Source organism: Azospirillum melinis, assembly GCF_013340935.1.
Classification (GTDB): Bacteria; Pseudomonadota; Alphaproteobacteria; order Azospirillales; family Azospirillaceae; genus Azospirillum; species Azospirillum melinis.
This window is the reverse complement of the sequence record NZ_WHOS01000009.1, coordinates 57,672-115,342: the sequence shown is the minus strand read 5'-3', so window position 1 is coordinate 115,342 and position 57,671 is coordinate 57,672. Positions and strand designations below refer to the sequence as shown.

Genomic DNA, 57,671 nt, shown 5'->3' with positions numbered 1-57,671 from the left:
GGCGGTGGGTTGGCAGCGCATCGGCCCCGCGGCGTTGCAGCGATCCGGCCAGGGCGAGCGCGGCCGGCGCGTGATCCGGCCGTTGGGCCAGCACGGCACGCAAGGCAGCCTCCCCCTCCTCGCTCCGCCCCAGGTCGAGCAGGGTGAGGCCGAGGGCGGCGCGCGCTTCCACCAGGGACGGGTTGGCTGCCAATGTGCGGCGCAGCAGCGGTTCCGCCTCTGCCGAGCGCCCAAGGCTGCGCAGCACGGTGCCGAGGTTGCCCTCCGCCTCCGCGTAATCGGGACGGGCGCGCAGGGCGGCACGGTAGGCGTCGGCGGCTTCCTCCGCCTTGCCCTGGGCGTTCAGCGCGTTGCCCAGCGTGTTGGCGGCTTCCGGGAACGGGCGGCGCAGGCGCAGGGCGTTGCGGGCGGCGCGTTCCGCCTCGGCCGGGCGGCCGAGCGCCTGGAGGGCGTAGGCGAGGTTGGCGTGGTAATCGGGGACGTCGCGTTTGGCCGCCACCGCCTGCCCGATCAGGTCGGCGGCGTCGGTGAAGCGGCCGGTCTGGCAGGCGATCATGCCCAGCAGGTGCAGGGCGTCCGGCTGGCGCGGTTGTGCGGCGAGCGCCTGACGATAGAGCGCTTCCGCCTCGGTCAGACGGCCGGACTGGTGCAGCGGCACGGCCTGCCCGACCAGAGCCGCGGCGTTCGCGGCGGCGTTCGCGGCGGCGTTGCCGGATTTGCGCTGGCCCGTATTGCGCTGTCCAGAATTGCGCTGGTTACTCATGCCCCGTGCCGTTCCTGTTGGCTACGGGTAAGGGATAGCACGATTCCGATGCGGTGGAATGGGGGCGCGGCAATCACCGCGCCCCCTGCCCTCCCTTGATTTACGCCCCCACACCGACCGGTGGGGTCGGAGCGGCGTTGACCGGGTCGGCGAGCTGGGCATCGACCACGGCGACGGCGGTCATGTTGACCAGACCGCGGGTGGTGACCGACGGGGTGACGATGTGGACCGGCCGCTGAACGCCCAGCAGGATCGGGCCGACATTCTGCGCATCGCCCAGGATCTTCATCATGTTGAAGGCGATGTTGGCGGCGTCCAGCGTCGGCATGACCAGCAGGTTCGCTTCCCCCTTCAGGCGGCTGTCGGGCAGCACTTCCTTGCGGATGGCCGGGGCCAGGGCGGCATCGGCATGCATCTCGCCGTCGATCTCGACATCCGGCATCTGCTCGGACGCCAGCTCCACCGCCGCGCGCATCTTGCGGGCGGACGGGGTGTCGGCGCTGCCGAAGTTGGAGTGGGACAGCAGGGCCACCTTCGGCTCGATGCCGAAGCGCTTCACCTCGTCAGCCGCCAGCCGGGCGATCTCGGCCACCTGCTCGGCGGTCGGGTCGGGGTTGACGTAGGTGTCGGTGATGAAGTGGACGCCCTTCTGCGAGATCAGCGCGTTCATCGTCGCGGCGACCTTCACGCCGTCGCGCAGGCCGATCAGGCCGCAGATGTGCGCCCAATGCTCGTTGAAGCGGCCGGTGGTGCCGCAGACCAGCGCGTCGGCCTCGCCGCGGCGGACCATCAGGGCGCCGAAGACGGTCGGCTGGGTGCGGACCACGTTGGCGGCATGGCTGGGCGACACGCCGCGGCGGCCCATCAGCTTGCGGTAATGTTCGGTGAAGTTGTGATAGCGCGGGTCGCGGATGATCTCGATGACCTCCACGTCCTGGCCGATCTTCAGGCGCAGGCCCATCTCGCCGATCACCCGCTCGATCACCTCGCGGCGGCCGATCAGCACCGGGTGCGCGATGCCGTCGTCGACCACCACCTGGGCGCAGCGGATCACGCGCGGGTCCTCGCCCTCGGCATAGACGACGCGCTTGGGCGCGGTCTTGGCCTTGGTGATGACCGGCTTCATGAACAGGCCGGAGCGGATGACGTACTGGTTCAGCTGGTCCTGATAGGCACGGAAATCGGCGATCGGCCGGGTGGCTACCCCTGAGTCCATCGCGGCCTTGGCGACGGCCGAGGAGACCTCGACGATCAGGCGCGGGTCGAAGGGCTTGGGCAGGATGTAGTCCGGGCCGAAGCGCAGCGATTCACCGACATAGGCCGCAGCCACCACGTCCGACGGCTCGGCGCGGGCGAGGTTGGCCATGGCGTGGGTCGCCGCGATCTTCATCTCCTCGTTCACCGTGGTGGCGCCGACGTCCAGCGCACCGCGGAAGATGAAGGGGAAGCACAGGACGTTGTTGACCTGATTGGGGAAGTCGGAGCGGCCGGTGGCGATGATGGCGTCCGGACGGGCCTCGCGGGCCAGATCCGGCATGATCTCCGGCTCCGGGTTGGCGAGCGCCAGGATCAGCGGCTTGTCGGCCATGCGGGCCAGCAACTCCGGCTTCAGCACCTTCGCACCCGACAGGCCGAGGAAGATGTCGGCGCCGTCGATGACGTCGGACAGCGTGCGCGCCTCGGTGTCGTGCGCATAGGCGTCCTTGTACTCGTTCATCTCCTCGTTGCGGCCCTTGTGGACCACGCCGATGCGGTCGACCAGCCAGACATTCTCGCGCCGCACGCCCAGCGACAGCATCAGGTCCAGGCAGGCGATGCCGGCGGCACCGCCGCCGGTGGAGACGACCTTGACCTTCGAGATGTCCTTGCCGACCAGCGCCAGCCCGTTCAGCACGGCCGCACCCACCACGATGGCGGTGCCGTGCTGGTCGTCGTGGAACACCGGGATCTTCATGCGCTCGCGGCAGCGGCGCTCGATCTCGAAGCAGGCCGGGGCGGCGATGTCTTCCAGGTTGATGGCGCCGAAGGTCGGCTCCAGCCGGACGATGGTGTCGACCAGACCATCGACGTCCAGCTCGTTCAGCTCAATGTCGAAGCAGTCGATGCCGGCGAACTTCTTGAAGAGGACGGCCTTGCCTTCCATCACCGGCTTGGCTGCCATCGGCCCGATGTTGCCCAGCCCCAGCACGGCGGTGCCGTTGGTGACGACGGCGACCAGATTGGCGCGCGCCGTCAGCTCCGCCGCCTTCGACGGATCCTCGGCAATGGCGGTGCAGGCATGGGCCACGCCCGGCGAATAGGCCAGTGCAAGATCGCGCTGGTTGGCCATGGGCTTGGTCGCGACGACTGCCAGCTTACCGGGCCGCGGGTTGCGGTGATACTCGAGCGCCATCGCCTCAAAATCGCCGGACATCGGGTCTCTTCCTCCGGTTAACGAGATTTCAGTTAATTCTTTGGGTTCACTTCATCTGGATGGCGGTTATAGCCCATTCGGACTGATGCGCCAACCACCCGGAATACAGAAGGGGACGATTCGAACCAAATCGAAGCGTCCCCCTGATCTTACAGGAACCTTTGCCGGGCCGGATGGATCATCTTTGGAATTTCCAAAACCGGCCCGCGCATGCTTGCCGCGCGTCTTGTGCAGGTGCTCACAGGCGGGCCAGAGCCGGCTCCTTGAAGTGCTGCTGGTATTCGGCGACCGCCTTGCTCTCGTCGAACTCGCCTTCCATCTTGGCGACGACGACGGTGGCCACACCGTTGCCGATCAGGTTGGTCAGCGCACGGGCTTCCGACATGAAGCGGTCGACACCCAGCAGCAGCGCCAGACCTTCGATCGGCAGGACGCCGGTGGCCGACAGGGTGGCCGCCAGGGTCACGAAACCGCCGCCGGTGACCGCCGCCGCACCCTTGGAGGTCAGCATCAGGATGACCAGGATGTAGAGCTGCTGCCAGATCGTCAGGTCGACGTTGAAGGCCTGGGCGATGAAGATCGCGGCCATCGACAGGTAGATCGAGGTGCCGTCCAGGTTGAAGGAGTAGCCGGTCGGGATGACGAGGCCGACGACATGCTTGGAGCAGCCGAACTTCTGCATCTTTTCCATCATCCGCGGCAGCACGGATTCGGAGGACGAGGTGCCGAGAACGATCAGCAGTTCCTGGCGGATGTAGCGGATGAAGTTCCAGATGCTGAAGCCATAGGCCTTGGCGATGCTGCCCAGCACGACGAAGATGAAGATCGCCATGGTGAGGTAGACCGACGCCATCAGCTGGCCGAGAGCGGTCAGCGACGAGATGCCGTACTTGCCGATGGTGAAGGACATGGCGCCGAAGGCGCCGACCGGGGCGACGCGCATCAGGATGCCGATCACGCCGAACAGGGCGTGGCTGATCTTGTCGAAGATGTCCTCGACGACCTTGCCCTTCTGGCCCATGGCGGACAGCGCGACGCCGAACACCACCGCGAAGAACAGGATTTGCAGCATGTCGCCCTGGACGAAGGCGCCGACGACGTTGTCCGGCACGATGCCGACGACGAAGTCCATGAAGCCGTGCTCCTTGGCGGAGGTGGCGTATTTCTGCACCGCGTCGGCCTTCAGCTGGCCGGGGACGATGTTCATGCCGGCGCCGGGGCGGACGAGGTTGACGACGATCAGGCCGATGCCGAGCGCGAAGGTGGTCACCACCTCGAAATACAGCAGGGCCTTGCCGCCGACCTTGCCGACCTTCTTCAGGTTGCCGATCGAGGAGATGCCGGTCACCACCGTCAGGAAGACGATCGGGCCGATGACCATCTTGACCATCTTGATGAACAGGTCGCCCAGCGGCTTCATCTCCACCGCGATGGACGGGTAGAAGTGCCCCAGCAGGATGCCGATGCTGATGGCGGTCAGGACCTGGAAGGTCAGGTTGGTGTAGAAGGGCTTCTTCACCGTGCCATGCCGGACGGCGGTCGCGTCTGCGCTCATGCTGCTCTCCTCGTGGCGTTCCTCAGAACGGCGTTCCTGGCGGGGTGCCCGTTCTTTCGTCCGGCATTCGGCGCCGGCTGGGCGGGCGGCCCCCAACTGATTGCCTATGAAAGCAAGCGGTGGGCCAATTGCTGAATCCAGCAACATCAAGCATTTGGCGAAATGGCGAGGGCGAGAATCCGCACGACACGGGGTCCGGCGATGTGCGAAAATCCACACACTTCACAGCGCTGCGGCATCATTGTTGCGGCGCAGCATGATCAGGGGCCGCGTTGCTTATCCATCCGGGCGAACAAGCGACAGATTCAACCACCCTTCCCTCCCCGGCCGTGACGCTTTCGCCGGCGGCGCAGCTGGTGGCGCGGGCGCTGGAACGGCCGCGCCGGCTGCTGCTGGCCACTCTGCTGCTGGGTGTGCCGGTGGCGGCCGGGCTTGCGGCGGGCTGGGCCTCGTCGCTGGCGCAGGAGGATCTGCGGGAGAGCGCCCGGGCGCAGCTGGCGCTCTACAACGCCAATCTGCGGGCGGAGCTGGAGCGGCATGCCGCCGTACCGCTCGCCCTGGCGCAGGATGCGGAGGTGCGCGCCCTGCTGGCCAACCCGACGCCGGGTGCCGTCGACCGGCTGAACCGCAAGCTCCAGGACATCGCCCGTGCGCTGGATGCGCTGGCGCTATACGTGATGGACGCCAAGGGCACGACGGTGGCGGCCAGCAATTGGAACAGCCCGGCCAGCTTCGTGGGCGAGAATTTCTCCTATCGGCCCTATTTCCGCATGGCAATGGACCAGGGCGAGGGGCACCATTTCGCGCTGGGCACCACGTCCCTGGTGCCGGGCTTCTACACCGCGAACCGGGTGGTGGCGGAAAACCGCACAGTGGGGGCGGTGGTGCTGAAGTTGGGCTTCGACCGGCTGGAAGCGGCCTGGACGCCGGGCCAGGAGAGGCTGCTGGTGACCGACCGCGACGGGGTGGTGTTCATCACCAACGTGCCGTCCTGGCGCTATCACGCCCTGCCCCGCCGCCTGCCGATCAGCCTGCCGATCATCCCGGAAGGCACCAGCGAGGGGCTGGACGTGCTGCCCTGGGCCTTCGGCGGCGCGTCCGACCGCATCGCCCTGGAGGAGAAGGACGGGCAGAAGCGCTATCTGCTGACCTCAGTCGCCATGCCGGGCGGCGACTGGACCCTGCACAGCCTGACCAGCCTGGATCCGGTGACCGCCCACGCTTGGGTCGCCGGGCTTCTGGCCGCGGCGGCGGTGGCGATGGCGGCGCTGGCCGCCTATGCCGTGGCCCTGCGCCGGGTGGCCCTGGTGGAACGGATCGCTCTGCAGGAGGAATCGCGGGCGGAGCTGGAACGCCGGGTCGCCGCCGCCACCGCCGACCTGCGCGCGGCGGAGAACGAGCTGACCCAGGCGGCCAAGCTGGCGGCGCTGGGCCAGATGTCGGCCGGCATTGCCCATGAGATCAACCAGCCGCTGGCCGCCATGCGCAGCTTCGCCGACAACGCGGTGGTGCTGCTGGAGCGCGGGCGGCTGGACTCGGTGCGCGACAATCTGGCGGAGATTGCCGAACTGACCGACCGCATGGCCGCCATCACCCGCCAGTTGAAGGGGTTCGCTCGCCGCGCCTCCGGTACGCTGGGCCCGGTGTCGGTGCAGGGCGCGGTGATCCAGGCCCTGGCCCTGCTGGAGGCCAAGCTGCGGCGCGAGGACATCACTGTCGAGGCCGATCTGCCCGACCAGCCGGTCCGGGTGGTGGCGGAGGATGTGCGGCTCCAGCAGGTGCTGGTCAATCTGATCGGCAACGCCGCCGACGCCATGCGCGGCTGTCCGGTGCGCCGTCTGCGCATCGGGCTGGTCGCGGCCGAGGGCGAGGCCCTGCTGAGCGTCGCCGATACCGGCGGGGGCATTGCCGAGGCCGACCTGCCTCGCCTGTTCGTCCCCTTCTTCACCACCAAGGAAGCGGACAAAGGGCTGGGGCTCGGCCTGTCGATCAGCCATGGTATCGTCGAGGATTTCGGCGGCAGCCTGACCGCCGCCAACCGCACCGGGAAGCCCGGCTATGGCGCCGTCTTCACCCTGCGGCTGACCAGCGCGGAGCAGCCTCCCAAGGAGCAGAATCAATGAGCCGGTCCATTCCTGAGGTCGCCGGTCCAGAGGCTGCCGGCTGCGTGATCTTTGTCGATGACGAGCGCGCCGTGCGGCTGGCTGGGCAGCAGGCACTGGAGCTGGCGGGGTTCGAGGTGACGGCCTGCGACGGGGCGGAGCGGGCGCTGCGCCATATTGGCCGCGACTGGCCGGGATGCCTCGTCACCGATGTGCGCATGCCGCAGATGGACGGGCTGGCCCTGCTGGCGCGGGTGCAGGAGATCGATCCCGACCTGCCGGTCATCCTGATCACCGGCCACGGCGACGTGCCGATGGCGGTGGAGGCGATGCGCAACGGCGCCTATGATTTCCTGGAGAAGCCCTTTCCGTCCGACCGGCTGACCGAGGTGGCGCGGCGGGCGGTGGAGAAGCGCCGGCTGGTGATGGAGAACCGCCGGCTGCGGGCGCAGATTGCCGGCGGCATCGACCCGGCGGAGACCATCGTCGGCCGCACGCCGGGCATCGAGCGGCTGCGCACCACCATCGCCGCGGTCGCCGACACCGATGCCGACGTTCTGGTGTTCGGCGAGACCGGTACCGGAAAGGAGATGGTCGCCCGCGCGCTGCATGCCGCCAGTGGCCGGCGCAAGAACCCCTTCGTCGCGCTGAACTGCGGCGCCATGCCGGAATCGATCTTCGAGAGCGAGCTGTTCGGGCACGAAGCCGGCGCCTTCACCGGTGCCGCCAAGCGCCGGGTCGGCCGGATCGAGCATGCCGGCGGCGGCACCCTGTTCCTGGACGAGATCGAAAGCATGCCGCTGGCCCTGCAGGTTAAGCTGCTGCGGGTGATCCAAGAACGGGTGGTCGAACCGCTGGGATCGAACGAGCAGGTGCCGGTCGATCTGCGGGTGGTCGCCGCCACCAAGTCCGACCTGCGGCAGGCGGCGGATGCCGGGAAGTTCCGGGCCGACCTCTATTACCGGCTGAATGTGGTGGTGCTGACCATTCCGCCGCTGCGCGAGCGGCGCGACGACATCCCCCTGCTGTTCCAGCATTTCGTCGCCCAGGCCGCCGCCCGCTACAACCGCGAGCCGCGGGTGCCGAGCCGCGAGCAGATGCAGCGCCTGATGGGGCAGGACTGGCCGGGCAATGTCCGCGAGCTGCGCAACGCGGCCGACCGGTTCGTTCTGGGGCTGGAGGATGTGGCGCCGGCCCCGGTCTCGGCACCTTCCGCACTATCGCTGGCCGAGCAGGTCGATCTGTACGAAAAGGGGTTGATCCAGGCCGAACTCGCCCGCCACCGCGGCAGCGTGAAGGCCGCCATCGAGGCGCTGAACATCCCGCGCAAGACCTTCTACGACAAGCTCAAGCGCTATGGGCTGAGCCGCGACGACTTCCTCGACTGAGGGCATGCGACATTTTGCACCCCGTTCGGCGAACGGAATGGTCATTGTTCCCGAAGGGTTATTGCGCCACCCTGCCGGGGGTTGATCGGCGGCAATCGCGGATGCGGCGATGGACGGGGTGACTTCAAAAGCCTTCCGTTTCTTCAATCGCAGGACGGGAGAGCATTTCTACACGGCGAGCACGGCCGAGCGGGACGGCATCATCGCCGGAATGGCCGACATGAGCTATGAAGGCGTCGCTTTCCTGCAGGGTGGCGGCGCCAGCAACCCGGTGTCGGTGGCCCGCTTCGTCAGGCTGGACACCGGGGAGCATTTCTACACCGCCAGCGTCACCGAACGGGACTACATCCTCCAGAACATGGCGGACCATTACCGTCTGGAGGACCCGCAGGCCTTCCTCGTCTCCGCGACCCCGGACTATCAATTCTCCCAGCCCGTTTACCGCTTCCTCGACACGGCGACCGGCAGTCATTTCTTCACCGCCTCCGAAAGCGAGCGGGACGGGGTGATAGCAAGCCTGTCGAGCTATCGCTACGAGGGGGTGGCCTTCTATGCGAGGCCCACTCCGCCGCTTCCTCCTTCCCCGTCGGGCGCTTTTGACGAGACGTGGTATCTCCAGGCCTATCCGGATGTCCGCGATGCGGTGAATGCCGGCTGGATGACCGCCCGCACCCATTACGACGCCTTCGGCAGGCGCGAAGGCCGCATGCCGAACGACATGGCGGCGCTGGACGGCAATGACCATTGGATCGCTTTTGACGGAGCGCCCGGCCATGTCCGGATTCTGAATGGCGGATCCGGCGATGACATACTCGACGGGATCGACGGATACACCATTTCCACCAGCACGATGGTCGGCGGCCACACTGGCTACAGCGACTACAGTGACCGGCTGTTCGGCGAAACCGGCGACGACACGCTGTACGGTGCGCAGAACGACACGCTGAATGGCGGAGGCGGCAACGACACCTATTACGTCCATTCCGCCGGCGTGCTGGTGACTGAAGCGACCGATGCGGGCACCGACGAACTTATCCTGATCGAGGACGGCATCAGCGGCTACTTCAATTATTCGATACCGGCCAATGTCGAGCGGATGCGGGTGTTCATCAATCCGATCACCGATCCGTCGGTTCCGACCATCACGGGAAGCGCTGCTGACGACTGGATTTCCGCCGGGAGCACCAACACCCAAATCCGCCTTCTGGGGGGTGCCGGCAACGACACGCTGAACGGCGGCTTCGGCGGTGGCGGCGGTGCGGTCGTGGAGGGGGGCGCCAGCGACGATTATCTGCTGGCGGTCGGATACAACGACGCGCGATTCTACACATGGGTGGCGTCGGGCAACGACACGCTGAGCGGCGGTGACGGCGACGACACGCTGGTGGCCTGGACCGGCAACGATCGCCTGACCGGCGGCGGCGGTGCCGACACCTTTCTCGTCGATCTCGGCTCTCCGCCGAACCGGCTCTGGCAGGATCCGAAGGCCTGGACCTCCTATCCGGGCCCCGGCGGCAATTCCTATGTCCTGTGGTCGGAAAAGACGGTGACGACGGTCACGGATTTCCAGCCGGGCGTCGATGTGCTGAGCTTCCACCACACCTCGCTCAGCCCTTCCGACATCATGGCGCGCTTCACCGACCGCGCGGACGGAATGGGCGTGGTGGCCAGCTTCACCAACGGTGAACTCGGACTTCCGGCACCGGGCGTTACCGGCAACGGCTTCACGCTCTCGCTCGACAATGTGAAGCAGTGGCAGGTCTCGGCCGGCTGGTTCTCGGTTTCCCCCACCTGACGGAACGGCCGACTGAGGGCCTGGCAGTCCCGTCCTGCAACTCTCCCATCGGGGCAGTTGACGAACGCCCAAGCTTGCCAGTGGCTCTGCCGGTTCCCATGTGCCGTCTCCACCCGTCCGGCCGGCGCCGCGGGTGGCGCGGCGGGACGGACCTTTCCTTCGTTCCGGCTGTTGTACCGATAGACCGTGCAGCACCGACGTCGAAGGGGACGGCCTGAGAATGTCACCGAGGATTAGCACCATGACCCCCCGTCTCCTTGCGGAGCTTCTGGAACCGATCCTGACCGCCGCGGATGACGACGAAGAGGCCCTGTCGGAGGCCGTAAACCTGACTGCGGAGGCCATGGCGGCGCTGGGTGCCACCGTGCTCGACCCAGACGGCCAGCCTGCCCGCGGGGTGTCCGATGAACGGGCCGTCGTCGCCGCGCTGAACACCCACGCGCACAACCTTATGCGCGACGGGCGTTTGGACGATGTGGTCGAGGCCCTTCAAGTGGCCGAGAGGATCGGCCGCATCGCCCATCTGCCGCATCACCCGCGAACCGTCTGACAACTCTTTTGGGAGAAGGGCGCGGTCGTTCGTGGAAACGGCTTCGCGGGTGCGGGAACTCCTTCCCTCCGTGCTGTTTGAGCGACGTGCCACCCAGCGCTCAACAGGGGAGGAGCCCTCGTGCCCACTGCGCCGCAGCCACATGCCCAGCCGACCGTGCTGGCGAACCCGCTGGAAAGCGAGATTCTGTCCCGTCTCCAGGACGATCTGCTGCCGGACCATCTGCTGACCCGCCGCTGGTATGCGGCGAAGGACGCCGGACGGCCGGTCGTGCGCATTGTCGATGCCCTGCCGCTGCCGCTGGCCGGCGGGGCGCAGGCCCAGCTCTGCCTGCTGCGGGTCGAGCCGCCGGGGCGTGACCCTCAGCTCTATCAGCTTCCCCTGATCCTCGACCGCGGCACCGGCGAGGATGCCTCGGCGATTGCCGGTTCCAAGGATTTGCAGAGTCCCGGCCGGCTGCGCGACGGCTATGCCGATGACGGCGTGGTCCGCGCGCTGCTGGGCGCTATCCTGAAGCGCGACACGGTGCCCGGTGAAACGGCGCTGTCCGCCGGCCTGACCGCCGGCCACACCCGTGCCTGCGAGGCGATGGCCGACCGGCTGCGCGTCGACGCCCCGCTGCACCGGATGACGGCGGAGCAGTCCAACACCTCCATCCGCATCGGCGACACCGCCATCCTGAAGGGCCTGCGCAAGCTGGAGCCCGGCATCCATCCCGAACTGGAGGTCAGCCGTTTCCTGACCGAAGTGGCCCAGTTCCCCAACACGCCGGCCCTGCTGGGCTGGGTCGAGCGGGCCAACAGCTCCGGCTCCACCACGCTGTGTGTCATGCAGGAGCTGGTGCCGGAGGCGAAGGACGCCTGGGGGCACGTCACCGGCTACCTGAACGACCGTGTCGCCCGCTTCGAAGACACCGACGCGGCCAAGGCCGGCGATGCCGACAGCGTTGCCTTCCTGCGCCTGCTGGGGCAGCGGACGGCGGAGCTGCACCGGGCGCTTGCCACCCCCGGCGGCGGCGACGCCTTCACGCCAGAACCGGCGACGGCGGAGCGGCTGACGGAGTGGGCGGGCGGCGTGCGCACCCTGGCCAAGCGCGTGCTGGAACGGCTGCGTTCTGCGGGTCCGGCGCTGGACCCGGCGATTTCGGCACAGGCCAACGCGCTTGCCGCCAGCGAGGCGGCGGTGATGGCGCAGATCGACGCGCTGATCCCGGCGACCGCCGATCTCAGCGCCATGCGGCTGCACGGCGACTATCACCTGGGGCAGGTGCTGGTGTCGCGCGGCGACGTGCAGATCGTCGATTTCGAAGGCGAGCCGATGCGCCCGCTGGCCGAGCGGCGGGCCAAGCATTGCATCCTGCGCGATGTCGCCGGGATGCTGCGCTCCGTCGCCTATGCCGCGGCCATGGCGCGCGACGCGATGCCGTCGGGCCTCGACGCACCGTCGCGCGATGCCCGCACGGCGTGGCTTTCCTGGTGGGAGGGGGCGGCATCGGCCGCCTTTCTCGACGGCTATCGCGCTGCTATCGGCGATTGCCCCGGCTTCCCGCGCGATGCCCAGGCGGCCCCGGCGCTGCTGAAGCTGTTCCTGCTGGAGAAGGCGCTGTACGAGGTCGGTTACGAGCTTGCCAACCGGCCGGGCTGGGTGGCGATCCCGCTGGCCGGCGTCACCGCCATCATCCGCGCCGATGCCGGGCCGGAGATCGCCAGCCGCGACCGTGACCGCATCGCCCCGGTGGACGAGCGCCGCCGCAGCCACTCCATGCCCTTCGGGGCGGAGGTGCAGGCCGACGGTTCCGTTCGCTTCTCCCTGTGGGCGCCGTCGGTGGCGTCCGTGCTGCTGTCGCTCGACGATGGCGGCCAGCCGGTGGCGATGGAGGACCAGGGCAACGGCTGGTTCAGCCTGACCACCGCGCGGGCGCAGGCGGGCAGCCGCTACCGCTTCGTGCTGCCGGACGGGCTGGCGGTGCCGGACCCGGCCTCCCGCTTCCAGCCGGACGACATTCATGGTTCGTCGGAGGTGATCGACCCCGGCGTCCATGCCTGGACCGATGCCGCCTGGACCGGCCGGCCCTGGCACGAGACGGTGCTGTACGAGCTGCATGTCGGCACTTTCACGCCCGGCGGCACCTTCCTGTCGGCCATCGAGCGGCTGGACGATCTGGTCGAGCTGGGCGTCACCGCCATCGAACTGATGCCGGTCGCCGACTTCCCCGGAACGCGCAACTGGGGCTATGACGGCGTGCTGCCCTTCGCCCCCGACAGCGCCTATGGCCGGCCGGAGGACCTGAAGGTTCTGGTGCAGGAGGCCCATGCCCGCGGGCTGATGGTCTTCCTCGACGTCGTCTACAATCATTTCGGGCCGGAGGGGAACTACCTCCACGCCTTCGCCAACAGCTTCTTCACCGATCGTCACAAGACCCCCTGGGGGGCGGCAATCAACGTCGATGGCGAGCGCAGCGGGCCGGTGCGCGACTTCTTCGTCCACAACGCGCTCTACTGGCTGGAGGAATTCCACCTCGACGGCCTGCGGCTGGATGCGGTCCACGCCATCATCGACGACAGCGACCGCCATGTCCTGGAGGAGCTGGCGGAGCGGGTGCACAGCCATTTCCAGAACCAGCGCCATGTCCATCTGGTGCTGGAGAACGACGCCAACCAAGCGCGCTTCCTGGCCCGCCATCGCGAGGGCGACCCGCGCTGGCACTCAGCCCAGTGGAACGACGACCTGCACCACTGCCTGCACAGTGCCGCGACCGGCGAGGATGGCGGCTACTACGCCGATTACGCCCACGATCCGGCCAAATGGGGCCGCACCTTGGCGGAGGGCTTCGCCTTCCAGGGCGAGCCGTCGGCCTACCGCGACGGCGAGCTGCGCGGAGAGCCGTCTGCCCACCTGCCGCCGACCGCCTTCGTCACCTTCATCCAGAACCACGACCAGATCGGCAACCGCGCCTTCGGCGAACGCATCTCCCACATCGCCAAGCCCGAGGCCGTACGTGCCGCCACCATCCTCTATCTGCTGGGGCCCGGCATCCCCATGCTGTTCATGGGCGAGGAATGGGCATCGGCGAAGCCCTTCCCCTTCTTCTGCGACTTCGGCGAGGAACTGGCCGAGGCGGTACGCAAGGGCCGGGCGGAGGAGTTCGCCAAGTTCCCCGAATTCCAAGACCCCGAGGCCCGTGCCCGCATCCCCGACCCCACCGCGCCGGAGACCGCGGAGTCGGCCAAGCTGGACTGGGAGGCCCGCGAGGCACCGGAGCATGCCGGCTGGCTCGACTGGTATCGCCGGGCGCTGGCCCTGCGGCGGACGGAGATCGTGCCGCGGCTGGACGGCGTTCCCGGCGGTGCGTCGAGCCACGGCGTCGCCGGCAAGACCGGCCTGACCGTCTGCTGGAAGCTGGGCGACGGTAGCCGCCTGCATGCCTTCGCCAATCTGGCCGACAGCCCGGCCGCCGGCTTCCCCGAGGTCACAGGCCGCGTGCTGTGGACTGAGGGTGCCGGGCTGACCGGCGACACGCTCGGCCCATGGTCGGTGGTGCTATGGCTGGAGGAAGCCTCCGCACTCGACCGGCTGGCCGACCGCATGGGGGTGGAGCGTTCCTTCGACAATGCAGCCGGGGAAACGGTGACGGCCAGCGAGGACACCGTCCGCGCCCTGTTGTCGGCCATGGGCGTGGAGGCGGGGGACGAGGCCGCCGCGCTCGCCTATCTCGACTGGCTGGACGAGGAGGAGTATGGCCGCGCCCTGCCCCCGGCGGTGGTCCGCCGGGCGGGCGAGGCGGTCACCGTGCCGGTCACCCTGCCCCACGGCACCCGCACCCTGCGCTACACCCTGACGCTGGAAAGCGGGGAGACGCAGAGCGGCGTCGTCGGCTTCGGCAGCCTGCCGCGCTGCCGCTGCATCACCGCCGGTGACGTGACCTATGCCGAGCGGCGCCTGCCGCTCGGCAAAGTGGCCCAGGCCGGCTACCACACGCTGCGGGTGGAAACGGAGCATGGCACGGCGGAAACCCGCCTGATCCTGGCGCCCGCCCGCTGCCATCTGCCGACGCCGATGCTGGTGGGGGAAAAGCTGTGGGGCCTGTCGGCGCAGCTCTACACCCTGCGCAGCGGGCATGACTGGGGCATTGGCGATTTCGGCGACCTGCGGACGCTGGCCGACATCGCGGCGGCGCGTGGGGCGGCGGTGATCGGGCTGAACCCGCTGCACGCCATGTTCCTCGACAATCCCGAACATGCCAGCCCCTATTCCCCGGCCAGCCGGCTGTTCCTGAACCCGCTCTACATCGACGTCACCGCAGTGGCGGAATTCCTCGACGATGCGGACCTGCGGAAGGAGGTGGCCTCACCCGAGTTCCGCCAGACGCTGGACGCGGCCCGCGCCTCCGCCAACGTCGATTACACGGCGGTGTCCGGGCTGAAGCTGCCGATCCTGGAAAAGCTCTTCGCCAGCTTCCGGACCTCGGCCAAGCCGGACCGCCGCGCCGCCTTCGATGCCTTCCGGACCGAGGGCGGCATCGGGTTGGAGCGCTTCGCCACCTTCCAGGCCCTGCGCGAACGCTTCGCCGCCGAGGGCAAGGCGGACTGGCACCGCTGGCCGGCGGACTACCACGACGCGACGGCGCCGGCTGTTGAGCGCTTCGCCAGGGAGCATGCCGACCGCGTCGCTTATTTCGCCTGGCTGCAATGGCTGGCGGACGACCAACTGCGCCTGGCGGCGGAGCGGGCCGCCGAACTCGGCATGGCCATCGGCTTCTACCGCGACCTTGCGGTCGGCGCCGATGCCAGCGGGGCGGAGACCTGGATGACGCCGCAGGCGGTGGTCGACGCCGCCCATGTCGGTGCCCCGCCCGACCTGTTCAACCCGGCCGGCCAGGATTGGGGGCTGCCGCCCTTCCACCCCCAGGCGCTGCGTGCGGCGGGATATCAGCCCTTCATCGATCTGGTCCGCGCCAACATGCGCCATGCCGGGGCGCTGCGCATCGACCATGCGATGGCGCTCCAGCATGTCTACTGGATCCCGGACGGCCATCCGCCGGGCGAAGGCGCCTATGTCGCCTATCCGATGGAGGATCTGCTGGGCATCCTGGCCCTGGAAAGCCAGCGTCACCGCTGTCTTGTCGTCGGCGAGGATCTGGGCACCGTGCCGGAGGGTTTCCGCGAGCGGATGACCGAGGCCGGGGTGCTGAGCTACCGCGTCGTCTTCTTCGAATGGACCGAGGACGGCGCCTTCAAGGGGCCGGAGGAGTATCCGGAACTGGCGCTCGCCACCGTCGGCAGCCACGACCTCGCCACGTTGCGGGGCTGGTGGGAAGGCGACGACATCACGCTGAAGGCCGAGACGGGCCTCTATCCGGCCGACGACGAGGAGGAGAAGCAGAAAACCCGCCGTTCGGCCGACCGCGGCGCCCTGGTCGATGCCCTGCGCGCCGCCGGGATCGCCCTGCCCGCCGGCCTCACGCCGGACAGCCCCTATGATGAGGCGCTGGACCATGCGGTGCACGCCTTCCTCGCCCGCACCAGTTCCGCCCTGGCGGTGGCGCAGTTGGACGACCTGACGCGCGAGCGCGATCAGGTCAACCTGCCCGGCACCACCGACCAATACCCCAACTGGCGCCGCAAGCTGTCGATGACGCTGGAGGAACTGGCCGACGCGCCGGAGCCTGCGGCGGTCGCCGACATCCTGGCGGCGGCACGACCGTCCTCCGCCCCCGTCCGCACCTGACACCCTGGTCCTTTCCCACTCCGCCCTTCCCATTCCGAGGAGCACACACCCATGGCCCCCGCCGCCGGCAAGCCCATCCCTCGTGCGACGTACCGGGTCCAACTGAATGGCGAGTTCGGCTTCGACCGTACCGCCGCCATCGCCGACTACATCGCCCGCCTGGGCGTCAGCCATCTCTACGCCTCCCCCTACATGAAGGCGCGGCCGGGCAGCACCCACGGCTACGACATCGTCAACCACAACGAGTTGAACCCGGAGGTCGGCGACCAGAACGACTTCCGCGATCTGGTGGAGGCGCTGAAGCGCAACGGGCTCGGCCAGATCCTGGACTTCGTTCCCAACCACATGGGGGTCGGTGGCTCCGACAACGAATGGTGGTTGAACGTGTTGGAGTGGGGGCCGGAAAGCCCGTATGCCGGGTATTTCGACATCGAATGGGAATCCGATTACCGCTATCTCCAGGGCAAGGTTCTGGTGCCCTTCCTGGGCGACCAGTATGGCGCGGTGCTGGTGTCGGGCGGGCTGGACCTGCGCTTCGATCCGGAAACCGGCAGCTTCGCCGTCTGGGCCTATGAGAGCCACAAGCTGCCGGTGCGGCCGCAGGATTACGGCACCATCCTGGGCAGCGATCACCCGGATCTGGAGCGCATCGGCGATGCATTCGCCCATCTTGCCTACGCCCGGCCGCATCAGATCGCGCGGGCCGGCGTTCAGAAGGCGGAATTGGCGACGCTGGTGGCGACACGGCCGGACGTGGCCGATGCGATTGCCCAGCGGCTGTCCGTCTTCCGGGGCTATCAGGGGGAGATCGACAGCTGGGGCCACCTGCACGAGTTGATCGGCCGCCAGAACTGGCGCGTCGCCTATTTCAAGGTCGCTGCCGACGACATCAATTACCGGCGTTTCTTCAACATCAACGAACTGGCCGGCCTGCGCATGGACGAGCCGGAGCTGTTCGACGTCGCCCACCGCATGGTGCTGGGGATGGTGGCGGACGGCACGCTCGACGGCATCCGCATCGACCACATCGACGGGCTGATCGACCCCAAGGGCTATTGCGAGCGGCTGGTCGCCGCGTCCTCCAAGCCCTTCTATCTGGTGGTCGAGAAGATCCTGGCCCGGCATGAGCGGCTGCGCGAGGATTGGCCGATAGACGGCACCACCGGCTATGAATACGCCAACCTGATGGGCGGCCTGTTCGTCGATCCCAAGGCGGAGGAGGCTTTCACCCGTCTCTATGGCGACTTCATCGGACGGCGCGACAATTTCGAAGAGGTGGTGCGGCAGTGCAAGATCCGCATCATGGAAAGCGAAATGGCAAGCGAGCTGAACGTGCTGTCGCGCAAGGCGGCGCGCATCGCCCGCTCCAACCCGGCCACCGCCGACTTCACCGCCAACATCCTGCATCAGGCGCTGAAGGAGACCATCGCCCGCTTCCCCGTCTATCGCACCTATGTCGACGGCGGCGTGCCGAGCGATCTGGACCGCCGGGACATCGATTGGGCGATCTCCCAGGCGCGGCGGGTCGAGCAGGGGCCAGACGGTTCGGTCTATGATTTCCTGCAACGCCTGCTGACCACCGATCTGGTGGCCGCCCCCAAGAGCGGCTACAGCCACCGGCAGGTCACCCGCTTCGCCATGCGCTTCCAGCAATACAGCGGGCCGGTGATGGCCAAGGGGCTGGAGGACACCGCCTTCTACCGCTACAACCGGCTGGTGGCGCTGAACGAGGTCGGCGGCCATCCCGACCATTTCGGCGTCAGCGTCTCCGCCTTCCACCGGGCCAACCAGGACCGGGCCCGCAACTGGCCGGGCAACATGCTGGCCAGCACGACCCACGACACCAAGCGCGGCGAGGACACCCGCGCCCGGCTCTACGCCCTGTCGGAGATGCCGGAGGAGTGGGAGCGGCAGGTCCAGACCTGGAGCCGGCTTCTGCGCGCCCGCCGCGGCGACGTGGAGGGCACCGCCCCGCCCGACCGCAACGACGAGTATCTGTTCTACCAGCTGCTGCTCGGCGCATGGCCGGCGGAACTGACCGGAGCGTCGGTCGACCGGATCGAACAGCCGGCGATGACGGCCTTCGCCGAGCGCATCGTCGGCGCCATGACCAAGTCGATGCGTGAGGCCAAGGTGCATTCGACCTGGGCGGCGCCCAACGAGGCCTATGAAGGCGCGGTCGTCAGCTTCATCCACGATGCGCTGGACGTGACCCGCCGGAATGCCTTCCTTGAGGTCTTCCTGCCCTTCCAGGCGTCGCTGGCGCGCATCGGCATGGTCAACGGCCTTGCCCAGGCCCTGCTGAAGCTGACCAGCCCCGGCGTGCCCGACATCTATCAGGGCTGCGAGCTTTGGAACCTCAGCCTCGTCGATCCGGACAACCGGCTGCCGGTGGACTATGACGCCCGTCGCGAGCTGCTGGAGGAGGTCGAGGGTGTCGTGGAGCATGGCGCGGTCGCCGGCCTGCTGGAACGCTGGACCGACGGTGCGGTGAAGCTGGCGGTGACCCGGCAGGCCCTGGCGGTCCGCGGCGAGATGCCGGAGGTCTTCAGCGCCGGCGAGTATCTGCCGCTGGAAGCGACCGGTGAGCGTGCCGACCATGTGGTGGCCTATGCCCGCCGCAATGGGGACGAGACCGTGGTCGTGGCAGTGCCGCGGCTGGTCGGGCAGCTGGGTGAGAACCCCGATTGGGGCAACACCGCCATTCCGCTGCCGCGCGGCACCGGCTGGCGCAACCGCCTCACGGGGGCGGAGGTTGAAGGCGGCGATGCCGTGATGGCGGCGAGGCTGTTCGCCGACCTACCGGTGGCCCTGCTGTCCAACAAGGGCTGACGACCAGCCTGGAACGGGAAAGGGCGCGCGGGTGACCGCGCGCCCTTCTTCTTTACCGTACTGCTTGGATCAGCGGGCGGTGCTGCCGGTGCCGGTGGACGAACCGCCCATCGAGCCTGACGGCTGCTGGGTGCCGACCGGGCCGTCGGAACCGGTGCCCATCGAGCCGCTGTTGCCCAGGCTGTTGCCGCCGGTGCCGTTGGTCGAGCTGGAAGAGCCGGAACCGGCCATCGACCCGCTGCCCAGCGACGAGCCGCTGGACGACGAGCCGCTGGTGGCGCCGCTCTTGCTGTCCACGCCGCCCATGCTGCCGCAGCCGAGCTGGTTGTTCGACGTGCAGGGTGGGTTGGTCTGGTTGGAATTGGTGCTTGAGCCGGCGCTGTTGGCCGCCGGGCTGCCGGAGATTGAACCGCTGTCGGCGGCGAAGGCCGGGGCGGCCATCAGGGCCAGAGCGGTGGCGGCGCCGATCATCAGGCTCTTCATGAGGATTCCTTTCGCTGGGCGGCCCGTCAACGCCGGATGGCGGCGGGCCGAAAACTTGTCCCTTGGGGTCCGGTTCGTCCCCGCTTGCCATCACACCAACAATCCCGGCCAGGAATGATTGCGCGGCAGGTCGAAACGAAAACGCCCGCCGAGGGGGCGGGCGTTTTCCGGCATCTCAAGGACGGTGAACGGTCAGGCCGTGCGCGCCTTCGGCAGGCCGGCGGCCATGGCGGCGGAGCCGTGGAAAATCTCCAGCGCGGCCGGCGTGGAGGACGGGCGCAGGCCGCCCAGGATTTCCCCGGCGGCGCCGACAGCCTGGACCAGCGCGTCCGGCATCACCGGCTTGCGCAGCAGGCCCATGGCGAAGGCGCGGGCTTCCGCCGCATGGTGATCGAAGCCGGTCATCAGCAGCGACGGAATGCCATTCTCTTCCCACAGGCGACGGGCCAGGACCAAGCCATTCTCCCCACCGGCGAGATTGACGTCGACCAGCGCCAGTTCGGGACATTCGCGGGCACCGACCCGCGTAGCCTTGGCGGCGTCGCGCAGCGGTCCAACCACGGTATAGCCCGCATTCTCCAGAACGGCCTTCACGGCCGGACCGATCAGCGGATCGTCCTCGACGACAAGCACCTTCAAGACGGCATGCTCCCTTGAATGACGGTGCGGGCTTATAGCCCGTTCCGTCCGGTTTCCGAAGCCTGTTCGGCTTCGATCAACTGAACCGCCCATGTTTGTCGCGGTTCCGCTCCGTTCAAGAGGTCGAAGGGGTACCCCCTTCCGGTCATGGCGCCCTACTGAACGTCCGGGTTGGAAACATACACCATCGCAGAGCGTTTTACCCGGACGCGAGAGAGGATACACGCAATGGCATTCGTCGAACTGACCGACACGTCCGGGGAAACCGTTTTGGTGAACCCCATCGCCGTCGCCTATCTGCGCACTGGGGGCGACGGCAGTACCGATCTGTATTTCGCCGGCCGGGCGGAGCCGCTACGGCTGACCGGGGCGCCGTCGGACATCGTCCGCGCCCTGGAAAACGCCGCGCCCACCCCGCCCGATCCTACCCTGTCGCTGCTGGCCTGACGATAAGCTCAGGCGCAACCTTCTGGTTCAGCGGGGGTAATTCGGCGCGCGCTTCTCGAAGAAGGCGGTGATTCCCTCCGCCGCCTCCGCCCCGTGCAGGGCCTCGACGAAGAAGGCGGCCTCGCGGTCGAGCTGGTCGTCGGGCGCGCCGAAGCCGCTCTCGATCAGCCGCTTGGCCCGGCCGATGGCGAGCGTCGGCCCGTCCGCCAGCCGACCAGCCCAGGCGAGCGCCTCGGCCAGCGTGGCGCCGGGCGCCACCACCCGATTGACGATGGCGAGCTGGGCCAGTCGCGCCGCACCGATTTTGCCGCCTTCAAACATGATCTCGGCCGCCAGCTGCGGCGTCGCCGCACGGGCGAGGAAGGCCGACGCCCCTCCGTCGGGGTTGAGACCGACCTTCACGTAGGCGAGCGTGAACACGGCATCCTCCGCCGCGACGATGAGGTCGCAGCCGAGCGCCACCGAGAACCCGGCTCCGGCAGCAGCCCCTTCGACGGCGGCGATCACCGGCTTGGGGCAGGTGCGCATGGCGCGGGTCCAGCCGTGGAAACGTTCCAGGCTGGTGCGCGTCACCTCCGGGTCGGCCTTGGCGTTGCCGAGCAGCCGGCCCAGGTTGCCGCCGGAACAGAAGGTGCCATTGGCACCGGTCAGGACGATGGCGCCCACCCCCGGATCCTCGGCCGCCTGCACCAGCGCATCGCGCGCGGTGGCCATCATCTCCGGCCCCAGCGCGTTCTTGGTGGCCGCGTCGTCCATCGTCAGCACCATCACGCGGCCCTGGCGCGCGACGGTCAGTTGTCCACTCATAGCTCGGTTCCCTCCCGGTTTTCGCTGCCCGGCCGGTATTTGAACATGCCTTCCGACGTGGCGATCAGGGCGCCGGTATCGGCGTGGCGGATCTCCGCCGCAATGCCGATGATCTTGCGCCCGCCGCCGCGCAGCCGGCCGGTGGCGACCAGCGTACCGGTGCGCGCCTGACCCAGGAAGCTCGTCGACAGGGACAGCGTCACCACCCGCCGCACCCGGCCGGGGAAGGGACAGTATGTTGCCGAGAATCCGGAAACCGTGTCCAAAAGCGTCACCAGAACCCCGCCATGCACCACGCCGGCCCGGTTCAGGTGGCGGTCGTCGATAGCCATCGTCAGCTCCGCCTCGCCCTCCTCCCAGCGACTCAAGGCGTAGCCCAGCAGGCGCTGGAAGCCCGATTCCGGCTCCCCGTTCAGCAGATCGTTCATACCCTGTTCGTCCATCCCCTGCCCCATCACGCGGCTGTTTCGTGCGCGAAGTAAAGCGCGTGAAGACGCTCCAGGTCCACCCGGTCGCCGCGTTCGGACAGAACCACTTTGCCCGACTGCATCAGATAGACATGGTCGGCGATCTTCAGGGCGCGGCTGGTGTTCTGCTCCACCAGCAGGATGGTCAGCCCCTCCGCCCGCAGCCGCGCCAGGATGCGGAAGATCTCGTCGACCACCACGGGGGCGAGGCCGAGCGACGGCTCGTCGATCAGGCAGACGCGCGGCTGTTCCATCAGGCCGCGGCCGATGGCGAGCATCTGCGCCTCGCCGCCCGACAGGGTGCCGGCGATCTGCCCACGGCGCTCCGCCAGCCGCGGGAACATGTCCATGACCATCGCCTTGTTGCGCTTCCAGTCCTTGCGGCAGCCGCGCGGGAAGGCGCCCATCATCAGATTGTCCTCCACCGTCATGTCGGGGAAGATCATCCGGCCTTCCGGGATCATCACCAGCCCGTCGGCGACCCGGTCCCAGGTCTTCACCGTCTTGCGGCTCTGCCCGTCGACACGGATGTCGCCGGAGGCGGCGGGCACCAGCCCCATGATGGCGCGCAACAGCGTGGTCTTGCCGGCACCGTTCGGGCCGACGATCACCGTCGTCTTGCCGGCTTCCACCGACAGCGAGACGTCCCACAGCACGTTGATCGTGCCATAGCCGGCCCGCAGCGCCAGGATGTCGAGTGCGTTGGTCATGATGCCTCTGCAAGGGTGGTCTCGCCGGTGTAGCTGCGGATCACGTCGGGATCGCGGAACACCGCGCCGGGGGAGCCGTCGGCGATGATCTGGCCGAAATTCAGCACCAGCACCCGCGGGCAGAGCGCGGCGATGGTGGCGATGTCATGCTCGATGATGACCATGGCGAGGCGGTAGCGGTCGCGCACTGCCGCCAGCCGTTCCATGAAGGCGCGCTTGCTGCTGGTTTCCAGTCCGGCCAGCACCTCGTCCAGCAGGAGGAGGCTGGGCTCGGTCGCCAATGCCTTGCCGACCTCAAGAGCCTTGTGCTCGGTCAGGGCCAATTCGCTGGTGGCGTCGCGGTCGGCCTTGTCGCGCAGGTTCAGGATGTCGAGGATCTCGTCGATCCGCCTCAAATCCTTCTTGCCGGCGCCGAAGCGCTGGGCAACCAACAGGTTCTCCCGCACCGTGCAGTGGCCGAAGGGGCGCGGGATCTGGAAGCTGCGGCCGATGCCGAGCCGTGCCCGCTTCCATTCCGGCAGCTTCAGCAGCGAGGTGCCGCGAAAGTCGAGCCGCCCGGCGGTGGGGCGCACCACGCCGGAGATGACGTTGAACAGCGTGGTCTTGCCGGCGCCGTTGGGGCCGACCAGACCGATGCTTTCTCCTTCGGCGACGGAGAAGCTGGCGCTTTTCAGCGCCTGGACGCCGCCGAAATTGACCTGGACGCCTTCAAGCGTGAGCATGGCGGCCCTCCTTCACCGGGCGGCGGCGCAAGGCCGGCATCAGGCCGCCGGGGCTGAGCAGGATCATGGCACAGAGCAGCACGCCCAGGATCATCTGGTGGCCGTGCGGCAGGATCGGCTTGAACAGCAGCTGGTCGACCAGATAGATCGCCAAGGCCCCCACCACCGGCCCCCACACCGTGCGGTAGCCGCCGAAGATGGCCGCGGCGATCGGCAGCACGGTCCAGCCGCTGGAAAAGGCGTAATCGGGGTCGAGGAAGCTGATGAAATGGGCATTGAAGGCGCCGACCACCCCGGTGATGAAGGCCGACAGCACCAGCATCGCCGCCTTCAGGTGGGTGCTGGGCACGCCGACGACGCGGGTCGCCACCTCGGTGTCGTGCATCGCCTTCAGGGCGAGGCCCCAGGTGCTGCGCCGGATAGCGTCATAGGCGAGGGCCGCCAGCACGACGACGGTTAGGACGATCAGGTAGCCGCCCAGCTTCTCGCCGAAATCGAAGCCCAGGATTTTCGGAAAGCGCGGGATCGACAGCAGCCCGCCGGCCCCGCCGGTGACCGGCGTCATCTCGGTCGTCAGAATCTGGAAGATGTGGGCGTAGGCGAGGATGGCGAGGGCGAAGTACGGGCCGCGCAGCCGCAGCGCCGGCAGCATGGCGATGGAGGACACCGCCGCCCCCACCCCGCCCAGCAGCATCGCGGCGAAGACCGGCACGCCCAGCTTCATCGCCAGCACGGCGGAGGTGTAGGAGCCGACCCCGAAGAAGGCGGCGTGTCCGAAGCTGACCATGCCGCCGAGATTGCCGAGCAGTGCCCAGGCCACCGCCACTCCAGCAATGGTCAGCGCCGCGACGATCAGCCCCAGCACATAGGCATTGCCGCCGAACAGCAAAGGCACGCCGACATAAGCGACGGCGAGTACGGCGATCAGAAGAAGACGGTTCATCGAAGGATTGCTCATCGCGCCAGTGCCCTCCCCCCGCCGAACAGGCCCGAGGGCGAGACGAACAGCACGACCAGGAACAGGATCATTCCAGCCAGCTCCTGCAACGAGGCCGACAGGTAGGTGACCGTCAGCGATTCGATGACGCCGATCATGACGGCGCCGATCAGCACGCCGGGGATCGAGCCCATGCCGGCCAGCACGGTGATGATGAAGGCCTTGACCGTCAGCACATGGCCCAGCGCCGGGAAGACGGTCTTGCCGGTGTAGATGGCGAAGCCGGCGAAGGTGGCGAGAAGCGCGGCGATCAGGAAGGACAGGATCTCGATCTTCCGCGGATTGACCCCCATCAGCGTCGCCGCCGCCCGGTTCGACGACAGCGCCCGCACCGCCCGCCCCTGCCAGGAATGGTTCAGCCACCACCAGACGCCGGCCATCAGCACCAGCCCACCGACAAAGGAGGCGACCTCCGCATTCATCGCGAACAGGGTGTCGGCGACGACCAGCGAATCCTGGAACCAGGGATCGGAGGTCGAATGGATGTCGGCCTTCCAGATCGACAGGATGGCGTTGGTCAGGATGATCCCGAGCCCGAAGGTGAGGATCAGCGAGTTGATCTCGCGGTCCTGCCGGATGCGGCTGAGCAGCGCATAGACGATGGCCGACGCCGACCCGACGATCACCAGCGCCACCGGGATCGCCATCACCGGGTTGACGCCATAATTGGTTTCCGCCGCATAGGCGACATAGGCAGCCAGCAGCACCAGCTCGCCATGGGCGAGATTGATGACCCGCATGGTCCCGAACACCAGCGCCAACCCGACCGCCACGGTGGCGTAATAGCCGCCGGCGAGCAGGCCCGAGAACAGTGCCTGGAGCGTCAGTTCGAACATGGGTTGCACCCTGTTGGAGGTGGCCTCATCCCCTTTCCCCGCTTGGGAAAGGCGGTCTCGCTCACCAGGGCACTGCCGGGAAGTTCATCGTTCCGTTGGCGGCGTCCTTCGGCCAGACCAGGACCACCTTGCCGCCCTGGTGCTGGCCCATGCGGTGGGTGAAGTTCAGGTTGTCGCCGTTCCTGTCGAAGGTGACGCGGCCGATCAGGGTGTTGGCGTCGGTCTTCCGCAACTCGTCCGGCAGGCCGCCCTTGGCGAGCGTCCCGGCCTCGTCGGCGCGGACGACGGCGTCGATCAGCAGGCGGGTCTGGACGTAGCCGAACTGGCCCAGATAGTCGGGATCCTTGTTGAACAGCTTCTTATAGGTGGCGGCGAACTCAACCGCTTCCGGCTGGGTGAATTCCACCGGGTAGGGCAGCATCGAGGTGCCGTAGACAGTCTCCATCAGGTCGGGGAATTCCTTGGCCATCTGCGCGGTGGCGAGCGACCAGACGCCGACCACCGCCTTGACCTGCGGTTTCAGCACCTTGGCTGCGCGCAGGATGCCGACATAGTCGTTCTCGTAGCCGACCATGGCGATGACGTCGGGACGGTCCTGCAGCTTGACCTTGTTCATCAGCGGCTTGAAGTCGCTGGTTGAGCCGTCGAATTCGTGCATGCCGACCGTGACGCCCTTGGCGGTCAGCGCGCTGTTGACCTGTTTGGCGAGGCTGCTGGTGGCGTCCTTGTTCAGATAGACGATGGAGACCTTCTTCGCACCCATCTCCTGCAACATGCCGATCATGGCGAGCGCATACCCGTCGGTGTTGTTGATGCGGAAGAAGGTGGGATAGCCGCGCTGGGTCAGTTCGGGGGAGACGCCGCCCGAGGTGATGTAGACCAGCCCGGCCTTCTGCGCCGCTTCCGACGCCGGACCGATGATGTTGGACCCATAGCCGCCGGTGATCGCCACCACACCGTCACCGGCCAGCTTCTCCACCGCCGCCACACCTTTGGCGGGCGAGGTCTCGTCGTCGATGGTCTGGACCTTGAAGCTGTGCCTGCCGGCATAATTCCTGTTCGCCATCTCTACGGCGACGGAGATGCCCTCATGCATGCCCTGGCCGACACGGGCGAGGCTGCCGGTCAGCGGCAGTTCGGAGCCCAGCAGGAAGTCCTTGGCCTGCGCCGTCCCGGCGCCGAGCGCCGCCGACAGAGCGAGGGCCGAAACGGTTACGAGATTGGCGAGCGTCCGGGTCATGCTTTGGTTCCCTCCCGTGGGCATTGCTTTTTGAGGCTTTGTTTTTCGGAGTTCTGCTCTCTGCGTCAGACGGCCATCACCTCGGCGGCGAGCGCACGGAGGCCGCTTTTCAGCAGCTTGCCGGTCGGGCTGGCCGGCAGGGCGTCCATGGCGACGATGCGCGACGGGCGCTTGTAGGGGGCAAGCCGTTCGGCGGCCCAGGCTTTCAGGTCTTCCTCGCTGGCGCTTTGGCCGGGGATGAACTGGACGAAGGCCACCACCTCCTCGTTGCCGGCGACGGCATGGCCGACCACCGCGGCCAGCGTCACCGCCGGGTGGCTGGTCAGCACCCCCTCCACCTCCTCCGGATAGACGTTGAAGCCGGAGCGGATGACGATCTCGCGGATGCGGCCAACCACGGCGACGCAGCCGTCCGGTTCCAGCCGGGCGACGTCGCCGGTCTTCAGCCAGCCGTCGTCGGTGATCACCTGGGCGGTCAGTGCCGGTTCGCGGTAATAGCCGAGCATCACGTTGGGGGCGCAGACCCACAGTTCCCCCGGCTCGCCGCTGGCCACGTCCAGGCCGGTGACATGGTCGACGAAGCGCATCTCCACCAGCGGCAGGGCTGGTCCAATGGAGGTGTCGCCGCGCGGCGCGTCGAGCCGGGTCTGCGTTACCGTCGGCGAGCATTCGGTCAGGCCGTAGCCGTTGTGCAGCGGCAGGCCGAAGACCCGCTCCACCGCCAGCTTGAGGTCGAGGTCAAGCACCGAACCGCCCGACGACAGATAGCGCAGGGCCGGCGCGGTGGGCGTGCGGCTGGTGACGGTGGCGTGCTCCACCAGCTTTGCATACATGGCTGGAACACCCTGGAACACGGTCACCCCATCCTGTTCCAGCGCCTGCCACACCGCTGCGGGGGCGAAGCGGGGAACCGTGTGCAGGCAGCCACCGGCATAGAGGGTGCCGAGGCAGGTCGAGGCCAGCCCGAAGACATGGCTGACCGGCAGCACGCCGTAGGTGCGGTCGTTGGGGCCCAGCCCGCGCATCCAGCCCGACACCGAGGCGACGAACAGCAGGCCGCGGTGCGACAGCATCACGCCCTTGGGCTTGCCGGTGGTGCCGGAGGTGTAGATCAGCGCGCCGACCTGCCGCTGGTTGCCGGCATGGACCGGCTCCGGTTCGGCGTCCAGCAGCGGGCCGACTGCCATAGGCGGCAGATCCGGGTCGCCGAGCGGCTCCGCGCCATGGCGGGCGGCGTGGGCGGCGGCCTCATGGGAAACCGTATCGGTATAGAAGACCCGGCGCGGTTGGCAGTGGTCGCGGATGCCGTCGATCTCGCGCTCCGACAGGCGGGCATTGACGATGACCGGCCAGGCGTCGCATTCGCTGGCGGCCAGGATCAGCGTGACGGCGGCAAGGCCGTTCTCGCAGACGACCATCACCCGGTCGCCGCCGACCACCCCCAGCCGCTTCAACTGCGCGGCGGCGCTGCCGACCGCCTGGGCCAGCCGGCGGTAGCTCCATTCCTGTGCCCCGTCGAACAGGGCGGGGGCGTCCGGTGTCCGCTCCGCCCAGGCGAGGGCCGCGTGGCTGATGCGCTGCGGCAGCGCCGCCACCATCGCGGCGAAATCGGGAACCGGCCGCCCGGCGGTCATGCCGCCTCCCGAATCATGTTGCGGGCGATGACGAGCTGCTGGATCTGTGTGGTGCCCTCATAGATGCGGAACAGGCGGACGTCGCGGTAAAAGCGCTCGATCCCGTAATCGGCGATGTAGCCGGCCCCGCCATGGATCTGCACCGCTCGGTCGGCGACGCGGCCGACCATTTCGGTCGAGAACATCTTGCAGCAGGCGGCGTCGGTGTTGACGTTCTGCCCGGCATCGCGGCGGCGTGCGGTTTCCAGCACCATGCAGCGCGCGGCATAGGCCTCCGCCCGGCTGTCGGCCAGCATCGCCTGGATCAGCTGGAATTCGGCGAGCGGCTGGCCGAACTGCTTGCGCTCCATGGCATAGGTCAGGCTGTCGCGGATCAGCCGCTCGGCCAGACCGACGCAGACGGCGCCGATGTGCAGGCGGCCGCGGTCCAGCACCTTCATCGCCGTCTTGAAGCCCTGCCCTTCCTTGCCGCCCAGGATGGCGCCGGCCGGAACGCGGCAGTCCTCGAAGATCACGTCGCAGGTGTGGGCGCCCTTCTGGCCCATCTTTTTGTCGATGGGGCCGAGCGACAGGCCGGGCGTCCCGGCTTCCACCAGGAAGGCCGACACGCCGCGGGCATCGCGGCTGTCCAGGTCGGTGCGGGCGAAGACGGTGAAGAGGCCGGCCTGCGGCGCGTTGGTGATGTAGCGCTTGGTGCCGTTCAGGATGAAATGGTCGCCGTCGCGCCGGGCGGTGGTGCGGAGCGAGCCGGCGTCCGACCCCGATTCCGGTTCGGTCAGGGCGAAGGCGCCGACGATCTCGCCGGCGGCCAGACGGGGCAGGTAGCGCTGCTTCTGCTCCGCCGTGCCGTCGATGACGATGCCCTGGGAGCCGATGCCGTTGTTGGTGCCGATCAGCGAGCGGAAGGCCGGGGAGGTCTGTCCCAACTGGAAAGCGACCTGAACCTCGTCCGTCATCGACAGGCCGAGCCCGCCATACTCCTCCGGGATCGACAGGCCGAACAGGCCCATCCCGCGCATCGCGCCGATCACCTCGGCCGGGATGGCGTCATCCTCCGCCACCTTGTGTTCCAGCGGGACCAGCTTCTCGCGGACGAAGCGCCCCAGCGTGTCCAGCAGTTGATCCAAAACGTCCTTGTCCAAGGCCATGCGTGCTCTCCGTCCGGGGAGAATGATTTCAGGGGAAATCAAAAATCGAGGGGCGCCGCCTCGTCTGTTCGTTGGCCACGCTGACAGATGCGGAAATGCCTGTCAACAAAATGAAATTGAATTTCGTTTAACGGAATATATGTGGAGGATTGGAGGTCTGCCGCGCGTCTGCGCGGGCTTGCCAGCCGGATCGAAGCGGTTAACCTTTTTCCCGAAATCACGGCCTGGACTGTCGGGCCGATAAATCGCAGGAGGGTTTGGAATGATCGACCTCTATTTCTGGCCGACGCCGAACGGCCACAAGATCACGATCTTTCTGGAGGAAGCCGGGCTGGATTACAGCTTCAAGCCGGTGAACATCTCCACCGGCGACCAGTTCAAGCCGGAATTCCTGGCCTTCTCGCCCAACAACCGCATGCCGGCGATCATCGACAACGCCCCGGCCGACGGCGGCGAGCCGATCAGCGTTTTCGAATCCGGCGCCATCCTTGTCTACCTCGCCGAGAAGACCGGCAAGTTCTTGCCCGGTGACGTGCGCGGCCGCAAGACGGTTCTAGAATGGCTGTTCTGGCAGGTCGGCGGCCTCGGCCCGATGGCCGGCCAGAACCATCATTTCGTGCAGTACGCGCCGGAGCGCATCCCCTACGCCATGGAACGCTACGTCAAGGAGACCGGTCGTCTCTATGGCGTGATGGACAAGCGCCTTGCCGACAACGAGTTCCTGGGCGGGGCGGAGCTGTCCATCGCCGATATGGCGAGCTACCCGTGGATCGTCCCGCACGAACGCCAGCAGCAGGATCTGGACAACTTCCCCAACCTGAAGCGCTGGTTCACCGCGATCAAGCAACGTCCAGCGGTGGTGCGCGCCTATGAAAAGGGGCAGGAGATCAACCCCAACCGCACTCCCACGGTGAATGAGGACAGCAAGAAGATCCTGTTCAGCCAATCCGCCGACACGGTGAAGCGCTGACCTGCCGCTGCCGGCCCGGCCTCACCCGTCGGGCCGGCAACTTCGTATAGATCCCCAACCCCTTAGCGGCACCCGTTTGCGCCGCACAGACTTTCGGGTGCCCCCGGCGTAGACGGGACCGTTCGTCTGACCAGCGTGTTGTTTTCGGTAGAGAATATCTACCGGAGATGCCGCGCCGATGAGCATCTGGCCACGCACCGACTCCGACGGCACCCTTCCGCAAAGGGCGACCGGTTCCGCAACCCCAACCGACATACAGGTCGCCCTGCATCCCCTGCCCTCCATGCCGGAGCTGGCGCGGGCATGGATGGAGCTGGAAAGCCGCTCCGACTCCTCCTTCTTTCTCTCCTGGACCTGGATCGGGCCCTGGCTGGCGCAGTTGCCGGACGGGATCGAGCCGCAGCTGCTGGTCGCCCGCCAGGGCGGCGAAACGGTCGGGCTGGCCGTACTCTGCCCGCGCCTGCGGCGCCGGTTCGGGCTGCTGCCCAGCCGCTGCTGGATGCTGCACGAGACCGGCGACCGTAGCTACGACCGGCTGTTCATGGAGTATAACGGCATCCTCGCCGACCGCCGTTTTGCCGACGAGGTGACGGACGCGATGCTGCACTGGCTGGGCGGGCGGCTGAGCGCCAATGACGAGCTGGTGCTGGGCGGCCTGACCCTGGCGGCGGAGCGGGCGGCCCGGCGGGTGGCGGCGCGCACCGGCCACACGCTGCAACTGCGCGTTGCGGACTCCGCACAGTGGGTGGATTTCGCCACGGTGCGCGCGGCGGGCGGCGATTTCCGCGGCGGGCTGGGCCGCAACACGCGGGCGGCGGTGAACCGCAGCGAGCGGCTTTACCGGGCCCGCGGTGCGCTGGAACACCGCGTCGCCACGACGGTGGACGAGGCGCTGGAGTATTTCGCCCGGCTGGAGGTGCTGCATCAGGCCGGATGGCAGGCGCGTGGGCAGGCCGGGGCCTTCGCCAATGCCGCCTTCCGCCCATTCCATCGACGGCTGATCGCCGAGGGGATGCCGCGGGGCGCTGTGCGGCTGAGCCGGGTCAGCGCCGGTGGGCAGGCGGTCGGCTATCTCTACAACTTCGTCCACCGCAACCGCGTGCTGAACTATCAGGGCGGCTTCGCCTTCGAGGCCGACAACCGGCTGAAGCCGGGGCTGCTGAGCCATGTGCTGGCCATCGAGGATGCGCTGGCCCGCGGTGAGGATTGCTACGACTTCATGTCGACGCCGGCCGGGCACAAGCCGCTGCTTTCCAACGCCGAACAGCCGATGAACTGGCTGACCCTCGGCCCCGACCGGTTCAGCCGGCGGATGGAGGCGCATGTCCGCCGGGCTCGCGGGGTGATGGCCGATGCGGTCAAGCGGTCGCTGCGCGGATGGATCGCGCCGGCCAAAGGCATTTGAGTGAGGGATCTGAAGGGGGGAATTGGCGATGAAGACCGGGATGACGGCCGGGCCGCTGGCCTGCGTGTTGGGCGACATGGATCTGGTGCGCCCGCTGGGGCTGGCCGGCATCCGCTGTGCCGTGGTCGGGCCGCCGGACGGGGCGACCGCCCATTCCCGCTTCACCGCGCAGCTGATCCCCTGGCAGGGCGGCAATGACGGCACGCTTGTCGACCGTTTGCTGCGCTTCGGCGCCGCCCAGTCGCAAAAGCCGGTGCTCTACATGGAGGAGGACGCCCAGCTTCTGATGGTGTCGCGCAACCGCGACCGGCTGGCCTCCGTCTTCCGCCTTCCGCTGGCCGACGCCGAACTGGTGGAGACGCTGGTGGACAAGGGCCGGTTCCAGGCGATGGCGGAACGGCTGGGCCTGCCGGTGCCGCGCACCCGACGCCTGCGCCCCCTGCCCGGCAGCGAGGCGCCGGATCTGGACCTGCGCTATCCCCTGATCGTCAAGCCGCTGACCCGCCGTCCGCCCTGGGACGAGATCGAGGGGCTGGGCAAGGCGATCCGGCTGGATGGGCCGGAGGAGCTTCGCGCCCTGTGGCCGCGTCTGATCCCGGTCGGCATTGAGCTGCTGGCGCAGGAGCTGATCCCCGGGCCGGAGACGCGGATCGAAAGCCACCATGTCTATATCGACGCCGGCGGTGCGGTGGCCGGGGAATTCACCGGGCGCAAGATCCGCACCTACCCCGTCGATTATGGCCACAGCACGGCGCTGACCATCACCGACATCGACGGCGAGGGCGCCGACGTGGCGGCGCTCGGGCGGGAGATCGCGGCGAAAATCGGCCTGCGCGGCGTCGCCAAGTTCGACTTCAAGCGCGACCCGGACGGCCGGCTGCATCTGCTGGAGATCAACCCACGCTTCAACCTGTGGCACCATCTGGGAGCGGTCGCCGGGGTGAACCTGCCGGCGATGGTGCAGGCGGACCTGACCGGCCGGCCCCGCCCCGCCCCGGTCCAAGCCAAGGCGCGCCCCGGTGCCTGCTGGTGCCACATCAGCAAGGACCGGCTGGCGGCGCGGGAAAGTGGCATGCCGATGGCGCACTGGCTGGCCTGGGTGGCGCGCTGCGAGGCGAAGGCGATCGTGCCGGACGACCCGATGCCCTTCCTGCGGCCGAAGCTGGATCGGCTGCTCGCGCGCATGCCCGGCGGCATCCGGTCCGCCCGTCTCGTGAAGCCCTGACCCCCGGTCATCCCATGAAGATCGCCCTGATCTCCGACATCCACGCCAATCTGGAGGCATTGCAGGCGACGCTTGATGCCATCCGGGCGGAGGGGGCGGAGCGCATCGTCTGCCTCGGCGACATCGTCGGCTACAACACCGACTTCGCCGCCTGCATCGCCCTGCTGCGACAGGCCGGCGCCGTCTGCATCGCCGGCAACCATGACCGGGCAGCGGCGGGCCTGATCGGCACCGACGGGTTCAGCGGCCCGGCGGCGCGCGCCGTCGCCTGGACCGGGGCAAGGCTGGACGAGGACAGCCGTGCCTTCCTGACCGGCCTGCCCCTGACCGCCGATGTGGACGGCGCGCTGGTAGCCGTCCATGGTGCGCTGCATCTGAAGGTTGGCAAGGAGCTGGTCCGGCTGGACGATGACGGGAAGCGGGCCTTGAGCCTGCGGGCGCTCGCGGAGCATCCATCGGGCGCGCGGCTCTGCGCCTTCGGCCACACCCACCGGGCCGGGCTGTGGGAATGGCGCGACGGGACAGTGCAGGCGGTGCCGCTGGATGGCCCGGCGGGGGTGGAGTTGCGGGCGGACGGGCTCTACCTGCTGAACCCCGGCACGGTGGGGGAGCCGCGTGGTGCCGATGCCCGCGCCTGCTTCGCCTGTTACGACACCGCAGCGCGCCGCGTCACCCTGCACCGTGTCGCCTATGCCCGCCGCGCCGCCTTGGCGAAGACCCGGCGGGCGGGGTTGGCGCCACGTTTTGCCGCAGTTCCGGCGCCGTTTCGGATGAAGTTGATCAAAATACTGAGGCTTCTTGGGGTCTATGAATGGTTGAAACGTGCTCTTCCCCGCCGTTTGCCATCAATATGACAATCCCGTAACGCGGCTTTGCTTCAACAAAGACTGGAAAATGAGCATAATCCGGCACGGGGGCAAAGGTGACGCCGGGCTATGGACATTATCGGTATTTCAATCGGCGCTGCCGACGGGGTGCGGACCCGGCTCGGCAGGACATCGCCGCCCCTGACCGCATCGCTGGCGCTGGGCCTTGCCATTGGCCTCGCCGCGATCCTGCCGGCCGCGACCCTTCCGGCCCATGCCCAGGAGACTGACACCTCTCCCAAGGCGAGCGTGGCGGACAGCGGGCCGGTGCGGCTGACGATCCTCTACACCCAGGGCACCACCGACCTGGACGAGACCGCCGGGCGCGGCGGCATGGCCCGGCTGGCCGGCACGATCCGCCAGGAGCGGGCCGCCCATCCCAACCTGCTGGTCCTGCATGGCGGACAGACGCTGGCGCCATCGGTGCTCGCCTTCTACGACCAGGGCGCCCACATCATCGACCTGCTGAACGGCATGACCATCGACGCGATGGCCGCGTTGAACCGCGAATATCATCATGGCGACGACCGGCTGAGCGCCCGCGCCTTCGAAGCCGGCTTCCCCATCGTCACCACCAACGCGGTCGACCGCTCCACCGGCCGCACGCCGGACGGGCTTGAGGAGGCGGTGGTGCTGACCGCCGGCCCCCTGCGCATCGGCGTGATGGCGGCGACGCCGGTGCTGACGCGGGAGACCACCCGTACCCAGCGCACGGAATTCCGCGACCCGGTGCGGGCGCTGACCGCCAAGGCCGCGGCCTTGCGGGCCGAGGGCGTCGATCTGGTGGTGGCGATGACCGGCTATGCCGGCGACACCCACCGCAGCGTGCTGGCTGCCCGGCCGGCCGATATCGTGCTGTACCAGGACCGCAGCCGCCCCTTCGCCGTCGAGTACGACGGCCGGTTCCTGTCCGCCACCGTCGGGCCGCAGGCCGCCTGGGTGCTGGCGCTCGACCTGACAATGCAGCGGACCGCCGGACCGGACGGTCAGCCGGTGGTGACCTGGACCCCGGCGCCGCGGCTGATCGATACGGCGACGGTTGCGCCCGACCCGGCGACGCTGATCCAGGCCAAGGCCTATGCGGCGCGGCTCGACACCATGCTGCGGATGGAGGTGGGACGTCTCACCGCACCGCTCGACACCCGCAAGGAGTCGCTGCGGACGGGCGAGAACGCCTTTGCCAACGCGGTGGTCGACACGCTGCGCGAGGCGCTTGACGGCGACGTGGCGCTGTTCAACGGCGGCGGCATCCGCGGCGACCGCCAGTATCCGGCCGGCACCCTGCTGACCCGGCGCGACATCTACACCGAACTGCCCTTTCACGATGTCGGGGTGGTGCTGGACGTTTCCGGACAGCAGCTCTGGGATGCGGTGGAGAGCGGCGTGTCGGCGGTGGAGCAGTTGCAGGGCCGCTTTCCCCATCTGTCCAATGCCCGGGCCGAGATCGACCTCGGCCGTCCGCCTGGCCAGCGGCTGCGCAGCCTGTCGGTCGGCGGCAAGCCGGTCGCTTTGTCCGGCCGCTACCGTCTGGCGACCAGCAGCTTCCTGGCGGCGGGAGGCGACGGTTACGGGATACTGGCCGGCGCGCCGCGGCTGGTGGAGGACCGCAACACCGAATTCGTCTCCACCCAGATGATCGACCAGATCGCCCGCAGCGGCGAGTTCGTGCCCCGGCTGGACGGCCGCATGACGGTGAGGCGGTGATGGACGGGCTGTCTTCCACCGCCTTGTCGTCACCCCCCCTGCCGGCACGCGACGCGACGGTCATGGACGGCACGGCACGGCGCAAGCCGCAGGCGCCGCCGCCGAGCCGTCGGCGGCGGTTCGGCATCGCCGTCCGCATCACGCTGGGCCTGTCGGTGATGGCGCTGCTGGTGCTGCTGATCGGCGGGGTGTCGATGTCCTCCTTCCGCCTGTTCCGGGCGGAGGTGGCGGCACTGTCCACCAACACCCTGCCGGAGGTGATCACCAGCGCCGAACTGCACGGGTCGTTGCAGAAGCTGGTGGCGCAGCTGCCGCAGCTGGCCGCCGCCGCCTCGACGCCGCAGCGCCGGTCCATCTATGACGGGCTGGTGACGGAGCTGGATTCGATGCAGCTTCTGGTCGCCCGCATGCGCGGACTGATGAAGGAAGGCGATCCCGGCGCGGGCGAGCGCGACGGCAATGTCCGCCTGCTGGAGCAGACCCGCTCCACCCTGCTGATCCTGGCCGCCACGGTCGCCGACCTGAACGCCGAGGTCACCCGCCAGATCGAATATGGCGACCGCCAGGCCGAAGCCGCCCGGGCGCTGAGCCGGCTGGCGGCGGCGATCGAGAGCATGCCGGACACGGGGGCATGGGCGGCCCGCATCGGGGCGCTGATGGCGCGGGCGGCGGGAGCGACGCAGCTCGATCATCTCAGCCGCCTGAAGGGCGAGGCGCGGTCCGCCGAACGCACGCTGGCCGAGCTGGCCCGCCTGTCGGGCGGCGCCCCGGACCCCACCGGGCAGATGATGTCCACCGTGCAGGAGGAGCTGTTCTCCCTGCTGGTGGCGCCGGGCGGGCTGTTCGAGAGCGCCATCGACAGGTTGCAGGCGCGCAACCGCGCCCAGGCGCTGACCGGACAGGCCCAGGTGCTGGTCGAGACGGTCGAACGCTCCACCCGCGCGCTGTACGATTCCATCCACGACCAGTCGGCCGAACGCACCGATGCGCTGGCGGCGCTGATCGCCGAACGCACCCGCACGGTGATGGTGCTGGCCGGAACGTCGCTTCTGCTGGCGGTTTGCGTCTATTTCTTCTTCCGCCGCTTCCTGTCGACGCGGCTGGTGGCGATGAACCGGGCGGTGCTGGCCCGGCTGTCGGGAAACCGCCAGTCCCCCCATTGCGGCATTGCGGCGCCTGCCTGCCTGACGGTTCCGGTCGACCAGCCGGTTCCGGTCGACCCGCCGTTTCCGGTCCCGGTGGACGGCGACGACGAGATCACCGACATCGGCGCCTCGATCCGCTATTTCATCGAGGAGATCGACCGCCGCCAGCAGGCCCTCGCCGACAACGAGCGGCGCTTCCGCGATCTTGTCGAAGGCTCGATCCAGGGCATCGTCATCCATCGCGATTTCCATGTGCTCTATGCCAACGACAGCTTCGCCGCCATGCTTGGCATGACGGTGGCGGAGGTGGTCGCCCTGCCGTCCTTGCTGTCGGTGGTGGCGGTGACGGAACGCCAGGCGCTGATCGAGGGGTACGACCGGCTGCTGGAGAACGGGCAGTCGACGCCGCGCCGTCGCATCCGTGCCTGCCGGTCCGACGGCGCCGGGCTGTGGGTGGAGCTGACCGGCCGGCGCGTCGACTGGATGGACGGTCCGGCGATCCAGGCGGTGGTGGTTGACGTGACGCGCGAGGTGGAGGCCGAGCATGCCCTGCGCCAGTCGCGCGATGCCGCCGAACGCGCGCTCGACGAACTGAGGGCGACGCAGGCCAGCCTGATCCAGGCGGAGAAGATGGCCTCGCTCGGCCAGCTGGTCGCCGGCGTGGCGCATGAGGTGAACACCCCCATCGGCATCACCATCACCGGCGCCTCGCAATTGCAGGCGCTGATCGGCGAGCTGTCGGACCGCCACACGGCGAACGCGCTGAAGAAGTCGGACTTCCAGCGCTTCCTCAGCGACGGGATGGAGATGGCCAGCCTGATCCTGTCCAACAGCACCCGTGCCGCCAATCTGGTGCAGAGCTTCAAGCTGGTCGCCGTCGACCAGTCCAGCGACGAGCGCCGCCCCTTCCTGCTGCGGGATTATATCGACGAGCTGCTGCGCAGCCTGCACCCGACCTACAAGGCGCGGACGGCCCTGGCCATCGACGTCGCCTGCCCGGCCGACCTGGAGCTGGACGGCTATCCCGGTGCGCTGTCGCAGATCCTGACCAACCTGATCATGAATGCGCTGGTTCATGCGCTGGACCCGGAGCAGCCCGGCCGGATCGCCATCGCCGCCCGGCTGCTCGGTCCCGACATGGTGGAGCTGTCGGTCGGCGACGACGGCAACGGCATTGCGCCGGACGTGCTGCCCAAGATCTTCGACCCCTTCTTCACCACACGGCGCGGGGCGGGCGGCAGCGGGCTGGGGCTGCACATCGTCTATAATCTGGTGACCGGCCGCCTGCACGGCACCATCGGGGTCGAGAGCCGTCCCGGCGAAGGCACCCGTTTCACCCTGCGCTTTCCCCGAGTCACCGCGGCGGCCTAGAGCCACCGGCCGCTTTCCGACCTGTCCGATCCCTGCCTGCGCATGTCCGTACTTCATCGGACATGCGCAGGTATGGCGCCATCCGCCCAATCCAGGCCCGCCCGTCGGTGCCGGTTGAATTCACGTGCAAACAGTCGGCTTCCTATACAGACTTGCAATGTTTTTGTCGTTACGCGGGAGCTTGATCAAAATGAATTTCAATCGGCGCGATTTTCTTGCGACGGCCACGGCTGCTGCGGGCACCTCCCTGCTGCCGTTCGGCCCGGCGCGGGCGGCGACTGCGAAATACATCCGCTACAGCGCGACCAGCGATGAAGGCAAGGCGATGCTGCGCAGCTACGCCACGGCCGTGCAAAAGATGGTGGCCCTGCCTCCCGATCATCCGCACAACTGGTTCCGCAACGCCTTCGTCCATTTCATGGACTGTCCGCACGGCAACTGGTGGTTCTATGTCTGGCACCGCGGTTATATCGGCTATTTCGAAGAGACGGTGCGCAAGTACAGCGACAATCCGAATTTCGCCTTTCCCTATTGGGACTGGACGCTCCTGCCGCAGATCCCCAACGAGATGTTCGACGGCGCCCTGACCCCGGTCAGCGAAGCCTTCCTTCCCTACACCAAGGATTTGAAGACCTTCACCGCCTACATCAAGCCGGCGATGAAGGCCTATTGGGACACGCTGAACGAGGCCCAGCGCAAGCAGCTGGACCTTCGCGGCTACAGCAGCTTCGACAAGCTGTGGGACGACGTCACCGGGTGCAGCCACGGCAAGTGCGATCCCGGCAACCAGGCCTTCGCCGCGACCGACCGTGCGCGCTACCTGACCCGCGAAAACCCGAAGCTGGACGACAAGACGGCCAAGGCCTGCTCGCCCCACACTGTGCTGACCGGCCTGCTGCCGGTGGACTACTACAACGCCGACGTGACGCGCAGCTTCACCAGCTCCAAGACGGCGTCGCACAACGTCATGCCGGGCAAGGACACCCAGTTCTCGGTTCTGGAAGGCCAGCCGCACAACCTCGTCCACAACTACATCGGCGGCGTCGGCCCGTGGGATCCGGGCCCCTACGGCAACATGACCAACTTCCTGTCGCCGGTGGATCCCGTCTTCTTCCTGCACCATTCGAACATGGACCGCCTTTGGGACGTGTGGACGCGCAAGCAGCAGCGACTGGGCCTGCCGATCCTGCCGACCGACAAGGAGGAGCTGTCGCAGCTGTCCCGCGAGCCCTTCCTGTTCTTCGTCCGCGCCGACGGCAGCTATGTCCTCGACGGCCGCGCCGGTGACTATCTCAGCACCGAACGGTTCCAGTACGAGTATCGGCACGGCTTCGGCGACGCGGAATCGGCACAGGTGGCGGCGGCCAAGCCGTCGGCTCCGGTCAAGGGCACGGTGGCCAAGGGCGTGGGATCGGTCCAGCTGTCGGCGGCGCCGTCCAGCCCGGTGGTGATGGCGGTCAAGGTGACCCGCCCGGCCGGCAGCGGCGCCCCGCGGAATTTCGACCTGCTGATCAACGCGCCGGCCGGCGTGACGAAGGTGGCGGCGGACAGCCCCTATTATGGCGGCACCATCGGCTTCTTCGGCCCGGCCATGCACGGCATGGCGGACGATGCCACCTTCACCCTGCCGCTGCCCGAGCCCGCCCGCACCGCGGCACTGGCCCGGAGCCCGGCCGCGCAGGCGGCGGCGCCTGCAACCGCAACGCTGGAGGTCCGCATTGTCCCGTCCAACGGCTCCGCCACCGCCGCGCCGGCGGTCAAGGGGGTCTCGCTCCACACCCTGTAAGGCTTGGCAGGCCGGCAGACTGCCGGTCGCCCTGCTCGCGCTGCTGGTCCTCCTGACGGGCCAGCCCGCGGGTGCGGCATCGGCCGGTCAGTCCGGGAGAGCGGACGGGAATGGGGAAACGACGCTCGCCCTGCCGCATCCGCCGCTGCAGGGCGAGGCCGCCATCCTGGCGGTCACCCTGGGCGTGCTTACCCGCGGGCAGACGGTAGAGGTCACAACGGCGGACGGCCAACCCATCGGGACCGCCGCCCCTTTCGGTCCTCAGCGCGGTCAGGGCGCCGGAACGGTGACCATTCCGGTGCCGGCCGGGGCCCTGCGGGACGGTCGCCTGACGCTCCGCCTGCGCATCACCGCCTCCGGCTCGCCTCCCCGTCCGCCGACGGCGGAGGAGGTCGGAGAATTGCGGCTGTCCGTCATCGGCCCGCCGCCCTGACGGCGCGGGTTGACGGCGGCGGTCAGCGCACCGGCCCGTCGAACCAATGCCGGCCCTGGCGGTCCTCCACCTCGATCACCCAGACGTCGGGGTCGTAGCGGAGCTGGCGGGCGATGTAGGCGTCGGCGTCGGCCTCCGGCACCGGGTCGGCGCCGGTGCCGCGTGCCCAGAACAACCGCTCGCCATCGGCCTCGCGCGTCTGGACCAGCACGGAGAAGGTTCGGTCGAGCCGGTTGATCTTCAAAATCACGGTGCCGCGGCTGGGGTCGCCCTTGCGGACCACGGTCATCGCCACGCCCTGGGCATCGGCCGTGCGGATATGGGCCGAGACCCAGAGATGCGTCGGAAGGCGGTCGTCCATTGCCGTGACGGGCTCCTGATCGTCAGCTCTCGCTGATCTGGGATTTTCGCTGTTCTTCGATCCTCGCTCTGCCCGGCCGGCCGGTGTAGAGAAGAGGGTATGGCTACACTCCTGGACGCTCTCAACGCCGCCGTCAACCACCACATGGCTGGCCATGCCGATGCAGCGGCCGACGCCTACCGGCGGATCCTGGCGGCGGACCCGGCCCAACCCGACACGCTGCACCTGTCCGGCGTCCTGCGGGCGCAGACCGGCCACGCGGCGGCTGCCGTGCGATGGATCGCCCGCGCGGTGCGCGTCCGTCCGGCCGCCCCGGCGCCCTGGGGCCATCTGGGAGCGGCCCTGCGGGCGGCGGAGATGCCGGAGCGGGCGGAACCGGTTCTGCGGCGGGCCCTGGCGCTCGATCCGGCCGACGGCGACGCTCTCGAGGCACAAGGCGCCTCCCTGCATGCGCTGGCGCGCTACCCCGATGCACGGCGCTGGCTGGAGCGTGCGGCCCGGCTTCGGCCCGGCCATGCGGCGACCTTGCTCAATCTCGGCACCGTCCTGCGCGACCAGCGCCGTTTCGACGAGGCGGAGGCCTGCTTCGACGCCGTGCTGGCGCGCCAGCCCTCCCGTGCCGACGCCCATCTCGCCCGCGCGGTGGGGCGGCTGGTGCGCGGCGACCTGCGCGCGGGATGGGAGGGGTTCGAGCACCGCTGGCAGCGCTTCGCCACTCCGCCCTGGGCCGGACAGCCGCCGGGCGCCGCCACCATCCTGCTGCACATGGACCAGGGCTTCGGAGACGCCATCCAGTTCGTCCGTTATGCCCCGCTGGTGGCGCAGATCGCCGCGGCGGGCGGCGGGCGGGTGATCCTGGAAACCCATATGCTGCTCTACCGCCTGTTCAACCGCGACCTGGGATCGTCGATCCAGGTGCTGTCGCGTGGCGAGGATCCGCCGCCGCATGACATCCATTGCCCGCTGATGAGCCTGCCGCGGGCCTTTGGCACCGGCCTGCCGGACATTCCGGCCACCGTGCCCTATCTTGCCCCCGATCCCGGCGACGTCGCCCGCTGGCGCGACCGGCTGGACGGGCTGGATGGACCGGGGGAGGACGGTGCTGCCCTCCGGGTCGGGCTGGTGTGGGCCGGCAACCCCCAGCACCGCAACGACCGCAACCGCTCGATCCCGGCGGCGGCCCTGCTGCCGCTGCTGATGGTGCCGGGCGTGCGCTTCGTCAGCCTGCAGACCGGCGAGGCCGCCGCCGGGCTGGACCGCCTGCCCGGTGTGACGGTGCCGAACGCGATGGAGCGGGTGCGCGACTTCGCCGACACCGCCGCCATTCTCGCCAACCTCGATCTGCTGGTGACGGTGGACACCGCCATCGCCCATCTTGCCGGGGCGATGGGCGTGCCGTGCTGGCTGATGCTTCCCCATGTGCCGGACTGGCGCTGGCTGCTCGATCGGGCCGACAGCCCCTGGTACCCGTCGCTGCGCCTGTTCCGCCAGCCGCGCCCCGGCGACTGGACCACGACGCTCGGCACCGCCGCCGCCGTGCTGAGGGCGCAGGCCGCCCGCGCCGTCCGGACCGCCCGGTAGAAGCGGCAACTTCGGCGGGAGCTTTCTGCCCCTCCGCCCCGTCGGCACTAGGCGAAACTTTCCTACCGGGCGGCAATTTCCGGCCCCTCCGTACAGCTTGTTCAAAAAACAAAGCTTTCTCAATGGCTTGCATCCGAAGCGGCAGTTGGCACTCCGCTTGCTAGATAGGGCGCAGAAGACCTTTGCCCTTTCTTTCGGAGACCCCCGGCCATGAGCATCTTCGGTTCGATGACAACCGCCGTTCTCGGCCTGAATGCCCAGTCGAAGGCGCTCGGACATATCTCGGACAACATCGCGAACAGCTCGACCATCGGCTACAAGCGTGTCGATTCTGCTTTCGAGACGATGGTCCTGCAGTCCAGCCAGCGTCTGCACGAGCCGGGCGGGGTCACGGCGCAACCGGTCTTCATGAACAACATCCAGGGCAGCCTGACCCAGGTGCAGAGCCCGACCAACATCGCCATCCAGGGCCAGGGCTTCTTCAGCGTCACCAAGGTGGCGACCCAGGGTTCCAGCACGCTGGTGCAGACGCAGACGGGCACGGTCAATTCGTCGGCCGCCTTCTACACCCGCGCCGGCGACTTCGAACTGGACAAGAGCCGCTATCTCGTCAACAGCGCCGGCTATGCCCTGAACGGCTGGCTGGTCGATCCGGTGACGGGCGTCCTGCACAAGGACCAGGTGGCGCCGATCCAGGTCAACTCCCTGATCGACAAGCCGGTGGCGACCAACACCATCGACCTGGCGGCCAACCTGCCGGCGACGCCCAAGGAAGGCGAAAAGGTCCCCGACAGCAGCATCCAGATCTTCGACAGCCAGGGCAACCCGCGCACCGTCAACTTCAAGTGGCGACAGCAGGCGGACAGCAGCTGGCGCATGGTCCTGGACGCACCGGGCTCCAACACCAAGCCGGTCGACGGCACCTTCACCGGCAACCCCGCCACCGTGACCTTCGGCCAGAACATCGCCGGCCAGACGGCAGTGGCACAGGTCAACGTCATCACCATCGCCGGCAACAACACCAACGGCCAGGACAACCTGCGCATCGGCGACACCTACACGGTGAAGGTCGACGGCACCAACTACAGCCTGAAGGTCACCGCCGACAACATCGGCTCGCTCCGGACCTATTCCGGGCTGGCCGGCGCGCTGGCCAACCAGATCAACTCCGCCTCGCCGGCGGCCTCGGTGCTCGCCACCTCGTCGGGCCAGACGATCCGCGTCACCGCCCGCGAACCCGGCACCCCGTTCAAGCTGAACACGGACGTGGTGTCCGGCACCAACACGACCAACACCATCGTCAACCAGACCTCGACGGCGGCGACCGCCAGCGCGGGTGAGATCGACAAGTTCCAGTTCCCGCAGACCCAGGTCGAGGTCGGCGACTCCTTCACCATCAACGTGAACGGCACGGCGATCAGCTACACGGTGACCGCCGCGACCTATCAGAGCTATTCGTCGGTGAGCGACGTCGTCTCGCAGCTGGCCGGCAAGATCAACCAGGCGCTGGGCTCAAGCGTCACCGCTTCGTCGGCCGGCAACATCCTGTCGATCCAGGCCAATGCGGTGAACACCAACGTCACCTCCAGCGCCACGGTGACCAACTCCTCCACCGCGGTGAACACGATGAGCTCGCTGCCGTCGGTCTCCAGCGTGGCCGGCGTGCGCCAGAGCCGCACGGTGACCCTGACCGGCACGCCGGGCGACATCGGCACGCAGTACACCCTCAGCATCAACGGCACGGCGGTGACCTACAGCACCACCGGCGAAGAGATGACGATGGAGGACATCACCGCGGCGCTGGCGAACAAGATCAACTCCAACACCTCGCTGCCGGTGACGGCAACCGCGCAGGGCGGCGTCATCACCGTCACCTCCAAGACCGCGGCCAGCCCGACCGGCACCAACACGATGACCGGCGCCGGCACGGTGACGCTGAACGGATCCACGGTCGACATTGGCGACACCTACAACATCACGGTCGGCGCCACGACCTATCCGCTGACGATCACCAACGCCAATTACGGCCTGTACGACACGCCGGCCAAGGTCATGCAGTATTTCGCCTCGGTCGTCCCCGGAGCGACCGCAAGCGGCAACACGCTGACGGCGGCCGGTGCCACCGGCACGGTCGTCGACGCTCCCGCCGCCCAGTTCACCCTGGACCAGAGTGCGGTCGCCGGCCAGACGCCGGCCCATATCGGCCTGACCTTCGGCAAGACCCCGGAGACGGTCGGCACGCTGACCAACATCTCCACAGCCCTGGTCGGCACCGGCTCGGCGGTCAGCGCCGCCAACCAGTCCGCCGGATCCGCCGCCAACGTCACCTTCACCGTCGATTACGGCTTCGGCCCGCAGCAGATCACGCTGAACCTCGGCAAGTACCAGAAGCCGGGCGGCCTGACCCAATATGCCGGCGAGGAGATCAACGTCACCCAGCTGGTCCAGAACGGCGCGCCACGCGGGCAGTTCAAGGACGTGGTGTTCGGCGACAACGGCACCGTCATGGTCAACTACGACAACGGACGGTCGAAGATGGTGGCGAAGGTGCCGATCATCACCTTCAACAACCCCAACGCACTGCAGCGCGAATCCGGCGGCGTCTTCATCGAAAGCGAAGAGGCCGGCAAGCCGAACTTCAACGATCCGGAGACGAACGGCGCCGGTGCCGTGGTGGCGAACAGCGTCGAAAGCTCCAACGTCGACATCGCCGATGAGTTCACCAAGATGATCGTCACCCAGCGGAGCTATTCCGCCAACGCGAAGATCGTCACCACCTCGGATGAAATGCTTCAGGAAGTGCTGGGGCTGAAGCGCTAAGCGCGGCCCTGACCTTCTGATTGCCTGATTGCTTCTCTACCGATCGCCAGCTTCCCGATCGCCGGTTCCCTGATCGTTTGAATGGGGGGCGGCAGCCGTCCCGGCACCGCCCCGACCATCCCGATCCGTGAAAGGTCTCCCGCCATGTCCCTCTTCGCAGCCTTGAACAGTGCCACGGCCGGGCTGCGCACGGTCCAGACCAGCGTCAAGCTGGTTTCGGACAACATCGCGCAGGCCAACGACCCGAACCGCACGCGCCATACTGCCCAGCAGTCGGTGGACGCCAGCGGTCAGGTGGTCAGCACGACCTATCGGCGGGAGGTCGACAAGGCGCTGATGGCCCAGGTCATGGACCTGACCTCGCGCGATGGCGGATCTCAGGTGACGACCACCTACATGCAGCAGCTGGGCGACCTGATGCGGACCACCAACGGGACGCCGCTGCTGAACGACTATTCCGACAAGTTCCAGGCCGCGATCAAGACGCTGTCCACCTCGCCAGAGGACGAGACCGCCCAGTACCAGCTGGTCCAGGCGGCCGAAAACTTCTCGCGCGAGATCCGCCGCGTGTCGGAGGGGGTGGAGCAGATCGACCGCGACATGAAGACCGACATCACCAAGTCGGTCGACACGGTCAACGACCTGTTGAAGCAGATCAACTCGATCAACAACGACATGGTGTCGCTGCAGGGCCAGGGGGCCGCCGCCAACGCCGTCGCCGACAAGCGCGACGGGCTGGTCCGCGAACTGAGCACCTACATGGGAATCCGCACGGTGGAGCGGCCGGACGGCCGGCTGGCGATCTTCACCCCGTCGGGCCTGGCGCTGGTCGATGCGCAGCCGGCAAATCTTTCCTATGACGGCGGCAACATCAACCTACAGGTCGGCAATCAAGTCACCTCGATCAACAACCACCTGACCACCGGCAAGCTGGGTTCGCTGATCCAGATGCGCAAGGACGGCTCGACCACCGAGCCGCCGACCCCGGCCAGCGGCGACCCGACGACGGAGATCATCCGCAAGCTGCGCTCGCAGCTGGACGAGTTCGCCAAGGCCTTCACCGGTCCGACCAAGCCGGGCGAGCCCACCAGCTTCGCCGACGCCTACGACAATGCCGGCCCGGCCGCCGCCGGCGAACAGGCCAACCAGTTCTTCACCGGAACCGACCGTTTCACCATCACCATCAACGCCAAGCTCCTGGACAACACCAGCAAAGTCAAGCAGTCCGCCATCGACGACATCGTCAAGGCGGTCAATGCCGCCGGCCGCAGCTTCAGCGCCGACGGCCTTCAGATGAAGGACACCACCTACAGCGCGATGGGCAGCGCCATCACCGGCACCTGGATGGCCGCGGCCAAGACGGCCAGCACCGCCGCCGATTCCAACAAGGAGTCCATGCAGCTCCTCAGCGAGCGCTACCAGTCGCAGACCGGCGTGAACATCGACGAGGAAATCGCCCAGCTTCAGCAGCTCCAGACCTCCTACCAGGCTTCGGCACGGGTCATGCAAGTGGCCAATGCAATGTTTGATGCGCTGGAGGCGGTGGTCCGATGAGCTCGATAACGGGAGTCAGCAGCTACTCGAAATATCTGAGCCTTGTCCGGAACCTGTCCGGGGGCCAGAACGACATCAACCAGCTGTCCGAACAGCTGACCACGGGCAAGAAGTCGGTCGATCTGAACGCCTATGGGCCGGAGGTGCAGAAGCTTCTGGACCTGCGGGCGGAGATGGCGAAGAAGACCAACTACATCCAGAGCATCAACACCGCCGCGCCCCGCGTCGAAGCGACGGACAAGGTGCTGACCTCGATGGAGTCCATCATATCGAGCTGGACCTCCAGCACGACCTTCCCCTTCCAGCCCGGTCCTGCCAGCGTCACCACGCCGACCAACACCAATCCCGACGGGATGAAGCTGTCGATCGACGCGTCCAAGTCGACGCTGACGGTCGGCGCCAAATACACGGTCACCGCGGTCCCGTCGCAGCAGGGCACCAACGGCACCTTCGACGTCACGGTGACCGACGGTCTGGGCGGCAAGACCACCCGCTCCATCAACCTGGGCACCACCCCGCCCAACGACGGCAAGGGCTACAACTTCAACATCTCCGGCGGTCCCGGTGAGGGCGCGATCCTGAACCTGACCTTCGACAGCCTGAAGGCGGCGTCGAGCAGCAGCTTCTCCGTCAGCTTCCCGCAGGCCGATCAGGTCAAGGACCGCGCCGAGGGCGCGATGAGGGACATCCAGGCCCTGCTGAACCAGCGCTTCGGCGACCGCTACCTGTTCGCTGGATCGCGCTTCGGGACGGAGCCGGTCACCGACCTGACGGCGACGACGCAGACCAGCAAGATCACGCTGAACGGCGCGGTGGTGAACACCGACGATTATTTCGAGGTGACGGTCTCCGGAAAGACCTTCGGCTATCAGATCCAGGCGTCCGACCCGAAGACGCTGACCTTCGTCGCCCAGACGCTGACCACCCAGATCAACGCCGCCACCCCGCCACTGCCGATGACGGTGTCGACCTCCAACGGCATCATCTCCCTGGTCGGCCAGCAGCCGGGGCAGAAGTTCGACCTGTCCGCCCGTGTCGTCAACTCCGCCACGGTGGAGAACACCGCGACCGCGCCGTCGACCACCCAGGCGCCAACGGCCACCCTGCCGCAGATCGACCGCTTCACCCTGAACGGTGCGGCGGTGGACATCGGCGACACCTTCGAATTCACGGTCTCGGTCGGCGATCCCGACGATCCGTACAACCAGAACTACTACCTGAAGAATCCGACCGAGCCGCACGACCTGCCGCCCTACCAGTCCTACAAGGTCAGCTACACGGTCAGCGACACCGACTATGCCGCCGGCGTCACCAATGTCGGGCAGGTCGCCGACAAGCTGCGCCAGCAGTTCGGCAACCTGAACCCTGCCCCGCCGGTCACCATCGACGCGCTCGGCAATGGTCCGGGCATCGCGCTGACCAGCACGGCCAATGCCGATCCCAACCACCCCGGCCGCTCGTCGTTGTTCTCGACCAGCGCCAAGGTGACGAACGGGTCGCTGCAGAACACCATCTCGGTCGGCACGCTGCCGCCGGAGCAGGACAGCCAGACCGCCGTGCCCAATGCCGAGCCGCCGGACCTGCCCTTCTACGATTCCGAATATCTGACCAAGGGCAAGAATGCCGACGCGTACCGCAAGTCGCAGGTGACGATCGACGACAACCTGAACCTGACCTACGGGGTCAGCGCCGACGATCAGGCGTTCCAGACGCTGGTGAAGGCGATGCAGCTGGTGCGGACGGCGGCGGCCAACCCCGGCAAATGGACCGAATACAGCACCCAGGCGCGCGAGATGCTGACCCAGGCATCGGATCAGATCCGCTCGGTCCACGCCAAGGTCGCATCCGACGCCGCCACGCTGGAGACCAACAAGGACGCCCACACGGACTCGGTCGCCACCCTGACCGACCGCCTCGCCAAGATCGAGGGCATCGACCAGACCGAGGTCGCGGCCCGGCTGAGCAGCGCGATGAATGTCCAGCAGGCGACCTACACCGTCGCCGGCCAGACGCAGAAGCTGTCGCTGCTGAATTATCTCGCCTGAAAAAGAATGGGGGCGGCCGGACCGGCCACCCCCTGCTTTCCGTCAGAACCCGCAGCCAATCACTTGGAGCGGCCGGCCGACTGGGTGAAGTTGTCGTAGGGCAGCTCGGCCACGCGGAACCACAGCTGCACTTCCTCCAGGAAGGGCTTCCAGCTGTCGTAGACGGCCTTGAAGTCCGGGTTGGTCTTCGCGATGTCGTCGTACAGCTCGAAGGCGATCTTGTGGGCGGCCTCCATCAGGTCGCGCGGATAGGGACGCAGCAGGGCGCCCTTGGCGACCAGACGCTTCAGCGCTTTGGCATTCTCGGCGTCGTAGCGGGCGGTCATCGCGCCGTTCGCCTCGGCACAGGCCGCGGTCAGGATCGCCTGATAGGACTTGGGCAGCGCCTCCCATTCCTTCTGGTTGATGTAGAGCGAGACCTGCGGCCCGCCTTCCCACCAGCCCGGATAGTAGTAGTATTTGGCGACCTGGACGAAACCCAGCTTCTCGTCGTCATAGGGACCGACGAATTCGACCGCGTCGATGGTGCCCTTCTCCAGCGCCGGGTAGATGTCGCTGCCGGCGATCTGGGTCGGGGCGGCGCCCAGCTTGGCCATGATCTGGCCGGTGATGCCGGCGATGCGGATCTTCAGGCCGTTGAAGTCGGCCAGCGACTTGATTTCCTTGCGGTACCAGCCGCCCATCTGGGCGCCGGTGTTGCCGGCCGGGAACTGGACGATGCCGTGCTTGGCGAAGAAGGCGCGCATCACCTCCTGGCCGCCGCCATACTGGAACCAGGCGTTCTGCTGGCGGGCGTTCGGGCCGAAAGGAATAGCGGTGTCGAAGGCGAAGGTTGGATCCTTGCCGACATAATAGTAGCCGCAGGTGTGGCCGCACTGGACGGTGCCGTTCTGCACGGCGTCCAGCACCTGAAGACCGGGGACGATCTCACCGGCGGCATGCACGCGGATCTGGAACTTGCCGTCGGTCGCCTCGGACACGCGCTTGGCGATCAGTTCGGACGTGCCGACGAGGATGTCGGTGCTCTTCGGGAAGCTCGACGCCAGACGCCACTGGATGGTCGGCTGGCTCTGCGCGATGGCCGGGGCCGCGAGGGTCGAGGCGGCAACGGTCGAAACGGCACCGACGCCGGCCTTGGTGAGAAACGCTCTTCTTTCCACTCCCGCTACTCCGCAAGATTATTGCTATTGCTGACAATTTCCGCGACCCGCGATGAATCAGGGAATTACAGCGACTTAGGCGAGAGTGTAACAAAGCATCCGATGCGGCGCCCCGCATCGCATAAATGTGCATGCCTGCCTTTCGAGGGTGCAACCGACACCCTCGAAGAGCTTATGCGGGGACGGGTTCAGGCCGCCGTGCGCAGGCGTCCCAGGAAGACCGACAGCGGCGGCATCACCAGCGTCCGTCCATCGGCGGTCAACTCCGGCGGCAGGGCGCCCGGCGCGCGGGGAATGGGCAAAGCTTCCGGTTCGCCACGGCCGCGCAACGCGAATTCCGCCGGCCGGTCGGCCATGTTGAAGACTGCCAGCAGGCGGTCGTCGCCGGCTGTGCGCTCGAAGGACAGCAGGTCGCCATGCTCCTCCACCGCGGTGACGCTGCCGCTGCGCAGCGCCTCCAGGTCGCGGCGCAGCGAGAGGGCGTCACGCCACACCGCCAGCGGGCTGCCCGCGGTCCGTTCCTGCCGGTCGACGGCGAGGTCGCGATGGGCGTCGGGCACCGGCAGCCAGGGGTCGGCGACGGTGAAGCCGGCATGGGGCTCGGCGGCCCGCCAGGGCATCGGCGTGCGGCTGCCGTCGCGTCCCTGGAAATCGGGCCAGTAGGTGATGCCGAACGGATCGCGCAGCTGGTGCTGCTCCAGCACAGCGTTGGGCAGGGCCAGTTCCTCCCCCTGATAGAGGCAGACGGTGCCGGGCAGCGACGCGGCCAGCATCGCCAGCAGGGCGTTGAAGGCGTGTGGATCGGCACCGGCGGGCAGCCAGCGGCTGGCGGCCCGCTCCACATCGTGGTTGGACAGGCTCCAGCAGATCGACTCCGGTCGTCCGGCGGCGCTCAGGGCCTGGGCGAATCCCTTGGCGCTGAATGGCTGCTTGGCCAGCGACAGGGTGTAGGCGGCGTGCAGTCCCTGCGGCGTGCAATAGGCGGCGATGCGCTGGCCGGCGCCGGGCTGGCTGGACAGCTCGCCCAGAAGAACGCGGCCGGGATAGCGCTCCACCGTCTCGCGCAGGCGGGACAGGATACTGCCGATGGCCGGGTGCATCATGTCGTAGATGTGCTGCTGCAAGGCGAAGGGCTTCAGCGGCGGTTCGGACCCGCGCCAGACGGCGGCGGGGTTGGAGCGCAGCTGCGGGTCATGGGCGAAGAAGTCGACGGCATCGATGCGGAAGCCGTCGACCCCCCGCTCCATCCAGAATTCGGCCGTCTCGCACAGCGCATCCATCGCCGCGGGGTGGTGCAGGTTCAGCGCCGGCTGGCTGGACAGGAAATGATGTAGGTAATATTGCCGCCGCCGCGGCTCCCAGCTCCAGGCGGCGCCGCCGAACACCGACAGCCAGTTGTTCGGTGCGGTGCCATCGGGTTTGGCGTCGGCCCAGACATACCAGTCGGACTTGTCGTTGTCGCGGGACCGGCGGCTCTCGACGAACCAGGGGTGGGCGTTGGAGGTGTGGCCGCAGACGAGATCGACCAGCACCTTCAGACCCAGCCCATGGGCGCGCTCGATCAGCCGGTCGAAGACGGCGAGATTGCCCATGCGCGGATCCACCGCCCGGTGGTCGGCGACGTCATAGCCGAAGTCGGTGCGCGGCGACGGGTAGAAGGGGCTGATCCACACCCCGTCGACCCCCAGCGAGGCCACATGGTCCAGCCCCTCGATCACACCGTCGAGGTCGCCCCAGCCGTCGCCGCCATGGTCGCGGAAGCTGAGCGGATAGATCTGGTAGAGCGCCGCCCCGTTCAGCCAGGACAGGTTCGGGCCGGACGATTGGGAAAGGGGGAGTGTGTGGGGCAAGGCAGCAGGCTCCGCGCCGGGTGGTGCACATGCGGGTCGCAGAGGTGCGGCTCGCGGTATCAGCTTCCTGCGTCATGGCTAACGAAAGGTTACCGGCCGTTCGTCGTCACAGGACTAGGACGTTCGACGGGACCGGCCATCGGGACAGAAACTTGCGGGTGGGTGCCCTGAGCCTTGGCCGTTGCGAGGCGCTGCGGCTATACCAGCGGCGCGGTCATGGCGACTCTGGCCGGGGAGCGAGAATGCGGCGGGACGGGACGGCGGTTGGAATGGCCATGGCGGAAGGCGAAAAGCGGCTGGGCCGTTACCGGCTGCTCGACCTGATCCGGAAGGACGGCGACGCCCGGCTGCACCGTGCCCTGGATGCCAACGGACAGGCGGTGGCGCTGTGGACCGTGCCGCTGGGCCGTCTGTGCGCCGATGCCGCCGGGCTGGAGCGGTTCCGGCGGATGGCGGGCGCCGCGGCCCGGCTGTCACATCCGGCCATTCCGGCAATCCTGGCCTCCGGCGAGCTTGCCGGCACCGCCTTCGTCGCCACGGCACCGGCCGACGGGCCGACGCTCGCCACGAGGCTGGCCGACGGACCGCTGGAGTGGGAGGACACCGTCGCGACGTTGAACCGCGTGCTGGACGCGCTCGCCGCAGCCCATCGGGCCGGCGTGATCCATGGTGCGCTCGGTGCCGACACCGTGCTGCGCCCGGGACCGGCGGCGGTGGTCGCCGAGTTCGGACGTGCGGCCTTGACCGCGGCAGCAGTGGACCGGCGCGACGATCTGGCCGCCGCCGTGGGACTGACCGAACGGCTTCTGGCCGGGCACGACCAGCGGCCGGGGGTGTCGGCCCTGCTGGCGACGTTGCGCGACGATGGGGCTGGAGCGTTCCCGGACGCAGCTGTGCTGCTCCGGGCCGTCACCGCGTTGAATGGAGCGTCCGTTTCGTCGGCCGGCGCTGCACCGGCGTGTGCCCGCCGCTGGCCGCTGCTGCTCGGCGGCGTTGCCGTGCTGGGCGGCTTGGCTGCGGCAACGGTCCTGAACCGGCCTGCCCCGCCTCTGCCGCCACCCGTGGCGATGGTCAAAGACGCGTTACCCGAACCGGCAGCCGAGCCGCCTGCATCGTCCCCCACATCCTCCCCTGCACCGGCGCCCTCCCTGGCGCCGGCCCCTCCCCCGGCAGCTTCCCGGCAGCCGCCGGTCGCGGCGGTGGCGGCGGCGCTGCGCTCCATTCCCTGCGCGCTGGCCGGCGTGGAAACGACCGGGGGAAGGCTGCTGGTTTCGGGCACGGTCGCCGGGGAGCGGGCGGAGACGGCGGTGCGCGAAACGGTCGAGACCCTTGCCGCCGGCTGGGACCATGGCTTCGACCTCGCGACCGCGGATGCGCGGTTCTGCGCGCCCCTGGGCAGCGTCGCCACGGCGCTGGACGCCAACCGCGGCTTGGCCGAGCCGTTGGCGGTGAGCATGCTGGAGGGGCCGGCGCTGAATGCCGGCGATCCGCTGATGCTGGAGATCCGGGCGCCGGCCCGTCCGGTCCGGTTGCAGGTCGATTATTTCACCATCGACGGCAGCGTCGTGCATCTGCTCCCCAACCCGTCGGACAGCGCCATCGCGCTCGCCGCAGGCGCATCGCGCCGCTTGGGCGAGAGGGGGGAGGACGGGAAGCCGGGGACCGGGCGTTCCTGGACCATCGGCCCGCCCTATGGAACCGAAATGCTGCTGACCATCGCCACGGCGGTGCCTCTCTTCGCCAACCCGCGGCCGGAGCAGGAGCCGGCAGCCGACTATCTGGCTGCATTGACCGATGCGCTGGCTGCACTGCCGGACGATGCCCCGGCGGCGCTGGCGGATGCGCGTTTCATCGCCACCGGGCCTTGACTGGCAGGGTGACCGGCGAGGCTCGATGGATGGATCCTGCCGGGACGGTCAGACGGTCGCGGCGAAGCGTCCGACCACCACCGTCACGTTGTCCATTCCGCCGGCCGCATTGGCGGCATCCACCAGCGCGGCGGCGGCAAGGGCGGGGTCGGATTCCTGACGCAGGATGCGGGCGATGACGCCGTCCGGCAGCATGCCGTTCAGTCCGTCGGAGCAGAGCATGACGACATCGTCCGGCATCAGCGACTGCACGCTGACCTCCGGTTCCACATCCTCCGCCGTGCCGAGCGCGCGGACGATGATGTTCCGTTGCGGTGCGGTTCCGCGCCCGCCATTGTCCAGCCATACCTGATAGAGGCTGTGGTCGCGGGTCAGGGTGCGCAGTTCCCCGTCGCGCAGGCGATAGACCCGGCTGTCGCCGGCATGGAACACCGCCATATAGGCGGTTCCGGGAATCCGCCAGACCCCGGCAACGGTGGTGCCCATGCCGCGCCCCGACGAGAATCCGCGGGCCAGATTCAGCTCGTGGATCGCCCGGTTGGCCTGCTGCACCGCAGACCGTGCAACCGACAGCGCATGGCGCACCGTCGGCTCTGTCGCCGCCGGGTCGGTCTGGGTGCGGTCGGCGTCGTCACGCTTCACCAGAGCGATCGGATCGGACGGGGCTTGGTCCCGCAGGATGCCGGAGATCACCTCAACCGCCTTGCGGCTGGCGATGTCGCCACCGGCATGGCCGCCCATGCCATCGCAGACAACCGCGAATTCACCGGCAATACTGACCTGGAAATCGTCCTCGTTGCGGGAACGGGCGCGGCCGACGTCGGTCAGCCCGGCGACGGTCAGGGCAAAGGCGGCGTTCGGCATTCAGGCGGCGGCTCCCGTCTCGCATCTGGGCCGGCTCGATTGAAAGCGGTCCCATCAGGGCCGAAAGCACCGGCGGGATACCGGCGGCAAGGGAAAGGAGCGGCGGCCGTTTGCCCGATAATGGCGCAAGCCCCGCGAAAGATACAGCGGCGATTGCATTGGGGTTGTTACAGGCCGGCGATGCTCCGCTGGTGTCGGGCATCCGATGTGCTAAGGTTCCCCGATATGCCGTCGGACAAGGGATGGACCGTTATGGTCGGCAGTATCGGCATCGCGCTCAGCGGTTTGACCGCCCAGACCCGGCGGCTCGACGCCTCGGCCGCCAACGTCGCGAATGTGCGCTCCACCGGGGCCGTTCCGAGCGCCGACGGCAGCGCGGACGGCAGCGCGGACGGCAAGCGCGCGGCCTACCAGCCCATCGGGGTCGCACAGAGCGACGCCAATCCCGGCACGCGCACCAGTTTCACGCCGATCACGCCGGCCTATTTGCAGGAATATGCGCCCGATGACAGTGCGGCGAACGGCGACGGCATGGTCGCGGCGCCGAACGTCGATCTGGCGACCGAGAGAATCAATCAAATGGCGGCCGGCCGGGCCTATGGCGCCAATGCAGCGGTGGTTCGGACCCAGGACGAGATGCTGACGTCCCTGCTCGATTCGAAAGTCTGACCGACGGGAAACCCGACTGCCGGAATCCGCCGGTGAGAACTCAGACGGTGATGTTCAGATTCTGCCCGCGCGTCGGCGTGACGTTGCCGCCACCGGAGCCACCGCCGGAGCCATTGCCCGACTGCATCATGGTCTCGACCGTCGCCTGCTGCTGTTCGGCGTTCTGGTTCAGCGCCTTGACGCCGAAAGCCATCTGCCTCTGCGCCTGCATCAGGGACATTGCCGCACCGGCGGTCGATGACGTGACATCCATGCCCATCCTGCCCCCTGCAAACCACGCCCTTGGAACAGGGCGTCCTCAGATCACGACATTGACCCGACCGGCGGATGTGCCGGCGGAAGTGGTCGCGACCGAAGCGGAGTGTGCCACAAATGCCGCGGCGGCGGAAGCGGTCGACGTGACCGGAGCCCCGGTCCGGGGGGTGGAAGCGGTGGCGGTGCCGGTCGTTGCCGACCCATCGGTCCCGCCGCGCCCATAGGCCGCAGAGCGGCCGCCCGCCTGTCCTCCTGTCTGGCCGCCCTGGCCGCTTTCGCCGACCGTCAGCTTCAGCAGGGAGGCGCGTTCCGCGTCCTTTTCCTTCTGCTGGGCTTCCTTGTACTGCTTCAGGGCGGCTTCGGTCGGAATCTGCGAGACGGTCTTCCCGTTGGCCGGGTCGCGGTACAGCATCACCAGCCGCGAGGCGTCGGTGTCATAGCTGAAGGCGACGGTCGGAAAGCGGTTGACCAGCGGCTCGGTTGGACCGGCCGTATCGGCTTCCGCCTGCGGGACGGTGCTGGAGGTCGGAGTCCGGGTGCCGGCCCCTGGGTCAACGGCATCGCTGCCGCGGGGCGTCATGAAGGCGAACGGCCGCGAGACCGTCGATGTGGCCACCGCCACGTTCATGACCAGACTGTCCGGATCGGTGAATGTTGAACATTAAATTACCTTAACCCTGGCTGCGCGTAAAGGGTTTCTTTACACTTATTTGGAGTGGGGATTCTAACCCATATGGAGAAAGGGGGTTTCCGATGCGCAAAATATTTATGTCGAAAACTAAGATACTCCCGTCCACATGCTTGCGGTGACGGCACCGGTCGTCCTAAAGCGTTGAACCATGGCTACCATCCTCGAAGCCTTGACGCTGGCGCTCGACCTGCATCTCGCCGGCCGTTTCGGCGAGGCGCAGGAACTCTACACCCGCATCCTCGATGTCGAGCCGGAGCAGCCTGATGCGCTGCATTACCTGGGCGTGCTTGCCGGACAGATCGACCGGGGAGAGTTCGGCCTGACGCTGATCGGCAAGGCGCTGGCCCTGCGGCCGGAGGCGGCCGACATTCACGCCAACCGCGCCAATCTGCTGCGCGGGCTCGACCGGCTGGATGAGGCCGAGGGATCCTATCGCCGCGCGCTGGCCCTGCGCCCCGATTTTGCGGAGGCCTGGACAGACCGCGCCTTTGCCCGCCATGGCCGCAGCGATCCGGCCGCCATCGACGCCACCGCCACGATGCTGGAGCGCGCCCTGCAGATCGAGCCGGCCCTGGATCCGGCGCGGGAAAAGCTGGTCGATCTGCTGCATGCGCGCGGCCGTCTGCGGCTGGAATCCGGGCAGGTGACGCCGGCGCTGGCCGATCTGATCCGGGCCGCGGCACTCGACCAGCAGGATGCCGACATCGCCTTCCTTCTGGGCAATGCCCTGTTCGCCGCCGGGTTGCGCGCAGATTCGGTGATCGCCTTCCGCAACGCGCTGGCCCTGGTGCCGGATTTCCTGTCGGCGGCGCTGAATCTCGGCATCGCGCTGGCCGCGACCAACCACGCCGCCGCGGCGCTGGCCCCGCTCCGCCACGCCGTCCGCATCGACCCGGCCCATCCGGCGCCACGCGACACTCTGGCGCTGGCGCTTCGCTCGCTGGGCCGCATCGAGGAGGCCGACGCGCTGGCCCGGCCCGCGCCGGCCCCGCAGCCGGTCAAGCCGGACCCCAAGCCCGCTCCGTTCCGCCGGCCGCGCCGACGTTCCTGAACTGCTGGCCTGAACCGCTGGCCTAAACCGCTGGCCGCTCGGCCAACACCACCAGCCCGGTCACCGGTTCGCCGCTTTCGAAACGCAGCCGGTCGTGGTCGCATCGCCGAAGCACAAGCCCGGCATTCGCCACCGCAGTGCAGATGTAGGCTTCGGCATGGGCATAGCGGCCGTGGGTGGCGACGCGGTGGGGCCGTCCGTCGGCCGGGTCCAGCATCTCCACCGTGAAGGCCAGCCGGCCACCGGGGCGCAGCGCGGTGCAGGCAGCGGTCAGAGCGTCATCGAGGACGCCGAAATAACAAAAGACGTCGGCCGCCATGATCAGATCAAAGGCCAGCCGATGCGCGGCCAGGAAACCGACCAGCTCCGCCGCATACAGCCCGTCATACAGGCCGCGGGCACGGGCGCGGTTCAGCATGCCATCCGACAAATCGACACCGACCAACCGGCGGGCATAGGGCCTGAGCGCTTTGGCGCACAGCCCGGTGCCACAGCCGGCATCCAGCACGTCGAGGTCGCCGGCCGGCTCATCATCGGACAGCAGGCCCGCGAGAAGGGCCGGGGCACGGTAATCCAGCTCGGCCAGCTTGCGGTCGAACTCATCGGCGAACAGGTCGAAGGTCTGGCGCACATAGTCGTCGGGCGCGCGCGGGTCGGCCTCCTCCCCGGCGATGGCGGCACCGATGTGGCGGGCCAGCGGGTTGTCCGGGTGATCACGCCGCCAAAGCCGGGCCAGCGCCGC

At 68.1% G+C, this 57,671-nt stretch carries 43 protein-coding genes (2 of these 43 cut by a window edge); 22 read left to right on the top strand and 21 right to left on the bottom strand.

Annotated elements, in window-relative coordinates; all coding sequences use genetic code 11:
* The 3 genes from GBZ48_RS09345 to GBZ48_RS09335 all read right to left on the bottom strand — a co-directional run.
* Positions 1-763, bottom strand: partial view of a tetratricopeptide repeat protein gene (locus GBZ48_RS09345; protein ID WP_174470789.1) — the 5' end (the start) only. The gene continues 1,280 nt to the left of window position 1, outside the view; only the first 763 of its 2,043 coding nucleotides appear in the window; the start codon lies at positions 761-763; its stop codon lies beyond the left edge, outside the window.
* A 100-nt stretch (positions 764-863) separates the two neighbouring features.
* Positions 864-3,176: an NADP-dependent malic enzyme gene (locus GBZ48_RS09340; RefSeq protein ID WP_174470788.1), complete on the bottom strand. Its 2,313-nt coding sequence runs from the start codon at positions 3,174-3,176 to the stop codon at positions 864-866.
* Between the two features lie 238 nt (positions 3,177-3,414).
* Complete coding sequence (locus GBZ48_RS09335) at positions 3,415-4,731, bottom strand: dicarboxylate/amino acid:cation symporter (RefSeq protein ID WP_098737675.1); 1,317 nt, start codon at positions 4,729-4,731, stop codon at positions 3,415-3,417.
* Between the two features lie 329 nt (positions 4,732-5,060).
* Between GBZ48_RS09335 and GBZ48_RS09330 the strand changes: the two genes are divergently transcribed.
* The 6 genes from GBZ48_RS09330 to treY all read left to right on the top strand — a co-directional run bounded on the left by GBZ48_RS09330 (position 5,061) and on the right by treY (position 19,125).
* Positions 5,061-6,854 carry an ATP-binding protein gene (locus tag GBZ48_RS09330; protein WP_343049492.1) on the top strand — a complete coding sequence of 598 codons (1,794 nt, stop codon included), beginning with the start codon at positions 5,061-5,063 and terminating at the stop codon, positions 6,852-6,854.
* Positions 6,851-8,221, top strand: a complete 1,371-nt coding sequence (locus GBZ48_RS09325) for a sigma-54-dependent transcriptional regulator (protein WP_174470787.1) — start codon at positions 6,851-6,853, stop codon at positions 8,219-8,221. The genes GBZ48_RS09330 and GBZ48_RS09325 overlap by 4 nt, the downstream gene beginning before the upstream one ends.
* A gap of 109 nt (positions 8,222-8,330) precedes the next feature.
* Positions 8,331-10,016, top strand: a complete 1,686-nt coding sequence (locus tag GBZ48_RS09320; protein WP_174470786.1) for a calcium-binding protein — start codon at positions 8,331-8,333, stop codon at positions 10,014-10,016.
* A 241-nt stretch (positions 10,017-10,257) separates the two neighbouring features.
* Positions 10,258-10,566, top strand: a complete 309-nt coding sequence (locus GBZ48_RS09315; RefSeq protein WP_098737678.1) for a hypothetical protein — start codon at positions 10,258-10,260, stop codon at positions 10,564-10,566.
* Between the two features lie 120 nt (positions 10,567-10,686).
* On the top strand, positions 10,687-16,293 hold the full coding sequence (gene treZ, locus GBZ48_RS09310; RefSeq protein ID WP_174470785.1) for a malto-oligosyltrehalose trehalohydrolase: 5,607 nt from the start codon (positions 10,687-10,689) through the stop codon (positions 16,291-16,293).
* A 51-nt stretch (positions 16,294-16,344) separates the two neighbouring features.
* A complete protein-coding gene (gene treY, locus GBZ48_RS09305) occupies positions 16,345-19,125 on the top strand; it encodes a malto-oligosyltrehalose synthase (RefSeq protein WP_174470784.1) in 2,781 nt (926 codons plus the stop codon).
* Between the two features lie 69 nt (positions 19,126-19,194).
* Here the strand turns inward: treY and GBZ48_RS09300 are convergent, their stop codons facing one another.
* Together GBZ48_RS09300 and GBZ48_RS09295 are read right to left on the bottom strand one after the other, a co-directional pair.
* Positions 19,195-19,608, bottom strand: a complete 414-nt coding sequence (locus GBZ48_RS09300; protein WP_174470783.1) for a hypothetical protein — start codon at positions 19,606-19,608, stop codon at positions 19,195-19,197.
* Between the two features lie 192 nt (positions 19,609-19,800).
* Positions 19,801-20,241, bottom strand: a complete 441-nt coding sequence (locus GBZ48_RS09295) for a response regulator (RefSeq protein ID WP_244592578.1) — start codon at positions 20,239-20,241, stop codon at positions 19,801-19,803.
* Between the two features lie 234 nt (positions 20,242-20,475).
* Between GBZ48_RS09295 and GBZ48_RS09290 the strand changes: the two genes are divergently transcribed.
* Positions 20,476-20,694 carry a hypothetical protein gene (locus GBZ48_RS09290; protein WP_174470782.1) on the top strand — a complete coding sequence of 73 codons (219 nt, stop codon included), beginning with the start codon at positions 20,476-20,478 and terminating at the stop codon, positions 20,692-20,694.
* Positions 20,695-20,721: 27 nt separating this feature from the next.
* On the opposite strand, the gene GBZ48_RS09285 is transcribed toward GBZ48_RS09290, so the two are convergent.
* From GBZ48_RS09285 to GBZ48_RS09245, 9 genes are all read right to left on the bottom strand, one after another.
* On the bottom strand, positions 20,722-21,501 hold the full coding sequence (locus tag GBZ48_RS09285) for an oxepin-CoA hydrolase, alternative type (RefSeq protein ID WP_174470781.1): 780 nt from the start codon (positions 21,499-21,501) through the stop codon (positions 20,722-20,724).
* Positions 21,498-21,944, bottom strand: a complete 447-nt coding sequence (locus GBZ48_RS09280; protein WP_246307091.1) for a PaaI family thioesterase — start codon at positions 21,942-21,944, stop codon at positions 21,498-21,500. The genes GBZ48_RS09285 and GBZ48_RS09280 overlap by 4 nt, the downstream gene beginning before the upstream one ends.
* Positions 21,945-21,955: 11 nt before the next feature.
* Positions 21,956-22,678, bottom strand: coding sequence for an ABC transporter ATP-binding protein (locus tag GBZ48_RS09275; protein ID WP_174470780.1), 723 nt, complete (start codon positions 22,676-22,678; stop codon positions 21,956-21,958).
* The gene (locus GBZ48_RS09270) at positions 22,675-23,400 is read right to left on the bottom strand and encodes an ABC transporter ATP-binding protein (protein WP_174470779.1); all 726 of its coding nucleotides are present in this window, start codon (positions 23,398-23,400) and stop codon (positions 22,675-22,677) included. Before GBZ48_RS09270 ends, GBZ48_RS09275 begins: the two co-directional genes overlap by 4 nt.
* A complete protein-coding gene (locus GBZ48_RS09265; protein ID WP_246307090.1) occupies positions 23,387-24,343 on the bottom strand; it encodes a branched-chain amino acid ABC transporter permease in 957 nt (318 codons plus the stop codon). Before GBZ48_RS09265 ends, GBZ48_RS09270 begins: the two co-directional genes overlap by 14 nt.
* Before the next feature lie 11 nt (positions 24,344-24,354).
* Positions 24,355-25,233: a branched-chain amino acid ABC transporter permease gene (locus GBZ48_RS09260; protein WP_174470777.1), complete on the bottom strand. Its 879-nt coding sequence runs from the start codon at positions 25,231-25,233 to the stop codon at positions 24,355-24,357.
* Positions 25,234-25,294: 61 nt separating this feature from the next.
* Positions 25,295-26,473 carry an ABC transporter substrate-binding protein gene (locus GBZ48_RS09255; protein WP_174470776.1) on the bottom strand — a complete coding sequence of 393 codons (1,179 nt, stop codon included), beginning with the start codon at positions 26,471-26,473 and terminating at the stop codon, positions 25,295-25,297.
* A gap of 65 nt (positions 26,474-26,538) precedes the next feature.
* Entirely contained in the window at positions 26,539-28,107 is a 1,569-nt protein-coding gene (locus tag GBZ48_RS09250) for a class I adenylate-forming enzyme family protein (protein WP_174470775.1), read from the bottom strand.
* Positions 28,104-29,255, bottom strand: coding sequence for an acyl-CoA dehydrogenase family protein (locus GBZ48_RS09245; RefSeq protein ID WP_174470774.1), 1,152 nt, complete (start codon positions 29,253-29,255; stop codon positions 28,104-28,106). Before GBZ48_RS09245 ends, GBZ48_RS09250 begins: the two co-directional genes overlap by 4 nt.
* Before the next feature lie 262 nt (positions 29,256-29,517).
* On the opposite strand from GBZ48_RS09245, the gene GBZ48_RS09240 reads away from it, so the two are divergent.
* From GBZ48_RS09240 to GBZ48_RS35955, 8 genes are all read left to right on the top strand, one after another.
* Positions 29,518-30,225, top strand: a complete 708-nt coding sequence (locus GBZ48_RS09240; protein ID WP_174470773.1) for a glutathione binding-like protein — start codon at positions 29,518-29,520, stop codon at positions 30,223-30,225.
* Positions 30,226-30,403: 178 nt separating this feature from the next.
* Positions 30,404-31,630, top strand: coding sequence for a GNAT family N-acetyltransferase (locus tag GBZ48_RS09235; protein ID WP_174470772.1), 1,227 nt, complete (start codon positions 30,404-30,406; stop codon positions 31,628-31,630).
* Positions 31,631-31,658: 28 nt separating this feature from the next.
* Entirely contained in the window at positions 31,659-32,855 is a 1,197-nt protein-coding gene (locus GBZ48_RS09230; RefSeq protein ID WP_246307089.1) for a carboxylate--amine ligase, read from the top strand.
* A gap of 14 nt (positions 32,856-32,869) precedes the next feature.
* Positions 32,870-33,709 (top strand): metallophosphoesterase family protein, encoded by an 840-nt coding sequence (locus GBZ48_RS09225; RefSeq protein WP_174470771.1) that lies wholly within the window; start codon positions 32,870-32,872, stop codon positions 33,707-33,709.
* An 81-nt stretch (positions 33,710-33,790) separates the two neighbouring features.
* A complete protein-coding gene (locus GBZ48_RS09220) occupies positions 33,791-35,425 on the top strand; it encodes a bifunctional metallophosphatase/5'-nucleotidase (RefSeq protein ID WP_174470770.1) in 1,635 nt (544 codons plus the stop codon).
* Positions 35,425-37,941, top strand: coding sequence for a sensor histidine kinase (locus tag GBZ48_RS09215; RefSeq protein WP_174470769.1), 2,517 nt, complete (start codon positions 35,425-35,427; stop codon positions 37,939-37,941). Before GBZ48_RS09220 ends, GBZ48_RS09215 begins: the two co-directional genes overlap by 1 nt.
* A 190-nt stretch (positions 37,942-38,131) precedes the next feature.
* Positions 38,132-39,727 carry a tyrosinase family protein gene (locus GBZ48_RS09210; protein ID WP_174470768.1) on the top strand — a complete coding sequence of 532 codons (1,596 nt, stop codon included), beginning with the start codon at positions 38,132-38,134 and terminating at the stop codon, positions 39,725-39,727.
* A 286-nt stretch (positions 39,728-40,013) separates the two neighbouring features.
* Positions 40,014-40,160, top strand: coding sequence for a hypothetical protein (locus GBZ48_RS35955; RefSeq protein ID WP_209798423.1), 147 nt, complete (start codon positions 40,014-40,016; stop codon positions 40,158-40,160).
* Between the two features lie 22 nt (positions 40,161-40,182).
* Here the strand turns inward: GBZ48_RS35955 and GBZ48_RS09200 are convergent, their stop codons facing one another.
* Entirely contained in the window at positions 40,183-40,521 is a 339-nt protein-coding gene (locus tag GBZ48_RS09200) for a DUF1491 family protein (RefSeq protein ID WP_174470767.1), read from the bottom strand.
* Positions 40,522-40,620: 99 nt separating this feature from the next.
* Here GBZ48_RS09200 and GBZ48_RS09195 point away from each other — a divergent pair, with 99 nt between their 5' ends.
* From GBZ48_RS09195 to GBZ48_RS09180, 4 genes are all read left to right on the top strand, one after another.
* Positions 40,621-42,102, top strand: a complete 1,482-nt coding sequence (locus tag GBZ48_RS09195; RefSeq protein WP_174470766.1) for a tetratricopeptide repeat protein — start codon at positions 40,621-40,623, stop codon at positions 42,100-42,102.
* A gap of 210 nt (positions 42,103-42,312) precedes the next feature.
* Entirely contained in the window at positions 42,313-44,922 is a 2,610-nt protein-coding gene (locus tag GBZ48_RS09190) for a flagellar hook-basal body complex protein (RefSeq protein WP_174470765.1), read from the top strand.
* A 144-nt stretch (positions 44,923-45,066) separates the two neighbouring features.
* Positions 45,067-46,476 carry a flagellar hook-associated protein FlgK gene (gene flgK, locus GBZ48_RS09185; RefSeq protein ID WP_174470764.1) on the top strand — a complete coding sequence of 470 codons (1,410 nt, stop codon included), beginning with the start codon at positions 45,067-45,069 and terminating at the stop codon, positions 46,474-46,476.
* Positions 46,473-48,521 (top strand): hypothetical protein, encoded by a 2,049-nt coding sequence (locus GBZ48_RS09180; RefSeq protein WP_174470763.1) that lies wholly within the window; start codon positions 46,473-46,475, stop codon positions 48,519-48,521. Before flgK ends, GBZ48_RS09180 begins: the two co-directional genes overlap by 4 nt.
* 59 nt (positions 48,522-48,580) lie before the next feature.
* On the opposite strand, the gene GBZ48_RS09175 is transcribed toward GBZ48_RS09180, so the two are convergent.
* Together GBZ48_RS09175 and GBZ48_RS09170 are read right to left on the bottom strand one after the other, a co-directional pair.
* On the bottom strand, positions 48,581-49,681 hold the full coding sequence (locus GBZ48_RS09175) for a TRAP transporter substrate-binding protein DctP (RefSeq protein ID WP_174470762.1): 1,101 nt from the start codon (positions 49,679-49,681) through the stop codon (positions 48,581-48,583).
* Positions 49,682-49,869: 188 nt separating this feature from the next.
* On the bottom strand, positions 49,870-51,531 hold the full coding sequence (locus tag GBZ48_RS09170) for an alpha-amylase family glycosyl hydrolase (RefSeq protein ID WP_174470761.1): 1,662 nt from the start codon (positions 51,529-51,531) through the stop codon (positions 49,870-49,872).
* 275 nt (positions 51,532-51,806) lie between these two features.
* Between GBZ48_RS09170 and GBZ48_RS09165 the strand changes: the two genes are divergently transcribed.
* On the top strand, positions 51,807-53,399 hold the full coding sequence (locus GBZ48_RS09165; protein ID WP_174470760.1) for a DUF4384 domain-containing protein: 1,593 nt from the start codon (positions 51,807-51,809) through the stop codon (positions 53,397-53,399).
* A 48-nt stretch (positions 53,400-53,447) separates the two neighbouring features.
* On the opposite strand, the gene GBZ48_RS09160 is transcribed toward GBZ48_RS09165, so the two are convergent.
* Positions 53,448-54,263 (bottom strand): PP2C family protein-serine/threonine phosphatase, encoded by an 816-nt coding sequence (locus tag GBZ48_RS09160; RefSeq protein WP_174470759.1) that lies wholly within the window; start codon positions 54,261-54,263, stop codon positions 53,448-53,450.
* Between the two features lie 252 nt (positions 54,264-54,515).
* Here GBZ48_RS09160 and GBZ48_RS09155 point away from each other — a divergent pair, with 252 nt between their 5' ends.
* A complete protein-coding gene (locus GBZ48_RS09155; protein WP_174470758.1) occupies positions 54,516-54,932 on the top strand; it encodes a flagellar basal body rod protein FlgC in 417 nt (138 codons plus the stop codon).
* Between the two features lie 40 nt (positions 54,933-54,972).
* Here GBZ48_RS09155 and GBZ48_RS09150 read toward each other — a convergent pair whose 3' ends face one another.
* Together GBZ48_RS09150 and GBZ48_RS09145 are read right to left on the bottom strand one after the other, a co-directional pair.
* A complete protein-coding gene (locus tag GBZ48_RS09150; RefSeq protein ID WP_174470757.1) occupies positions 54,973-55,185 on the bottom strand; it encodes a hypothetical protein in 213 nt (70 codons plus the stop codon).
* 45 nt (positions 55,186-55,230) lie between these two features.
* Positions 55,231-55,815, bottom strand: a complete 585-nt coding sequence (locus tag GBZ48_RS09145; RefSeq protein ID WP_174470756.1) for a hypothetical protein — start codon at positions 55,813-55,815, stop codon at positions 55,231-55,233.
* 211 nt (positions 55,816-56,026) lie between these two features.
* On the opposite strand from GBZ48_RS09145, the gene GBZ48_RS09140 reads away from it, so the two are divergent.
* Complete coding sequence (locus tag GBZ48_RS09140; RefSeq protein WP_174470755.1) at positions 56,027-56,929, top strand: tetratricopeptide repeat protein; 903 nt, start codon at positions 56,027-56,029, stop codon at positions 56,927-56,929.
* Positions 56,930-56,951: 22 nt separating this feature from the next.
* On the opposite strand, the gene GBZ48_RS09135 is transcribed toward GBZ48_RS09140, so the two are convergent.
* A protein-coding gene (locus GBZ48_RS09135) for a tetratricopeptide repeat protein (protein ID WP_174470754.1) crosses the window boundary here: on the bottom strand, positions 56,952-57,671 show its 3' portion. It continues 546 nt past the right edge of the window; 720 of the gene's 1,266 nt are visible here — the last part of the coding sequence; the start codon falls outside the window, past its right edge — the gene reads right to left on this strand; the stop codon is at positions 56,952-56,954.

Bases quoted from the DNA above. Each gene is read 5' to 3' on its own strand.
- GBZ48_RS09190 (WP_174470765.1), top strand. From the start codon at position 42,313: ATGAGCATCTTCGGTTCGATGACAACCGCCGTTCTCGGCCTGAATGCC.
- GBZ48_RS09180 (WP_174470763.1), top strand. From the start codon at position 46,473: ATGAGCTCGATAACGGGAGTCAGCAGCTACTCGAAATATCTGAGCCTT.
- GBZ48_RS09285 (WP_174470781.1), bottom strand. From the start codon at position 21,501: ATGAGTGGACAACTGACCGTCGCGCGCCAGGGCCGCGTGATGGTGCTG.
- GBZ48_RS09235 (WP_174470772.1), top strand. From the start codon at position 30,404: ATGAGCATCTGGCCACGCACCGACTCCGACGGCACCCTTCCGCAAAGG.
- GBZ48_RS09160 (WP_174470759.1), bottom strand. From the start codon at position 54,263: ATGCCGAACGCCGCCTTTGCCCTGACCGTCGCCGGGCTGACCGACGTC.
- GBZ48_RS09265 (WP_246307090.1), bottom strand. From the start codon at position 24,343: ATGAACCGTCTTCTTCTGATCGCCGTACTCGCCGTCGCTTATGTCGGC.
- GBZ48_RS09260 (WP_174470777.1), bottom strand. From the start codon at position 25,233: ATGTTCGAACTGACGCTCCAGGCACTGTTCTCGGGCCTGCTCGCCGGC.
- GBZ48_RS09155 (WP_174470758.1), top strand. From the start codon at position 54,516: ATGGTCGGCAGTATCGGCATCGCGCTCAGCGGTTTGACCGCCCAGACC.
- GBZ48_RS09230 (WP_246307089.1), top strand. From the start codon at position 31,659: ATGAAGACCGGGATGACGGCCGGGCCGCTGGCCTGCGTGTTGGGCGAC.
- GBZ48_RS09150 (WP_174470757.1), bottom strand. From the start codon at position 55,185: ATGGATGTCACGTCATCGACCGCCGGTGCGGCAATGTCCCTGATGCAG.
- GBZ48_RS09315 (WP_098737678.1), top strand. From the start codon at position 10,258: ATGACCCCCCGTCTCCTTGCGGAGCTTCTGGAACCGATCCTGACCGCC.
- GBZ48_RS09300 (WP_174470783.1), bottom strand. From the start codon at position 19,608: ATGAAGAGCCTGATGATCGGCGCCGCCACCGCTCTGGCCCTGATGGCC.
- GBZ48_RS09140 (WP_174470755.1), top strand. From the start codon at position 56,027: ATGGCTACCATCCTCGAAGCCTTGACGCTGGCGCTCGACCTGCATCTC.
- GBZ48_RS09255 (WP_174470776.1), bottom strand. From the start codon at position 26,473: ATGACCCGGACGCTCGCCAATCTCGTAACCGTTTCGGCCCTCGCTCTG.
- GBZ48_RS09275 (WP_174470780.1), bottom strand. From the start codon at position 22,678: ATGACCAACGCACTCGACATCCTGGCGCTGCGGGCCGGCTATGGCACG.
- GBZ48_RS09280 (WP_246307091.1), bottom strand. From the start codon at position 21,944: ATGGACGAACAGGGTATGAACGATCTGCTGAACGGGGAGCCGGAATCG.
- GBZ48_RS09145 (WP_174470756.1), bottom strand. From the start codon at position 55,815: ATGAACGTGGCGGTGGCCACATCGACGGTCTCGCGGCCGTTCGCCTTC.
- GBZ48_RS09200 (WP_174470767.1), bottom strand. From the start codon at position 40,521: ATGGACGACCGCCTTCCGACGCATCTCTGGGTCTCGGCCCATATCCGC.
- GBZ48_RS09240 (WP_174470773.1), top strand. From the start codon at position 29,518: ATGATCGACCTCTATTTCTGGCCGACGCCGAACGGCCACAAGATCACG.
- GBZ48_RS09195 (WP_174470766.1), top strand. From the start codon at position 40,621: ATGGCTACACTCCTGGACGCTCTCAACGCCGCCGTCAACCACCACATG.
- GBZ48_RS09220 (WP_174470770.1), top strand. From the start codon at position 33,791: ATGGACATTATCGGTATTTCAATCGGCGCTGCCGACGGGGTGCGGACC.
- GBZ48_RS09225 (WP_174470771.1), top strand. From the start codon at position 32,870: ATGAAGATCGCCCTGATCTCCGACATCCACGCCAATCTGGAGGCATTG.
- treY (WP_174470784.1), top strand. From the start codon at position 16,345: ATGGCCCCCGCCGCCGGCAAGCCCATCCCTCGTGCGACGTACCGGGTC.
- GBZ48_RS09335 (WP_098737675.1), bottom strand. From the start codon at position 4,731: ATGAGCGCAGACGCGACCGCCGTCCGGCATGGCACGGTGAAGAAGCCC.
- GBZ48_RS09340 (WP_174470788.1), bottom strand. From the start codon at position 3,176: ATGTCCGGCGATTTTGAGGCGATGGCGCTCGAGTATCACCGCAACCCG.
- GBZ48_RS09215 (WP_174470769.1), top strand. From the start codon at position 35,425: ATGGACGGGCTGTCTTCCACCGCCTTGTCGTCACCCCCCCTGCCGGCA.
- GBZ48_RS09325 (WP_174470787.1), top strand. From the start codon at position 6,851: ATGAGCCGGTCCATTCCTGAGGTCGCCGGTCCAGAGGCTGCCGGCTGC.
- GBZ48_RS09250 (WP_174470775.1), bottom strand. From the start codon at position 28,107: ATGACCGCCGGGCGGCCGGTTCCCGATTTCGCCGCGATGGTGGCGGCG.
- GBZ48_RS09210 (WP_174470768.1), top strand. From the start codon at position 38,132: ATGAATTTCAATCGGCGCGATTTTCTTGCGACGGCCACGGCTGCTGCG.
- flgK (WP_174470764.1), top strand. From the start codon at position 45,067: ATGTCCCTCTTCGCAGCCTTGAACAGTGCCACGGCCGGGCTGCGCACG.
- GBZ48_RS09290 (WP_174470782.1), top strand. From the start codon at position 20,476: ATGGCATTCGTCGAACTGACCGACACGTCCGGGGAAACCGTTTTGGTG.
- GBZ48_RS09245 (WP_174470774.1), bottom strand. From the start codon at position 29,255: ATGGCCTTGGACAAGGACGTTTTGGATCAACTGCTGGACACGCTGGGG.
- GBZ48_RS09270 (WP_174470779.1), bottom strand. From the start codon at position 23,400: ATGCTCACGCTTGAAGGCGTCCAGGTCAATTTCGGCGGCGTCCAGGCG.
- GBZ48_RS09320 (WP_174470786.1), top strand. From the start codon at position 8,331: ATGGACGGGGTGACTTCAAAAGCCTTCCGTTTCTTCAATCGCAGGACG.
- GBZ48_RS09165 (WP_174470760.1), top strand. From the start codon at position 51,807: ATGGCGGAAGGCGAAAAGCGGCTGGGCCGTTACCGGCTGCTCGACCTG.